At 45.7% G+C, this 57671-nt stretch carries 52 protein-coding genes (2 of these 52 only partly in view); 45 read left to right on the top strand and 7 right to left on the bottom strand.

Translation table 11 applies throughout. From position 1 onward, the window contains the following. From zwf to ACQQ6X_RS16450, 8 genes are all read left to right on the top strand, one after another. Nucleotides 1-394 carry the 3' end of a glucose-6-phosphate dehydrogenase gene (zwf, locus tag ACQQ6X_RS16485; RefSeq protein ID WP_305166236.1) on the top strand. The gene continues 1109 nt to the left of window position 1, outside the view, so 394 of the gene's 1503 nt are visible here — the last part of the coding sequence; its start codon lies off the left edge, out of view; the stop codon is at nt 392-394. Nucleotides 395-449: 55 nt separating this feature from the next. Then, complete coding sequence (gene gnd / locus ACQQ6X_RS16480) at nt 450-1343, top strand: phosphogluconate dehydrogenase (NAD(+)-dependent, decarboxylating) (RefSeq protein WP_305166235.1); 894 nt, start codon at nt 450-452, stop codon at nt 1341-1343. A 156-nt stretch (nt 1344-1499) separates the two neighbouring features. Beyond that, the gene (locus ACQQ6X_RS16475; protein ID WP_305166234.1) at nt 1500-2174 is read left to right on the top strand and encodes an SOS response-associated peptidase; all 675 of its coding nucleotides are present in this window, start codon (nt 1500-1502) and stop codon (nt 2172-2174) included. A 377-nt stretch (nt 2175-2551) separates the two neighbouring features. After that, the gene (locus tag ACQQ6X_RS16470; protein ID WP_305166233.1) at nt 2552-3760 is read left to right on the top strand and encodes an MFS transporter; all 1209 of its coding nucleotides are present in this window, start codon (nt 2552-2554) and stop codon (nt 3758-3760) included. A 54-nt stretch (nt 3761-3814) separates the two neighbouring features. Then, a complete protein-coding gene (locus ACQQ6X_RS16465) occupies nt 3815-4261 on the top strand; it encodes an OsmC family protein (protein WP_305166232.1) in 447 nt (148 codons plus the stop codon). 72 nt (nt 4262-4333) lie between these two features. Beyond that, nucleotides 4334-5419: a lactonase family protein gene (locus ACQQ6X_RS16460; RefSeq protein ID WP_305166231.1), complete on the top strand. Its 1086-nt coding sequence runs from the start codon at nt 4334-4336 to the stop codon at nt 5417-5419. A 415-nt stretch (nt 5420-5834) separates the two neighbouring features. Further along, a complete protein-coding gene (locus ACQQ6X_RS16455) occupies nt 5835-5990 on the top strand; it encodes a hypothetical protein (protein WP_187360622.1) in 156 nt (51 codons plus the stop codon). Nucleotides 5991-6164: 174 nt separating this feature from the next. Next, nucleotides 6165-6674, top strand: coding sequence for a hypothetical protein (locus ACQQ6X_RS16450; protein ID WP_305166230.1), 510 nt, complete (start codon nt 6165-6167; stop codon nt 6672-6674). 141 nt (nt 6675-6815) lie between these two features. Here the strand turns inward: ACQQ6X_RS16450 and ACQQ6X_RS16445 are convergent, their stop codons facing one another. Further along, the gene (locus ACQQ6X_RS16445) at nt 6816-7442 is read right to left on the bottom strand and encodes an FMN-dependent NADH-azoreductase (RefSeq protein WP_142613025.1); all 627 of its coding nucleotides are present in this window, start codon (nt 7440-7442) and stop codon (nt 6816-6818) included. A gap of 239 nt (nt 7443-7681) precedes the next feature. Between ACQQ6X_RS16445 and murI the strand changes: the two genes are divergently transcribed. The 6 genes from murI (at nt 7682) to ACQQ6X_RS16415 (ending at nt 13077) form a co-directional block, all read left to right on the top strand. Beyond that, nucleotides 7682-8536 (top strand): glutamate racemase, encoded by an 855-nt coding sequence (gene murI / locus ACQQ6X_RS16440; RefSeq protein WP_305166229.1) that lies wholly within the window; start codon nt 7682-7684, stop codon nt 8534-8536. Nucleotides 8537-8627: 91 nt separating this feature from the next. After that, nucleotides 8628-9479, top strand: a complete 852-nt coding sequence (locus ACQQ6X_RS16435) for an aminoglycoside phosphotransferase family protein (protein WP_305166228.1) — start codon at nt 8628-8630, stop codon at nt 9477-9479. 14 nt (nt 9480-9493) lie between these two features. Continuing rightward, a complete protein-coding gene (locus ACQQ6X_RS16430; protein WP_305166227.1) occupies nt 9494-9805 on the top strand; it encodes a VOC family protein in 312 nt (103 codons plus the stop codon). A 69-nt stretch (nt 9806-9874) separates the two neighbouring features. Next, entirely contained in the window at nt 9875-11269 is a 1395-nt protein-coding gene (locus ACQQ6X_RS16425) for an MATE family efflux transporter (RefSeq protein ID WP_305166226.1), read from the top strand. A gap of 194 nt (nt 11270-11463) precedes the next feature. Then, entirely contained in the window at nt 11464-12444 is a 981-nt protein-coding gene (locus ACQQ6X_RS16420) for a S8 family peptidase (RefSeq protein WP_305166225.1), read from the top strand. Nucleotides 12445-12591: 147 nt separating this feature from the next. Further along, nucleotides 12592-13077, top strand: coding sequence for a tetratricopeptide repeat protein (locus ACQQ6X_RS16415; protein ID WP_305166224.1), 486 nt, complete (start codon nt 12592-12594; stop codon nt 13075-13077). 154 nt (nt 13078-13231) lie between these two features. On the opposite strand, the gene budA is transcribed toward ACQQ6X_RS16415, so the two are convergent. Continuing rightward, entirely contained in the window at nt 13232-13978 is a 747-nt protein-coding gene (budA, locus tag ACQQ6X_RS16410; protein WP_305166223.1) for an acetolactate decarboxylase, read from the bottom strand. 163 nt (nt 13979-14141) lie between these two features. Further along, complete coding sequence (gene alsS / locus ACQQ6X_RS16405) at nt 14142-15845, bottom strand: acetolactate synthase AlsS (protein WP_305166222.1); 1704 nt, start codon at nt 15843-15845, stop codon at nt 14142-14144. 516 nt (nt 15846-16361) lie between these two features. On the opposite strand from alsS, the gene uxaC reads away from it, so the two are divergent. The 3 genes from uxaC to ACQQ6X_RS16390 all read left to right on the top strand — a co-directional run bounded on the left by uxaC (nt 16362) and on the right by ACQQ6X_RS16390 (nt 20430). Then, entirely contained in the window at nt 16362-17786 is a 1425-nt protein-coding gene (gene uxaC, locus ACQQ6X_RS16400) for a glucuronate isomerase (RefSeq protein WP_305166221.1), read from the top strand. Between the two features lie 151 nt (nt 17787-17937). Then, nucleotides 17938-19338, top strand: coding sequence for an MFS transporter (locus ACQQ6X_RS16395; RefSeq protein WP_305166220.1), 1401 nt, complete (start codon nt 17938-17940; stop codon nt 19336-19338). An 87-nt stretch (nt 19339-19425) separates the two neighbouring features. Then, nucleotides 19426-20430, top strand: coding sequence for a LacI family DNA-binding transcriptional regulator (locus ACQQ6X_RS16390; protein ID WP_305166219.1), 1005 nt, complete (start codon nt 19426-19428; stop codon nt 20428-20430). A gap of 103 nt (nt 20431-20533) precedes the next feature. Here the strand turns inward: ACQQ6X_RS16390 and poxB are convergent, their stop codons facing one another. Beyond that, the gene (poxB, locus tag ACQQ6X_RS16385; protein ID WP_305166217.1) at nt 20534-22258 is read right to left on the bottom strand and encodes a ubiquinone-dependent pyruvate dehydrogenase; all 1725 of its coding nucleotides are present in this window, start codon (nt 22256-22258) and stop codon (nt 20534-20536) included. A 314-nt stretch (nt 22259-22572) separates the two neighbouring features. Between poxB and ACQQ6X_RS16380 the strand changes: the two genes are divergently transcribed. From ACQQ6X_RS16380 to ACQQ6X_RS16365, 4 genes are all read left to right on the top strand, one after another. After that, a complete protein-coding gene (locus ACQQ6X_RS16380; protein ID WP_305166216.1) occupies nt 22573-24066 on the top strand; it encodes a tagaturonate reductase in 1494 nt (497 codons plus the stop codon). 17 nt (nt 24067-24083) lie between these two features. Beyond that, the gene (locus ACQQ6X_RS16375) at nt 24084-25583 is read left to right on the top strand and encodes a UxaA family hydrolase (RefSeq protein ID WP_305166215.1); all 1500 of its coding nucleotides are present in this window, start codon (nt 24084-24086) and stop codon (nt 25581-25583) included. A 122-nt stretch (nt 25584-25705) separates the two neighbouring features. Continuing rightward, nucleotides 25706-26152 carry an acetyltransferase gene (locus ACQQ6X_RS16370; RefSeq protein ID WP_305166214.1) on the top strand — a complete coding sequence of 149 codons (447 nt, stop codon included), beginning with the start codon at nt 25706-25708 and terminating at the stop codon, nt 26150-26152. Nucleotides 26153-26328: 176 nt separating this feature from the next. Beyond that, nucleotides 26329-27186, top strand: a complete 858-nt coding sequence (locus ACQQ6X_RS16365) for a DNA-binding protein (protein ID WP_305166213.1) — start codon at nt 26329-26331, stop codon at nt 27184-27186. 166 nt (nt 27187-27352) lie between these two features. On the opposite strand, the gene ACQQ6X_RS16360 is transcribed toward ACQQ6X_RS16365, so the two are convergent. Further along, a complete protein-coding gene (locus tag ACQQ6X_RS16360; RefSeq protein WP_305166212.1) occupies nt 27353-28243 on the bottom strand; it encodes a hypothetical protein in 891 nt (296 codons plus the stop codon). A gap of 251 nt (nt 28244-28494) precedes the next feature. Between ACQQ6X_RS16360 and ACQQ6X_RS16355 the strand changes: the two genes are divergently transcribed. The 6 genes from ACQQ6X_RS16355 to ACQQ6X_RS16330 all read left to right on the top strand — a co-directional run bounded on the left by ACQQ6X_RS16355 (nt 28495) and on the right by ACQQ6X_RS16330 (nt 35760). Next, a complete protein-coding gene (locus ACQQ6X_RS16355) occupies nt 28495-29457 on the top strand; it encodes an ABC transporter permease (RefSeq protein ID WP_305166211.1) in 963 nt (320 codons plus the stop codon). A 15-nt stretch (nt 29458-29472) separates the two neighbouring features. Further along, nucleotides 29473-30360, top strand: coding sequence for a carbohydrate ABC transporter permease (locus tag ACQQ6X_RS16350; protein ID WP_063208658.1), 888 nt, complete (start codon nt 29473-29475; stop codon nt 30358-30360). Nucleotides 30361-30386: 26 nt separating this feature from the next. Beyond that, nucleotides 30387-32033, top strand: coding sequence for an extracellular solute-binding protein (locus tag ACQQ6X_RS16345; RefSeq protein WP_305166556.1), 1647 nt, complete (start codon nt 30387-30389; stop codon nt 32031-32033). Nucleotides 32034-32078: 45 nt separating this feature from the next. Continuing rightward, nucleotides 32079-34040, top strand: a complete 1962-nt coding sequence (locus ACQQ6X_RS16340) for a sensor histidine kinase (RefSeq protein ID WP_305166210.1) — start codon at nt 32079-32081, stop codon at nt 34038-34040. Further along, complete coding sequence (locus ACQQ6X_RS16335) at nt 34012-34812, top strand: response regulator transcription factor (protein ID WP_305166209.1); 801 nt, start codon at nt 34012-34014, stop codon at nt 34810-34812. Before ACQQ6X_RS16340 ends, ACQQ6X_RS16335 begins: the two co-directional genes overlap by 29 nt. 135 nt (nt 34813-34947) lie before the next feature. Continuing rightward, nucleotides 34948-35760, top strand: coding sequence for a DUF3891 family protein (locus ACQQ6X_RS16330; RefSeq protein ID WP_305166208.1), 813 nt, complete (start codon nt 34948-34950; stop codon nt 35758-35760). Between the two features lie 127 nt (nt 35761-35887). On the opposite strand, the gene ACQQ6X_RS16325 is transcribed toward ACQQ6X_RS16330, so the two are convergent. After that, entirely contained in the window at nt 35888-36025 is a 138-nt protein-coding gene (locus tag ACQQ6X_RS16325; RefSeq protein WP_305166207.1) for a hypothetical protein, read from the bottom strand. A 255-nt stretch (nt 36026-36280) separates the two neighbouring features. On the opposite strand from ACQQ6X_RS16325, the gene ACQQ6X_RS16320 reads away from it, so the two are divergent. From ACQQ6X_RS16320 to ACQQ6X_RS16260, 13 genes are all read left to right on the top strand, one after another. Next, complete coding sequence (locus ACQQ6X_RS16320) at nt 36281-37426, top strand: glucose-1-phosphate adenylyltransferase (protein WP_305166206.1); 1146 nt, start codon at nt 36281-36283, stop codon at nt 37424-37426. A 23-nt stretch (nt 37427-37449) separates the two neighbouring features. Further along, nucleotides 37450-38553 (top strand): glucose-1-phosphate adenylyltransferase subunit GlgD, encoded by a 1104-nt coding sequence (gene glgD / locus ACQQ6X_RS16315; RefSeq protein WP_305166205.1) that lies wholly within the window; start codon nt 37450-37452, stop codon nt 38551-38553. Between the two features lie 46 nt (nt 38554-38599). Continuing rightward, nucleotides 38600-41053 (top strand): glycogen/starch/alpha-glucan phosphorylase, encoded by a 2454-nt coding sequence (locus ACQQ6X_RS16310; protein WP_305166204.1) that lies wholly within the window; start codon nt 38600-38602, stop codon nt 41051-41053. A 132-nt stretch (nt 41054-41185) separates the two neighbouring features. Beyond that, nucleotides 41186-41794 carry a DUF2062 domain-containing protein gene (locus ACQQ6X_RS16305; protein ID WP_063208643.1) on the top strand — a complete coding sequence of 203 codons (609 nt, stop codon included), beginning with the start codon at nt 41186-41188 and terminating at the stop codon, nt 41792-41794. 152 nt (nt 41795-41946) lie between these two features. Beyond that, nucleotides 41947-42969: a hypothetical protein gene (locus tag ACQQ6X_RS16300; protein WP_305166203.1), complete on the top strand. Its 1023-nt coding sequence runs from the start codon at nt 41947-41949 to the stop codon at nt 42967-42969. A 158-nt stretch (nt 42970-43127) separates the two neighbouring features. Further along, nucleotides 43128-45803 carry a YhgE/Pip domain-containing protein gene (locus ACQQ6X_RS16295; protein WP_305166202.1) on the top strand — a complete coding sequence of 892 codons (2676 nt, stop codon included), beginning with the start codon at nt 43128-43130 and terminating at the stop codon, nt 45801-45803. Between the two features lie 402 nt (nt 45804-46205). Then, the gene (locus ACQQ6X_RS16290; RefSeq protein WP_305166201.1) at nt 46206-47180 is read left to right on the top strand and encodes an aldo/keto reductase; all 975 of its coding nucleotides are present in this window, start codon (nt 46206-46208) and stop codon (nt 47178-47180) included. Nucleotides 47181-47465: 285 nt separating this feature from the next. Beyond that, nucleotides 47466-48662: a GTP-binding protein gene (locus tag ACQQ6X_RS16285; RefSeq protein WP_305166200.1), complete on the top strand. Its 1197-nt coding sequence runs from the start codon at nt 47466-47468 to the stop codon at nt 48660-48662. A gap of 311 nt (nt 48663-48973) precedes the next feature. After that, a complete protein-coding gene (locus ACQQ6X_RS16280; protein ID WP_305166199.1) occupies nt 48974-49303 on the top strand; it encodes an antibiotic biosynthesis monooxygenase family protein in 330 nt (109 codons plus the stop codon). Between the two features lie 80 nt (nt 49304-49383). Beyond that, the gene (locus tag ACQQ6X_RS16275; protein WP_305166198.1) at nt 49384-50403 is read left to right on the top strand and encodes an ATP-binding cassette domain-containing protein; all 1020 of its coding nucleotides are present in this window, start codon (nt 49384-49386) and stop codon (nt 50401-50403) included. After that, nucleotides 50400-51215 (top strand): ABC transporter permease, encoded by an 816-nt coding sequence (locus ACQQ6X_RS16270; RefSeq protein WP_430493469.1) that lies wholly within the window; start codon nt 50400-50402, stop codon nt 51213-51215. Before ACQQ6X_RS16275 ends, ACQQ6X_RS16270 begins: the two co-directional genes overlap by 4 nt. Nucleotides 51216-51284: 69 nt before the next feature. Next, on the top strand, nt 51285-51959 hold the full coding sequence (locus tag ACQQ6X_RS16265; protein ID WP_305166197.1) for a response regulator transcription factor: 675 nt from the start codon (nt 51285-51287) through the stop codon (nt 51957-51959). Then, a complete protein-coding gene (locus tag ACQQ6X_RS16260) occupies nt 51956-53074 on the top strand; it encodes a sensor histidine kinase (RefSeq protein ID WP_305166196.1) in 1119 nt (372 codons plus the stop codon). The genes ACQQ6X_RS16265 and ACQQ6X_RS16260 overlap by 4 nt, the downstream gene beginning before the upstream one ends. Nucleotides 53075-53182: 108 nt before the next feature. Here ACQQ6X_RS16260 and ACQQ6X_RS16255 read toward each other — a convergent pair whose 3' ends face one another. Continuing rightward, complete coding sequence (locus tag ACQQ6X_RS16255) at nt 53183-54052, bottom strand: DUF421 domain-containing protein (protein WP_305166195.1); 870 nt, start codon at nt 54050-54052, stop codon at nt 53183-53185. 271 nt (nt 54053-54323) lie between these two features. Between ACQQ6X_RS16255 and ACQQ6X_RS16250 the strand changes: the two genes are divergently transcribed. The 5 genes from ACQQ6X_RS16250 to ACQQ6X_RS16230 all read left to right on the top strand — a co-directional run. Further along, entirely contained in the window at nt 54324-54593 is a 270-nt protein-coding gene (locus ACQQ6X_RS16250; protein WP_149032890.1) for a glutaredoxin family protein, read from the top strand. Nucleotides 54594-54666: 73 nt separating this feature from the next. After that, nucleotides 54667-56007 carry an LLM class flavin-dependent oxidoreductase gene (locus tag ACQQ6X_RS16245; RefSeq protein WP_305166194.1) on the top strand — a complete coding sequence of 447 codons (1341 nt, stop codon included), beginning with the start codon at nt 54667-54669 and terminating at the stop codon, nt 56005-56007. 17 nt (nt 56008-56024) lie between these two features. Then, nucleotides 56025-56555: an NADPH-dependent FMN reductase gene (gene ssuE / locus ACQQ6X_RS16240; RefSeq protein ID WP_305166193.1), complete on the top strand. Its 531-nt coding sequence runs from the start codon at nt 56025-56027 to the stop codon at nt 56553-56555. 108 nt (nt 56556-56663) lie between these two features. After that, the gene (locus ACQQ6X_RS16235) at nt 56664-57554 is read left to right on the top strand and encodes a LysR family transcriptional regulator (protein WP_305166192.1); all 891 of its coding nucleotides are present in this window, start codon (nt 56664-56666) and stop codon (nt 57552-57554) included. An 85-nt stretch (nt 57555-57639) separates the two neighbouring features. Further along, nucleotides 57640-57671: the start of a transporter substrate-binding domain-containing protein gene (locus ACQQ6X_RS16230; RefSeq protein ID WP_305166191.1), read on the top strand. Its footprint extends 820 nt past the window's final position; the window shows 32 of its 852 coding nt (coding positions 1-32); it begins with the start codon at nt 57640-57642; the stop codon falls past the right edge of the window.

Here is a 57671-nt window from a genome sequence, read left to right as displayed (position 1 = left end):
AGACCCGAACTTGCTGATCATTCATGTTAACCCGGATGAAAAGGTAACGCTTCGTCTAAACAGTAGAGATCCGCTGAACAACGGCCAGTTAGAGACGGTTCTGATGAATTATCATTCCGAGGCCAAGGATGTACCAGAAGCCTATGAACGTCTTATCTTTGATGCGCTGCGCGGCGATTCGACCTTTTTTGCTCACTGGAATGAAGTGGAACTTTCATGGGTGTGGGTTCAACCCGTACTCGAAGCCTTTGCCCGTGGCGAAGTTCCGCTTCACACGTATGCGGCAGGCTCTTACGGTCCAGCAGCTTCTGATGAATTGTTGGAAGAGCAAGGCTTTACATGGTGGTTGGACGAAAAGTCCGAAAGTGCTGAAAAAGCAGTCGTTCGTTCTTAATCCAACCAAAAAGTAGGTACAAAAATATATTTTGCTACGGCAGGAGGCCTTTATAATGCAAGTAGGATTAATTGGTTTGGGAAAAATGGGTTTGAATCTTGGTAAAAACTTGATCGATCATAAGCATGAAGTTGTGGCTTACGACGTCAATGCAGCTGCAATCCAAGAAATGAAGGAGTATGGAGCTGCAGGTGCTTCTACTTTGGAAGAGCTTGTGCAAGCAACTCAATCCCCTAGAGTACTGTGGATCATGGTTCCTCACCAAATCGTGGATTCTGTGCTGGATCAGCTTCAACCCATGTTGTCCAAAGGGGACATTATTATTGAAGGCGGAAATTCTCATTACAAAGAATCCATTGCTCGCCATGCTCGTCTGAAAGAATACGGTATCAACTTCATGGATGCTGGAACTTCCGGTGGGATGGAAGGTGCACGCAATGGTGCTTGTTACATGATCGGTGGCGATCCAGAAGCTTGGGCAGTTGTTGAGCCGATTTTCCGCGATACAGCGGTGGAAAATGGTTATTTGTATGCAGGTAAATCCGGTAGCGGACATTTTCTGAAAATGGTTCACAATGGTGTGGAATACGGTATGATGGCTTCCATTGGTGAAGGCTTTGAAGTACTGGAGAAAAGCAACTTTGACTTTGATTATGAACAAGTAGCGCGTGTGTGGAACAATGGTTCCGTTATCCGCTCTTGGCTGATGGGCTTGACTGAACGCGCATTTTCCAAAGATGCCAACCTGGACGAAATCCGTGGGGTTATGCACTCTTCCGGTGAAGGTAAATGGACGGTTGAGGAAGCGCTAGACCTTCAGGCAGCAACTCCAGTCATTGCCTTGTCCTTGCTGATGCGCTACCGTTCGCTGGATGCCGATACATTCAACGGAAAAGTAGTTGCAGCGCTGCGTAATGAATTTGGCGGCCATGCTGTAGAAAAAAAGTAATAACGTTATAAGTTAGTATCTATCCCCGTAGCTTCATGACTGCGGGGATATTGCTATATATTTTGATCATCAGGTTTTTGTAAAATCCTCGCTTATGCATATTTTTCCTTGTATATCCGCACAATAGGTAAAAAAAGGCGGAAGGATGGCTTGCATATGTGCAAAAGATTTTCGTTATCGGCTGATTTGGATGAGGTAAGGGACCATTTTGGTATACAACGGGTGATGTATTATTATAAAACGCGTTATAACATGAGTCCCACTCAGCATGTTCCAATTGTGCAGCATCAGGATGGAGAACGGGTGCTTGATGAATTTCGCTGGGGATTTATTCCCTATTGGGGCAAGGACTGTGTCAATGCAGACCTGAATACCGTTCGGGTAAATCCTAGCTATCGCAAGATGGCGGAAACCCGTCGCTGCATTATTCCTTGCAATGGATTTTATTATTGGCGGAAATTAGGCAAACGCATGTGTGCTGTCAGAGTGGTATTGCCGGACCAGAAAATGTTTGCGGTCGCGGGACTGTATGAAATATGGCAGGATAGTCGAAAGGAGCCTTTGCGTACCTGTACGATGATGACGGTTCAGGCCAATACGGATATACGTGAATTTGACAGTCGTATGCCAGCTATTTTGGAAGCAGATCAAATAGATTCATGGCTAGATCCGTCGATCCAGAACATCGATGAGCTGGTGCCTTTATTGCGCACGTATGAGCAGGGTGATATGAGCATCTATCCGGTGACCCCGCTGGTGGCTAATGACGAACTTGATAGCCGTGAATGCATTCAGGAAATGGATTTGCAGTGGTCCTGGATTAAACCTTAAACGTATGAAGATTTGTATGCATTATTGATCATAAGCTTCCCGTCGCCTGCATAGGTATGTATTGGGGAACAAGCGTCATAATCCGGGGAGAGGGGAAACGGCCGAAGGAGTATCTCATATGGGATGGAGGCGATTGGAATGAGTAACGATACACTCATCCAGCTGCTGGTGCTCATGGTGACGATCATCGGTCTGGTCCAAAACCGGTAACTGACAGTTCCAGAAGGCGGGAGAATTGCCGTAGGCAATCTTCCGTTTTTTTACGTAAAAAAGCTCGCAGATTCAGGAAGCTTGCGGTACAATAAATGCTGGACTACAGGTGACAAGACACCTGAATATACGTCTACATACGATGTATTGTTAAGGGAGAGCGAATCATGAGCGAATTAACTTCATTACCCCCAGCTAAAAAAAGGAAGTTGCTGTTCAGCGCAGGGCTTAGCTGGCTGTTTGATGCTATGGATGTCGGGCTGCTTTCATTTATAGTGGCAGCGTTGGCTAAGGAGTGGCACCTTGGATCAGAGCAGATTGGTTTGCTGACTGCAATGAATTCAATAGGAATGGTGTTTGGAGCTGCCTTGGCGGGGATTTTGGCAGATCGTTACGGCAGACGCGCTATATTAGTGTGGACCCTGTTGATCTTTTCCATTGCCAGTGGATTGTCTGCTTTGGCTACAGGCCTCGGTATGCTGCTGGTGCTGCGCTTTATTGCCGGTGCAGGCTTAGGTGGAGAATTGCCTGTTGCTTCGACACTGGTGTCAGAGTCAGTGCCTGTGAAAGAACGGGGGAGAGCAGTGGTGCTGCTGGAAAGCTTCTGGGCGGCAGGTTGGATTCTTTCGGCTCTTATTGCCTATTTTGTTATTCCGAAATATGGTTGGCAGCTTGCTTTTATTCTCGGCGCAGTACCTGCCCTGTACGCTCTTTATTTGCGCAGAGCTATCGAGGATTCACCCCGGTATAAGCAGCAGAGTGTCAAACTTCCGTTACGTGCACGGTTGGCTGCGATTTGGTCAGGACCTCATCGCAAATCTACGCTAATGTTGTGGATTTTATGGTTTACAGTTGTATTTTCATACTATGGCATGTTCCTGTGGCTACCGAGCATAATGTTTATGAAAGGGTTTGAGCTGGTTAAAAGCTTTGAGTATGTCCTGATCATGACACTTGCACAATTGCCTGGTTATTTTACCGCTGCCTATCTGATTGAAAAGCTGGGCCGCAAATTTGTACTGATTATCTACTTGCTGCTCACGGCAGTGTCCGCAATTTGGTTTGGCAGCTCAGAAACGGCAGGGATGCTGCTGGCTGCCGGTATCTGCTTGTCCTTTTTTAATCTCGGTGCATGGGGAGCCATGTATGCTTATACTCCGGAACTGTACCCGACCGCTGCCCGTTCTACCGGTGTGGGTATGGCAGCTGCATTTGGCCGAATCGGGGGCGTGATTGGACCTTTTGTGGTCGGAATACTCGTAGGACAAGGCATAACGTTACCAACCATCTTTGCGATTTTCTTCATAGCCATCCTGATCGGCGCAGCTGCTGTATGGCTGCTGGGTACTGAGACGAAAAATCAGGAGATTGCCTAACCTTTACATTCACCTGTGTAAAGATTCATAATACAAGAGAGAGGATGACTTGAAATGGAGCATACCTTTCTGCTCAAGGCAGACTGGAACGGGGGACGCAACAGCGACGGGCGTATTGAGGCCGGGCAGTTGCGGACTGCGATTTCAATTCCGGCTGAGATGGGGGGCCCTGGTGTGGGCACCAATCCGGATGAAATGCTGCTCGGCGCAGCTGCTACTTGCTATCTGATTACTTTGGCGGCGATGATGGAGCGTGCCAGCCTCCCGGTTGTATCACTGGCACTCGAATCCGAAGGGATTGTCGATGTAACGAACAATATTTTTACATATCGCCGAATTGTGCATCGTCCGCAAGTTCTATTGTCCGTTGATGCAACAGACGGGCAAATCGAACAAGCATTGCGCCTTGCAGAGCAAGCTGAGTCCTCATGCATGATCTCGCGTGCCGTAGCAGGAAATGTAGCATTGTCTACAGAACCTGCGGTGGAGCGCGCCTCTTAAAGCAACAATATTTGTACCAGGAGCAATCATTCCAATTGCCCATCATTTTCTTAATCCAAGGAGGACACAACCATGACAGCACAACAAAAATTGCTCGTATTCGCAGGCTCTTACGCCGAATTGGAAGGTAACGGAGTTTATTCGTACACTTTTAATGAAGAGACAGGAGCCCTGACTTTACAGGATGAGTTCTCCGGCTTGAAAAATCCTACATTCCTGAATGTGGATGTTAAAAATCGGAAGCTGTATTCCATAGGAGAGACGACTTCCGCCGCAGGAGCGAAGGTGGGCGAAGCTTCCGCTTTTGAAATCGACCCAGTTAAAGGCACATTTACATTGCTGAATCGTGCGGAAAACGTAGGGTCCACAACTTGCCACATTCAGCGTGATCCATCCGATCGTTACCTGATTGTAGTCAGCTACCACGGAGGTATGGTCGGATTGGTGTCTCTGACTGAGGACGGACGTATCGGTGAGTTACTGGATGTTAAACAACATGAGGGCAAAGGAGCGCATCCTGAACGTCAGGATCGTCCGCATCCACATTCCAGTTTCTTTAGCCCGGACGGCCGCTTCCTGTTCGTACAAGATCTCGGTCTGGATCTGATCCGTGTTTATACCATTGACGATAGCAAAGGACAACTGGTGCTGCACGGGGAAACGAAAACCCACGCAGGTGCAGGCCCACGTCACTTGACGTTCCACCCGAATGGTAAGTTTGCTTTTGTTATTAACGAAGTGGACTCTACCATTACTTCTTTTGCATATGATGCAGAAGCTGGTAAGCTCACTGAGCTGGAGAGCGTACCGACATTGCCAGCTGACTTTACTGGCGAAAACACAACTGCAGAAATTGCGATTTCCCAGGATGGCGCTTATCTGTACGGTTCCAATCGCGGACATGATAGCATCGTGGTGTACGCTGTAGACGCAGCGACTGGCAAGCTGAGTCTGGTAGAGCATGTATCTGCTGAAGGCGAGCATCCGCGTCATTTTGCTTTGACACCTAATGGTGACTATATGCTCGTGGCTAACCGCGACACCAACAATATTGTTACTTTCAAAGTGGATAAGGCAAGCGGTCGCTTGACCTACACCGGACAACAAGTAACTGTGTCCAAGCCAGTATGCGTACAGCCTTTCTACTTTTCCGTGTAAAATAGGACAACATCTATATCATGCGACTTGATGAAGTAACGGTATGCGGCTTGTGACCGCTACGAGAACGGATTATTCTTCCGATTGCTTCGCTTGTTCAGAATAATTCCGTTCTCTCCGCTGCTTTATTTCTTTTGGTATCCATTGTTTCAGAAAACGGTTCGTAGATTAGTCTGCGACCGTTTTTATTTTATACCTAGTCGTTCTAAATAGGTCATTATCCAAGAAAGTAATATAAAGTTTTAAGATCACAAATCAGATACGAATAATCTCGGTAAGAAAAGGGTACATATGTTATAAGCAGTACAGTTATCCGTTTTGCAAATTATAGGACAAGCACTATGACCCCATATAAAAGTTGGAGATTTTATATGAGGATGACAAGGATAAACTCTAAAAAGAGGGAGGGATTCGCATGAAAATAATCATTACACAAAAGGAAGCCGTCGACAAAGGAATTTGGACAGATATTATGGGGATGTTTGCTGTAACCAAAGAGGACGAGGTATGGCAAAATGAAGAGTTTATTCTCACCGAGGAACAGGCCCGACAGGTGGGATTACTAAAATAACAAGGATAAAATAGGACATGTCATCAAGTTTTAAGACCAAGTCTTAAAAAATCGTAACTTATTTTTTATGTATCTGATACACTTTTTAACCGTTCAAAGTTTATGATAGGTACACAAGGGTAATGAAGCTTACAGACAACGTGTACATACCCAAACGGTAAGGAGAGATCAGACATGATGAAATTAGCTTCGAAATGGACCGTATTGACTTTGATGATGATGCTGATTACGACGGCAGGGGCAACAGCGCAAGGCTACACACCTATAGCAGCTGCTGAAAATCAGGAGACCGTATATATAAACCAAATGGACATTCGCAACGGACAAATGTATTTGTCAGCAGATCCGATTGAATGGTACGAAGGCGCAGCAGCGGACAAGGCATTTTTGGAGCATGAAGGAAATACAGGATTGGATGGAGCGCCGGATGGCTACTACATCGTAAACAATACCGTACAAAATGACGTGTATCAGATTGCGCCAGATGCTTCGGTAGAGGTGCAGATTTATGATCACACGGGGAATATAGAAGACACAGACGTGCATTGGAACGAATCCATTCCGTTAGCACAGTTTGAGAAGGATTTTGCAAAAAAGGATGTGCTGGACCTCAGTCAATTTCCATACCATATTACGCTTCGTGACGGCAAGGTTGTAAAAATCGTGCAGCAGTTCATTCCTTAAACAGATATAAGCTCATATAGACACGTGCATCTTACTTGATCACAGATCAGGGAAGCACGTGTTTTTTATATTTCGTAACAAAAAAAGGAGGATATCCACTCCCTAAAGGGTGCGGACATCCTCTTCTCTTCATATATATGATTAGAACGATTTTGCTGCGTCTACTGCACGTTGTACGGCAGAAGCAACGATTTCTTGTGCTTGGTCTGGAGCTTGGTTATGTCCTTCCAGTACAACTTTCACGATGTCTTTTACGCCGAAGAAGGTTAAGATGTTGCTCATGAAGTTCAAAGACATTTCAGCAGCAGCAGCAGGTCCTTCGGAATAAACGCCGCCTCTTGCATTCAACAGGGCTACTTTAGTGTCAGTTACGAGTCCTACCGGACCTTCTGGAGTGTATTTGAATGTTTTACCAGCTTGGTTCAAGTAGTCAATGTATGTGTGCAGTACAGCTGGAATGGTCATGTTCCACAGCGGGAAAGCAAATACAACTTTGTCTGCTGCCAGGAATTGATCCAGGTAACCATTGGCAATGTTTGCCAGGCGAGCTTCTTCCGCGTTCAATTCCATACCTCTAGCGGATTTGAACGTGCCGTTGATCATGTTAGCGTTCAGATAAGGCAGCTCAACGGAGAACAGGTCCAGCTCAGTGATTTCATCAGATGGGTGGGAAGCCTTGTAGCTTTCCACGAATGCGTTATACAATTTAACTGTTGCAGATTCTTCAGCTGTACGATCATTAGCTTTGACAAATAATACTTTAGACATGATTTATTTCCCCCTAAGTAAGTTGAATAAATAAGTTTAGTTAGTAAGTTACCACGTAATATTACAATATAAAGATAATATCTGTCAACACTTCTATATTAAATTTACTTTGAACAGCTACTTTATTTTTTACACTGTAAAATTTGCGTGTTTCTTTTGCAAAATATCATTTTTGCGGTAAAATTTAAATGTAAAGTCTAATGAAGAGAATGAATTGAATAGGCGAAGAATGAAATAACATGGTGCTGGGAAGATTCAACACCATAGTTGAACGAAAAAAGGTGAGTAGCTTGAAGATAGGTTTTTTTGATTCGGGATTGGGTGGAATTACAGTATTATCTGAGGCGCTAAGACGTTTGCCAAATGAAAATTTTGTTTACATGGCGGATACGCTGCATGTTCCTTACGGGACGAAAACACCCCAAGAGGTGCTTGGTTATGTCAAGGCTTCGGTACAAATGATCCTCAAAGAGGATATAAAAGCATTGGTAATTGCCTGCAATACGGCTACAAGTATCGCGGCGACGGAGCTAAGGAAGGAATATAAATTTCCGATTATCGGCATGGAGCCAGCTGTGAAGCCAGCGGTCGAAATGAATCGAACCAATGGTAAAAGAGTGCTGGTGCTGGCGACACCATTGACATTAAAACAATCCGGTTATGCAGCGCTGGTATCGAGAGTTGATGATCACGGGAGTGTGGACTCACTGCCTTTACCAGAGTTAGTACAATATTGCGAACAGTTGAATTTTGACCGTAAAGAATTGTGCAACTATTTTAGCCATAAGCTGTCTTCGTTTAACCTAGACATTTATGGTACGGTCGTGTTGGGATGTACACATTATCCATTCTATAAGGAGATTTTGAGAGAACTGCTGCCTTCTCATATTCAGTTGATTGACGGGAGCCAGGGAACGGTTAGACGCTTGAAACAGGTGCTGTCTGAGCGTAATTTGCTGGCATCTCCGATAAAAACAGGCCAACCGCAGGAGGGACACGTCACGTTTCGATGTACCAGTCAGGATAAGGCCTATGTCCATAAGATGGAGCGGGCGCTTGAAATCTATGCGGAGCATGAAAAAATATATTTTTAAGAAAAGAACGGCTGGCGAACAGGTGGGCTACATTAACAATCCGAAGCGCCAGCCTCATTATTTATAGCTTAGATGTAAAGGGAGGTTTTACATGGACATTCAATTCATCTTGAATGAGCTTTATGAAGCAGGCGTGCTTGAAAGCGATATGAAAAATCTCAAACCGCTGACAGGCGGAACTTCGAGTGAAGTGGTTGTTGTCATGGACGGTACCAGGCCGCGATATGTGATCAAGCAAAATGATCCTGCGATTGTAAAAGCAGAGGCGGAGTTTCTGTATACCTATGCACAGATTGAGAAATTATCTCGTTTGGTCTATGTAGATCCTCTTCATCGTTATTTGGTCTACACGTTCAAACCAGGGGTCGCAGGGCAATATTGTGAAGGGAACAAAGGGGAGTTGCTGCTTAGTCTGGCGACCGAGGTTATTGCACAGTACAAATCTCTTGGAGAAGAACGTGACTATGGTTATTCGGATCATCCGTTTGTGGAATGGAGAGATTTTCTGCTGCACAGAACGAAAGAATCCGAAAAGATTATACAAGACGTTTTACCTTTAGAGGATCATCGGTTCGTCCATACCCTTGTGGCCGGAACGCCGCAACGCAATCTTAAATATTTGCTTCATGGCGATTTCGGAGTACATAATTTTGTGTTTGCCGAAAATGGTACATTAACAGGTATTATTGATCCTGACCCAGTCGTGGGAGAACCTCTGTATGATTTGATATATGCCTTTTGTTCATCACCCGATGAGCTGATCGTCGAAACCATTTTGCCTGCGGTTGAAAAACTTGGACCCGAGATGACAGGGGAATATGTGCTGAACAGGGAAGTGTTACAGGGATTATATTTTCGTATCGCTACCTGCATTCGACATCACCCAGAAGATTTAGAACAATATACAAAAGCATGGAATTACTGGCTGAACAGGGTTCAATGAAAGGAATAGGAAGCATGAGCATACAAGGATGGAATCATATTTGTTTTTCGGTGTCTAATTTGGAAAAGTCTATACAGTTCTATCAGAATGTACTAGACGGAAAACTGCTGGTTAAAGGACGTAAGCTGGCTTATCTGGATTGCCTGGGAATGTGGTTGGCTCTTAATGTCGCCATTTTACCCGGACGAGAGCGGAATGAACAGGATAAAAGATCGGTCTATTTTACAGATCCAGACGGACATAAGTTCGAATTCCACACAGGACAATTACAGGACCGCTTGGAATATTATAAAAAGGATAAAAAGCATATGATTTTTTACGAATGAGTAAGCGTTATCACAAAAAGTATGGGCATGTTTTGGATTTACATACGGAAGCGGGAGGAATACAGAAGGATGTCATTGTCGCAGGAAAGTGGCTCTAAGCAAGCGCAGGCCGTTAAAACGATGACGGTTTTCGCGATTACTTGGCCGATCTTCATAGAAATGCTGTTTCATATTTTGATGGGCAGCGTGGATACGTTCATGCTCAGCCATCTCTCTGATGAGGTTGTATCGGCTGTTGGTGTATCGAGACAGTTAATTGAATTTACGGTTATACTCTTCAATTTGCTCGGCCTTGGAGTAGGTGTGATCATTGCTCAGCTTTTGGGTGCGCATAGGCATGTGGACGCAAGTCGTGTTACCGCATCGGCACTAACCTTTAATCTGGTATTTGGGCTGGCGCTGAGTTTGATGTTTATCGTGAGCCGGGATTTTTTACTATCTTTCTACCATATTACACCGACAATTAAGGAAAATGCAGAAATCTATATGATGCTGGCAGGGGGTTCGCTGTTTCTGGAAGCCCTTATGCTAACCGCAGGGCCGGTGATTCGCTCGCATGGTTTTACCAAAGATACGATGATCGTAGGCATCGGCATGAATATTTTGCATATTGTGGGGAATGCATTGCTCATATACGGCTGGTTTGGTCTGCCGCAAATGGGGGTAGCGGGAGCAGCGATTTCAACGGTGATTAGCCGCGTTGTAGCATGTGTGTGGATTTTTATACTGTTGTACAAACGTGTAAGTGCGCCGATTCGCATCCAATATTATGTGCAGCTTCAGTGGAGCAAGCTGGTGGCGATCCTGAAGATTGGTATTCCTGCCGGGCTGGAATGGCTGTCTTATCAGCTTAGCCAAATGATGGTGACCCGATTTGTCAGCTTTATGGGTACAACGGCGATTGCCACTCATTTTTATACGAATACGATTGTGTACTTTTTTATGGTATTTGGAATGGCCGTAGGTGAGGGAACCGAAATTATTGTGGCTCGCCTGATTGGAGCTGGAGACAAGGAAAAAGCATATCATCAACTATTACGGAGCCTGAAATGGTCTCTAGTTATTACGATTGCTGTGATCGTGGTAGTATCCTTTTTCCGATATGAAGTGATGGCAATCTTCACGGATGAGCCAGCGATCATTCAATTAGGGGCAGCGATTTTGTTGTTCTGTATATTGCTGGAGCCAGGCCGTGTGTTCAACCACGTGGTCATTAACTCCTTGCGAGCAGCAGGCGATGTTCAGTTCCCGTTAATGATGGCCATAATTTCAATGTGGGGAATTAAAATCCCACTGGCATATGTGCTGGGTATTCATATGGGTTATGGTGTGCTGGGTGTGTGGATTGCACATGCATGCGATGAATGGGTGCGAGGTATTTTCCACTATTTACGCTGGAAAGGCCGGAAATGGCAGCACAAATCGCTGTTATCTAAGGCTGAGCTACAAGCGGAATCAATGTAAGATTCATAGAGATACTGGAGCAGACATTTCCAATTGGATTGGTTGATGTCTGTCTTTTTTTGCAAAAATAAGCAAAATGGGATGTTCAAACTTTTCAAAAATTGCTAGAATATAGTAACCTCAGATGCTGTAGAGGTTTTTCAAAGTTTCAAAGACGGATGGTTTCCGATTGAATCCATGAAGGAGGGAATAGGATGGAACGTAAAGTGCATATCATTCCTTACCAAGTGATCAAGCAGGAGCAACAAGTGAATGAAATGCCGCGAGGTGTGGAGCTGATCCAGGCTCCTGCGGTATGGAACCAGACTCGAGGCCGAGGCATAAAGGTGGCGGTGCTGGACACGGGCTGTGATTCGGACCATCCAGATCTGAAGGCACGCATTATTGGCGGCCGCAATTTTACGGATGATGATGAAGGTGATCCGGAAATTTTCAAGGATTACAACGGCCACGGTACACATGTAGCAGGAACCATTGCGGCAGCTGAAAATGAAGCAGGTGTCGTAGGTGTCGCCCCGGAGGCTGATCTGCTTATCATCAAAGTGCTAAACAAGCAGGGCTCCGGTCAATATGACTGGATTATCCAAGGTATCTATTATGCAATTGAGCAAAAAGCAGATATTATCTCGATGTCGCTGGGCGGTCCCGAGGATGTGCCTGAGCTTCATGAAGCAGTAAAAAAGGCTGTCGCCAGTCAAATCCTGGTCGTCTGTGCAGCTGGAAATGAGGGAGACGGTGACGACAGAACGGACGAGCTCGGCTACCCTGGCTGCTATAATGAAGTGATCGGCGTAGGTGCTGTCAACTTTGACAGACATGCCTCAGAATTCAGTAATTCTAATAATGAGGTGGATTTGGTCGCACCAGGAGAAGATATTTTGTCCACGGTTCCAGACGGTAAATATGCGACCTTTAGCGGAACTTCGATGGCTACTCCGCACGTCGCAGGTGCATTGGCGTTGATTAAGCAGCTGGCCAATGCGAGCTTTGAGCGTGATCTCACCGAAGCAGAATTATACGCCCAACTCATCAAACGCACGATTCCACTCGGCAATTCTCCTAAGCTGGAGGGCAACGGCCTGCTGTACTTGACGGCAGTGGAGGAGCTATCCCGTATTTTTGACACGCAACGTGTAGCGGGCATTCTAAGCACAGGATCGTTGAAGGTTAAATAACTTGTGACAACTAAGCTATAGCGGCTCTTCTAAACGGAGAGTCGCTTTTTAGTTTCATATTTTAGAAACTTCCATTTACATCGTATTCAAATGTCAGGTAACATGTATCTCAAGGAAATCATCGAGAATAAAAAGTGGGGGATTAGCATGGATCATTTGATTGCAAAAGCCAGTGAGCTAAGACGTACAGGTCAAGCAAAGGAAGCGCGTAAGCTTCTGTTAGAGGCACTGAAGCAGGAGCCAAAAGATGCGGAGTTATGGTATCAAACAGCCTGGACGCATGACGTATTGGGCTTAGAGAAGGATGCGGTTCCCTTTTATGAAAAAAGCCTGGGTATGGCACTATCCGCAGAATCAAGGAGAGGAGCCATCCTGGGATTAAGCAGTACATATCGTGTATTGGGAGATTACGTCAAGGCGAAAGCATGGTTGGACACAGGAATAAACGAATTTCCAGATTACAGACCGTTTCGGGTATTCTACGCTATGGTGTTATACAATCTGGGGGAATACGGGAAAGCCATGCAAGGGCTGCTTATGGAAATTGCTGAGACAGGCTCGGATGTATCTACACAGGAATACTCACGTGCCATTCAATATTATGCAGATAAACTGGATCAGGTTGAGGTATAGGTGGAACCGAGTGAGATCATAAGCAGTATCATGTATATACATTCGTATATAAAAAGATCACAGTCAGAAAAAGAGGCTTACTGCTCTCTGACTGTGATCTTTGCTTTTTTTGTCTAGCTATTGGGAGCGTACCTTAATGAGCTATATGCCGTGATTATTGCGCACCCTCAGTAACGGCGATTTCTTTTTCCAGATTTTCTCTGGACAAGTTAGCCTTCAAGTAATCTGGTGTTTCGGGCAGCACAAGATGCAGATTAGATTTTTGACAAATACGAATTGTGCACTTGTCGACAACCAAATCAAAAACATGTCCGCCACCAGTGCGTTCATCATTGATAAAATGGAGGTGAAATCCGGCTACTCCAATGCCTTGGGCATAGGCAGGTGTCCAAAAGCCTGTGATGACGCCGGAAGTTTCATTAAAAGTAAAGGTAGGCTGCGTTTTGGTCGCTTCAATAAAAGGTCTGTAAGGCTTCACCTGGTGAGGCACGGTACGTGTCTTTACTTCACGAAAAGTGCCGTCCATACGGAAGGCATAGAACAGATTACGGCTTGGAAACAGCTTTAGCAGCAGAGCTTCCAGCTCTTCACGATGCATGGGATGGTCAATCGTATATGTGAAATCTTCACGAAAAAAGGTGACGGTGGAAAACGGAGTAGTTTCTTCTGGTTTTACGCGATGGGCCGTACCGTCTGGAAGCAAGTGATAAAATTCACCATCGAACGCGATCATCTCGCCATTCAGTTGATCAAAGGTACCGAGTCCAAAATCTCCGTGCTTTTGCAGCTCCTCAAAGGCAACAACGCCGTCATAAAGACCATCTAATAAAGCAAGCATGGTGGACGTCTGGTAAATATCATGATCAGTTTCTTGCTTGGTTTCCAGTTCTGCAACGGTCATGGCAATACACTTCCTTTTGTAATTGTATACAATTATTTTCGCTCTGTTTCAATAATAAACGTAAAATTTCAGTAAATAACATAAACAACTTAAAAAAATCATTGAAAAAATGACAAACTCCCTAAATTGTCACAAAGCTGTCACGAGTGAGCTCTAGTTAAGATTAGTTTAATTGGTTTGGCAGCAGTTTGCGTCCCAATTGAATATTATCCTGGTAGTCAATTGGAATATCAACGACCACAGGACCATCTGTATGAAGCGCCTGCTGCAATACGCTTTCCAGTTCTTCAGGGGAGTGCACGCGTAACCCGGTGGCCCCGAAACTTTCCGCATATTTTACGACATCGACATCTCCAAATTTCACGCCAGACGTTCTGCCGTATTTAATCTGTTGTTGGAAAGCGACCATGTCATAGGAACCATCTCTCCATACGATATGCACAAGCGGAGAGTTAAGGCGTACAGCGGTTTCCAGCTCCATGGATGAAAAAAGAAATCCTCCGTCTCCAGAAATAGAAACGACTTTTTGACCTGGATTGACGAGTGTGGCAGCAATCCCCCAAGGCAGCGCTACGCCCAGCGTCTGCATTCCGTTGCTGAATAGAAGGCGCCGCGGTTCATACGAACGGAAATAACGTGCCATCCAAATGTAGTGTGAACCGACATCACAGGTGACTGTGACGCTATCATCAATCAGGCTGCGCAGTGTGCGAATAAATTGCAATGGATGAATCAGAAAATCATGCTTGTGTGCTGGAACAGCTGCTTGCTCATTCAGATCGTGGCGCAGACGATCCAATTGGTCGCAGGAGGATTTAGGTAGCTTTAAGGTAGGCAATTCTTCTGCAAGGCCACTTACAATCAGGCCTATATTCCCGATTAACTCGTAGTCCGGTTGATAATCATGATCAATATCTGCTTGACGGTCATCCAGATGAATGAGTGTTCGGTTTGCTGGAACGTTCCAGTTTTTTGGATCGTATTCGATAGGATCATAGCCAATCGTCAGTACCAAATCTGCGGCTCCAAGAAGCATATCACCCGGTTGATTTTGGAACAGCCCCACTCTTCCAAAATAGTGGTCTTCCAGTTCACGGGAGATGGCTCCAGCGGCCTGGAAGGTTTCGACAACAGGCAGATCTGTGTCTCGAATGAGAGCCCGGATAGCTGCGGTGGCTTCAGGCGTGCTGGCTTTCATACCGAGAAGAAGTACGGGCAGCTTGGCTTTTCTGATTTGACCTGCGACTTGTTTGATAAGTCCGGCGGGTGCGGTTCCAAGTTGGGGAAGAGAAACCTTCTCAATGGCTGTTACTTCGGATGACGAAGTCAACACGTCCTGCGGCAGGCTGACGAATGTGGCTCCAGGCTGGGCTGAGGTCGCAATCCGAAATGCATTAGCAATGGCTTCCGGTACATTATCGGGGTGTTCTACCTCTACACTGTATTTGGTGATAGGTTCGAATAGTCCGGCATTATCCATAGATTGATGTGTGCGCTTCAAGCGTTCGGATCTTGGGACTGCACCTGCAATGGCGACGACAGGATCACTTTCTGCATTCGCGGTGACAAGTCCTGTCGCCAAGTTAGACGCGCCTGGGCCTGAGGTAACAATGCATACGCCCGGTTTACCGGTTAAGCGACCGACCGCCGCTGCCATAAAGGCGGCATTTTGTTCATGACGGCATACGATCAATTCCGGCCCCCGATCTTGAAGAATATCAAAAACAGAATCGATCTTGGCACCTGGAATGCCAAAAATATGGGTAACCCCTTGCTTGATCAAGCAATCGACAACAAGGTCGGCTCCTTTTGTATCGGATTTGGTTTTAGTTTCAACAGCTTGCACTTTTGTACTCAATGCTACCACCTCTTCTTCTTCGTGTGTGAAATAAACTAATGAAATACTTTCAATGTAAATCAATGGATGTATATTGCAATTATAATACAATAACTGGTATTTTCAAGAAAGAAATTTTCAGAAAAAAAGAGAAAATCGTATAAAACGTTTTCAAAGTTTGATTTATCGCGGAAATTAAAATTTGTGGAATTTTCTTTTGGTATCAGTCATCGAGAGGGTTTAGAACAGATCTCCTCAAATGAGGTCAGATCATTTTTATCCGCTCACATGATAAAAATCACTTTCCTCCACAAAGGATAGCGGTTACAATGTAATTGTTGTTAACGTAAACATTAAATTTAAGGTGAAGCGAATTAGTATGGCTTGATGTACAGGTATCATATTATTGCTGTATATTCCTGTAAAATCATAGGGATTATTACGTTATGGAGAATGTAATTGTTAAAAGGAAAGTAGTGTCTCGGACATTTTTGTTAACGTTAACAAATTGCTAGGGAACACGATTACAGAAGGGATGAGAAAGTAATGACCAAAACGTTTTTAGACGAAAACTTTTTGTTGAGCAATCCAACGGCTGAAACCTTATATCATCAGTATGCCAAGGATATGCCGATTATCGACTATCATTGCCATTTAAGTCCGCAAGAAATTTATGAAAATAAAAAGTTCAAGAATATTACGGAAGCCTGGTTGTACGGGGATCATTACAAGTGGAGACTTATGCGGGCCAATGGGGTCGAGGAGCGTTTGATCACAGGTGATGGTGAAGATTATGACAAGTTCCTGGCCTGGGCCAAAACTGTACCTACGCTGATCGGCAACCCGCTATACCATTGGACGCATTTGGAGCTTCAACGCTTTTTTGGTGTTTATGAGCTGCTAAATGAACAGAATGCACCTGTAATCTGGGAAAAGGTAAACCAAAAGCTGCAAGGACCCGGCTTTGGGGCGCGTGATCTGATTGTGAACTCGAAGGTAACTGTCGTGTGCACCACGGACGATCCAACCGACCATCTTGAGTATCACAAGCAAATCAGCAGGCTGACTGATTTCCCAGTAGCTGTGCTGCCAAGCTTTCGCCCTGACAAAGCTTTGGAAATTAATCGTGAAACCTTCCAGCCTTGGGTGGCTCGATTGGGAGAAGTCAGTGGATTGGATGTTTCCGGGCTTGAAGGATTTTTGAACGCGCTGGCAAGTCGGGTGCGCCATTTTCATGCTGCTGGGGGCCGGGTATCTGATCATGCGCTGGATACTGTGGTCTATGAAGAAGCAACACTTGAGGAAGCGGCAGCCATCTTTAGCAAGGCGCTGAAGGAAGGCTATGTGACTCCTTTGGAAGAGGCGAAATATAAGTCGTACGTGCTGGTCTTCCTCGGTAAACAGTATGCAGAACACGGTTGGGCGATGCAATACCATATTCACGCGCTGCGTAACAACAATACGGCGATGTTCCGTCGTTTGGGACCAGATACAGGCTACGACGCTGTTAATGATGGTTCGATCGCTCGTTCACTGGCAGCATTGCTGGACGCACAGGAACTGGCAGGTGGGCTGCCGAGAACCATTTTGTATTCGCTTAATTCGGTCGACTATCCAGTACTGGCGAGTCTCGCAGGCAGTTTCCAATCTGGCGGTACAGTGGGGAAAATCCAGTTTGGTACTGCATGGTGGTTTAACGACCATATCGAAGGCATGCAGGAGCAGATGAAGCTGCTGGCTAATTACGGAGTGCTGTCCCGCTTTATTGGCATGCTGACAGATTCCCGCAGTTTTCTATCCTACACGCGCCATGAATATTTCCGTCGTATCCTATGCGATTTAATCGGAACATGGGTTCAGGAAGGCAAGGCTCCTGAGGATCTGGAACTGCTCGGAGCCATGGTACAAAATATTTGCTACAATAACGCCGAGCAATATTTTAACTTCCCAACGGTTGTTCATAGTCAATGATGTCGCTCTCTAAACTGAGAACTTATTAATTTTAGTAAAAAAGAGCTCTTGCTAGGAGCTTGTACCAAACTCCCGGCAAGAGCAATCTGTAAGCAAAATAGATTTCAATAAGTATGTGAAAATAATTACGATAATAGAGGAGTGTGTAGGTATGGGAGTGCCTATCGTACAGGAGAGCGTCCAAACTGACAACAAGACAGGTGAGCATATTAGCCTGAAAGAAAAGATTTCGTATGGTATGGGCGACTTTGGAAACGGATTCATGTTTGATTTGGGGCAGTTGTATTTGCTGAAGTTTTTTACGGATGTTGCGGGAGTTTCTGCAGGAGCCGCTGCAGGCATTTTCTTGGTCAGCAAGCTATTTGCCGCCGTCTGTGATCCCGTTGTTGGGTCCTTTGTTGATTATCGCAAACATATCGGTACACGTGGGAAATTTAGACCTTTTCTTGTCTTTGGAAGCGTTATCCTTGCAATTCTTACGATTCTTACTTTTATTTCGCCGAATATTTCACCCACAGGCAAGCTCATTTACGCCTATGCATCCTACATGATCTGGGGAATCGGTTACTCGATTGTAAACATTCCTTACGGTTCGCTGGGTGCAGCCATTACACAGGATACTCATCAACGTGCTTCTTTGTCATCTTTCCGTCAGGCGGGATCACTGGGCGCATTATTCGTAACCAGTGTCGTGGTTATGCCGCTTATTTTATTGTTTCCTAACCATCATGTTGGCTATCCTGTGGTCATGGGGATCATGTCGTTCATTGGTGTGATCGCTTTCATCATATGTTACCGAGGAACGAAAGAACGTATTATTAGCCAGTCTGGGCCAAAAGAGAAGCTATCTTTAGGTGTGATCGTGCATACTTTTACGAATAACAAACCCTTGCTGGTACTCGTTTTAATGACGATTTTCACCATTTCCGCGTACAATATCAAGTCCGCACTGCTGATCTATTTTGCCGAATATAATTTGGGGCATGTAGAATTAATGGCGTATATGAATTTTATTATTATTGGTTCGTCGCTGCTGGGTGTATTGTTCCTACCCAAGCTGGTACGGCGTTTTGGTAAACGAAAAACAGCCATTCTGGGGATGCTGGTTAGTGTCATTGCCGATTCCGTCAACTTTTTGGTGCCTTCCAATGTATATATTTTCACCGTTTTGGCCAGTATTTCGTTCATCGGCATTAGTATTCCCAACGGGGTTACCTGGGCATTTGTATCCGATATCATTGATTATGGCGAATGGTCATCCGGGGAGCGCAAGGAAGGGATTACTTACTCCTTATTTAACTTTTCACGTAAATTGGCTCAATCCTTGTCTGGTTTTCTATCGGGTATTGGACTGGCGCTCGTCGGTTATGTTCCGAATGTGGTTCAATCCTCTGGAACGCTGCTTGGAATCAAAGCTTTGCTTTGTCTTTATCCGGCTGTTGCCCTGGCTTTGGCCATGCTGGTGATCGGTAAAATGTATAAGCTGACAGACAGCAGACATGCAGAAATGGTTCAAGAATTACAGCGTCGACATGCGGACAATCGCGTATAATTTGTGAAAGTCTTCTTTTCCGGGCGGCTCCTGTGGTATGGTGGGTATATAATTTTTTTAGAGCCTCACTAAGGAAAGGATACGTATATGGCAGCTACCATCAAAGACATTGCCAAACTGGCTAATGTTTCCCATACAACCGTCTCCCGGGCGCTCAATAACAGCCCGCTGATTAAAGAAGATACGAAACGCAAAATTATGGAGTTGGCAGAGCAACTCAATTATATTCCAAATTACAATGCCAAAAGCCTGGTTCTCCAGCGCTCGCATACAATTGGTTTATTTTTCACCAGTATTTCAGAAGGCACCAGCTCCAGTTTTTTTGCGGATACCATCCGTGGAGTTAATAACGTCATTGGTGTGGATTACAATCTGTTTGTTCGAGGAATTGACGATTACGCTGATTTTTCTGCTATTCATCGCAAGCGTTTTGACGGCATCATTCTGATGAGCCAGAGTGAGGCGGACAACCCTTTTATTTATCATGTGCTTGGTCAAGGCATTCCGCTTGTTGTACTGAACCGGCAGGTGCCTGGGGCTGGAATTGTAAATGTGATTTCTAATGATAAGGAAGGCTCCTATGAAGCGGTTTCCTTTCTCATTGAAAGCGGGCATGAACGCATTGCGATCATTGAAGGGGTGGAAGGCTTCAAATCTACCCAGCAGCGCCGTGAGGGTTTCATGAATGCATTGATAGATCATGGTAAGCCGATCCGACATGAATATATCGTGCAGGGCCACTATGACACAGAAAGCGGAAGTCTGGCAATGAAGCAGCTGCTTGCCTTGGAAGAGCCGCCGACAGCGGTATTTTGCTCTAACGATGATATGGCTATTGGTGCGATGAATGCGGTATTTGAAAACGGCTTGAGGGTACCAGAGGATATCTCTGTCATTGGCTTTGACGATATCGGTTTCTCGATGTATACGACTCCACCGTTGACGACGGTCAAAAGACCGATTGAGCAGATTAGTGAGCGCGGCGCCGCTTGCATTCTGGAACGAATTCAGTCACCGTCCACTGAGGGCGAGCTTATATTTATGGAAACCGTGCTGATGAAGCGAAAATCGACGGCCCAGAGACTACGCTGAGTTTTGTTATGTAATAGAGGCAGGCCCCAAAGGGGCAGGTACAATGCTCAAGCACTGTTCCTGCCCCTTTTTTGGTTGAAATGAGCACTGCTTCATCATGGATTTAACGAAAGAGATTGGTTTTAGCCAGTTCAACAATCTCGTCTCCGCGTCCGTTGAGCACGGCTTTCATCATCCATAGGGTAAAACCTTCTGCTTGCTTAAGGTTAATTTTAGGTGGCATGGATAGCTCCTGACGGTTCACCACCACATCTACCACAACAGGGCCGTCATGAGCCAATGCTTGCTGAATGGCATCTTCCAGCATGGTCGGGTCTTCAACCCGGATGCCCTTGAGCCCCATGGCTTGTGCTACAGCACCAAAATCGGGGTTAACCAGTTCAGTTCCGCTTTCCAGGAATCCGGCCGCTTTCATTTCCAACTCGACAAAACCGAGCGCACCGTTGTTGAAAACAATAACTTTTACAGGCAGTTGATGCTGCTTTAGGGTGAGCAGGTCGCCCATCAGCATCGTAAGTCCGCCATCGCCTGAGAGGGCAATCACTTGGCGATCAGGTTCGGTGGCCTGCGCACCGATTGCCTGTGGCAGTGCATTTGCCATTGAACCATGATTGAAGGAACCGAGAAGCCGGCGCTGACCGTTCATTTGCAAATAACGCGCCGCCCATACAGTGGGAGTACCGACATCGCAAGTGAAAATAGCATTTTCCTGGGCAGTATCACTGATGATCTTGGCGAGATATTGCGGATGGATCGGCATATGGCCTGGTTTACCAATCGCCAGACCGTCCAGCTCCTGGCGTACTTTGGCATAATGGGAGACGGTTTTTTCCAGATGCCTGGAATCATGCTCCGATGTTAAATGAGGAAGCAGCATTTCCAACGTTGCCCTTACATCTCCGCATACACCATATGTCAATGGAGTGCGTCTGCCGAGATGGGACGGCTCTATGTCGACCTGTAGGACAATTGCATCTGCAGGATAGAATTGTCTATAAGGAAAGTCTGTTCCGAGCATGAGCAGAACGTCACAATCCATCATTGCATGGTACCCGGAGGAATACCCGATCAATCCCGTCAATCCAGCATAATAGGGGTTGTCATATTCCAGATATTCCTTGCCTCGCAGAGCGGATACCATGGGAGACTTTAGCTTGTCACACAGCTGCATAAGCAAGTCGTGAGATTGAGCACAGCCTGCACCGCATAGCAGCGTAATTCGTTTACCGTTATTCAAATATTCAGCCAACCGGGAAATTTCAGAAGCGGACGGATAGACGACTGGCGCTGTAGGGTGATAGACATGTTCAGGGGTGGGAACCTTTTCTGCTTCTAAAGCAGCCACATCCCCGGGAAGCACAATGACGGAGACACCTGAACGTGAAATGGCCTCCTGAATAGCCATAGTCACCATTCTTGGAATTTGACGTGGTGTCGTAATCATCTCGCAAAAGTGACTGCATTCTCCAAAAAGATGCTCGGGGTGCGTAGCCTGAAAATACTCACTTCCGATTTCAGCACTTGGAATATGAGCCGCAATCGCAAGTACAGGCACCCGATTGCGGTGGCAATCATATAAACCGTTAATCAAATGCAGATTCCCGGGACCGCTACTACCGGCACATACGGCAATGCTGCCGCTAAGGTCAGCATCTGCTCCGGCTGCAAAGGCAGCCACTTCTTCGTGCCTTACATGAATCCATTCAATTTGACCATTGCTGCGAATGGAATCCACCATATTATTTAACGAATCCCCAACGATGCCGTAGATACGCTTGACCCCTGCATTGACCAAAACTTGTACAATTGTATCTGCGATTGTCTTCATAGATGCTCCTCCTGCTTAGTAAGTAGTTTTATCCTGCCCGTGCTATCTTGCGTCTATTCTCCTGAAATGTATATATAAACAAGATCTCGGGACAGGGTGATAGTTAGCCTTAACCGTCTTGGCTCAGATGCGAAACAACAGAAAAAAGATGAGATACTTGCAGTTTTTTATATAAATACATATGTTAACGTGTTCATATTATTGTCATTATTATTTTTTAAAACTAAAAATATTAATAAAACTATTTTGTTAACGTGTGCATTATGATAAAATAACGGTGAAATCATTATGGTACTAGTGGGAGGTTACTCCGGATGAAACAAGTAGATGAATTAGACCAATTAAACAGAAAAAGCTTTATTGTTGCAGAACCGTTTCCTGAAAGGGTGTTGCAATTCGGGGAAGGGAACTTCCTGCGTGCTTTTGTAGACTGGCAATTTGACAAAATGAATAAGCTGACAGAATGGAATACAGGGGTTGTGATTGTACAACCGCAACCAGGAGGCCTGGTGGAGAAGCTTAACGTGCAGGATGGTCTCTATACGGTTATCCTTGAAGGAATTAAAGAAGGGCGGGCCATGAAGGAGCATACCGTTGTCGAGTGTGTTACTCGTGGAATTAATCCTTACGGCCCGGAATTTTTGGAGTATGAAGCATTATCGCAAAAGCCAGAGCTGCGTTTTGTTGTTTCGAACACGACGGAGGCAGGGATCGCTTATGCGCCTGAGGATCAATTGGAAGATCGTCCGCAAAAGAGCTTTCCGGGCAAACTGACTGCCTTTCTGTACAAGCGCTTTCAATTTTTTAAGGGCGATTCAACCAAGGGACTGGTGATCATTCCGTGCGAACTCATCGACCGTAATGGAGACGCTCTCAAGGAAATCGTGCTGAAATATGCGAACCAATGGGAGCTTGGGGATGAGTTTATTGTATGGTTGGAGGAATCAAATACGTTCTGCAACAGTTTGGTGGATCGAATTGTACCTGGCTATCCCAAAGACCGAATTCATGAGATTCAAGCAGAATTAGGTTACAAGGACGATTTGGTCGTTGTGGGTGAACAATATCATTTATGGGTTATTGAAGGGCCACAATGGCTCAAAGAGGAATTACCTGCTCATTTGGCCGGATTGAATGTACTGATTGTCGACGATATGGCTCCCTATCGTACACGGAAGGTGCGCATTTTGAATGGGGCACATACGGCGCTTACACCTGTAGCCTACTTATATGGCTTGGATACGGTAGGGCAAGCGGTCGAGCATGATATTATGGGCGAATTTATCCAGTCGTTGATTCGAGAAGAAATTATTCCGACACTGGACTCGCCAGAAGCGGAATTGAATGTGTATGCGGACGATGTGATGGAACGGTTCCGTAATCCCTATGTAAGTCATTATGTCATGAGCATCTCCTTAAATTCAGTGTCCAAGTTCAAGACGCGGAACTTGCCATCCTTGCTCCAGTATGTGGCACAGCATAAGGCGCTGCCTGCCAAAATCGTATTTTCACTGGCATCCCTACTCGTATTTTACCGGGGAGACAGAGACGGCGAGCCGATTGCATTGGCAGACGAAGCGGAAGTGTTAAGCACGTTTGGCGAACTGTGGAGCACGTATGACGGAACTCTCGCTGGAGCGAAGCAATTAACTGAGCAGGTACTCGGCAAGCAAACATGGTGGGGTCAAGACCTGAATCAGATCGAAGGGTTGGCTGAACAAACGGCGCAGCACGTGTATGAAATTACAAGTAGAGGAATGAAGGAGACGCTCGATTCTCTAACCGGGAACAGCGTGCCCGGAGCATAAGCAAGGAGGAGACTGGAATGCTGGAATTCATTCAAATTCATGATCAAGATAATGTGGCTGTCGCTTTGCGTGATTACAAGCAGGGAGAGACGCTGGCATGGGGAGCACAACAAGAACAACGCGTGGAGCTGGCCGAGGATGTAGCGCGCGGGCACAAAATTGCGCTACAGGACATACCTGAAGGCGGGCATGTCCTGAAATACGGCTATCCCATCGGTCATGCCATTCAGCCCATTCAGGCAGGACAGCATGTGCATACGCATAATACGAAAACAAATCTGACCGGTGTGGAGGAATACACTTACAATCCTAAGCCAGCTCCGCGTATTTATGAACAGGAAAATCGGACATTTCAAGGATTTCGACGGAAGGATGGTCGTGTAGGGATTCGCAATGAGTTGTGGATTGTGCCGACAGTTGGCTGTGTGAATGGAATTGCCGAACTCATTTTAAATCGCTTCAAGCAGGAAGTGGGAGATCTCTCCCCTTTTGAAAACGCACTTGTGCTCAAGCATAACTATGGATGTTCTCAGTTGGGCGACGACCATGCACATACACGCACGATTTTGATTGATGCTGTGAAACATGCGAATGCAGGTGGCGTACTAGTACTTGGTTTGGGCTGTGAGAACAATGAAATGAAAGAATTCAAAGAAGCCATCGGTGAATACGACTCGGAGCGGGTAAAGTTTTTGCTTTCCCAGGAGGTGTCGGATGAAGTGGAGGAAGGGGTAAAGCTGCTTCATGAAATTTTTACGGCCGTGCAAGAAGATCGGCGGGAGTCTGTACCTTTGTCTGAGCTGAACATCGGCTTAAAATGCGGCGGGTCTGACGGCCTCTCAGGCATTACAGCCAATCCACTGCTTGGACGTCTGTCGGATTATATGGCAGCACAGGGTGGAACGACCGTACTGACAGAGGTGCCCGAGATGTTCGGCGCGGAGACAATTTTAATGGAGCGCGCTGCCGATGAGCAAGTATTTGATAAGATCGTACATTTGATCAACGATTTCAAACAATATTTTCTGGATTATAAGCAGCCAGTGTACGAGAATCCGTCACCGGGCAATAAAGCAGGGGGCATTACGACACTGGAGGATAAATCACTAGGCTGTACGCAAAAATCCGGGTCTTCTACGGTCACTGATGTCATTCAGTATGGTGAGCGTCTCAAGACTAAGGGGCTTAATTTGCTTAGTGCGCCTGGGAACGATCTGGTTGCTTCTTCAGCTCTTGCTGCGGCGGGCTGTCAGCTCGTCATATTCACAACCGGACGCGGCACGCCTTTTGGCTCCTTCGTTCCGACGATGAAGGTATCGACCAACTCGCCGCTATATAAGGCCAAACCTCACTGGATCGACTATAACGCCGGTTCACTGGTGGAGGATGTAAGTATGGAAGATGCGCTCCGCCACTTTGTCGATTATATTATCGATGTAGCCAGCGGAACCTGGGTAAATAATGAGAAAAACAATTTCAGGGAGCTTGCTATTTTCAAAAATGGTGTAACGTTGTAAAGGGCTTTAATCTCAAGGAGGCGGATAGATCCGCTTCCTTTTTTGTGTTTGAATGCCTCTAGATATGCTGTTAAACTTACTGCAATACATGCTAATGGATATTCGAATAAGGGGGAACTACAGTGCAACATAAAATTATTGCTTATCGGGAAGAAAATCATGATCAACTCGTAGATATTTGGCATCGGGCAGTACGCCAAACGCACACATTTTTGTCTGAAAAGGACATTCAATTTTACCATCATATCGTACGCAACGGCGCTTTAAGAGAAATTGAAATTTGGATGGAATGTACTGAACTTCAAGAGCCGACAGGTTTTATCGGGCTGGACGGTCAGAAAATAGAAATGCTATTTGTCGACCCCAAACGGCATGGACAGGGCACAGGCAGCCGACTCATCCAGCACGCTGAAAAAATAAAAGGGTCCCACCTCAAAGTGGATGTGAATGAGCAAAACGAGAAGGCGCATGCTTTCTATAGACATTATGGCTTTAAACAAACAGGACGATCTGCGCTGGATGGATCAGGCCGGGCATTTCCGTTGCTTCATATGGAACTGAACCAATGAATACTCTATAGGCATCTACATTTTGAAAACTGGAATATATTATAAATTCCTTGCCACCTGTTTGATTTTATGATATAACTTAATTACGTAATAAATACTTAATTAAGTTATTTTTTTAGATAGGATATAGATATTTTTGTTGATGAGTACAAAAGTCGGACAAGGAGGTGGGGAGGGTGAATGATATTGTTCACTCTGACATCACAGATCTAGACACACTTGTTAACATGATTAAGCTGTCCTTTTCATTTATGGATGGTACCCATATGATCGCTTTATGCGACCAGCTGTATACCCATGTCAGTCAGAAGTATCAGGAATTGCAGCTTTGCAAAGCGTGCAAGAAACCTATACAACCCATACATACCAAACGGCCGTTAGTCTATTACTACGGCTACAGTCATCTTATGAGAGGCATGGCCTTCCAAAAACAGGGCAAATATGAGGCCGCCCGGGATTGCATCGAAAAATATGCAGAGCTGGGCTGGTTCAATGGTCTTGATCCATCTGGAGAAGCAGAGGTGGAATATTATCGCCATGCTGCGAGAGCCAATTTATATGCTCTTGATATTTTGTCGGGTCGTTCCGAAGTACTGCGGGAATATATTCAATTTCTTCGTGACAATCCAGAAGAGTTGTTACCAGGACTTCTTTCCATTGTGGAGGGAGCGACCAGACACGACTATCCTTTAGAGCGTGTGCTTGAATCATTTGCCGAACAAATTGAAGATTTCAAATATTTTGAAGAGCCTGTGAATGTGTCCTATTATTTTCGCTTCTGTTATCAGCTGGCTCTTTATTATATAAAGCTGCGACAGTATACGGTTGCGTTGGGCTATATTCTGCAATCTCTCAAGCTGTCCGATACCCTGGGTATGGAACATGAGCATGAGTTTAGAAAATGTACCGCCATATTTGAGATTTTTAGATCCCAAGCTACGGCAACACAGCAAGACCAATATATAACTATTCTAAAAGGAGTGCTGAAGGATGAAAAAATTGATTTCACGGTCGCTGTCGCTCAGTCTGTTTAGTTTGCTGGTGTTTGTTACTAGTCATGATCTCATCAACGTGTTTTATCACGGAGCCAATCATTAATAAGTCGAAGTGGTAAAAAGTAGGATGCTTTAATTAACCAATAGCAAGTAAGCTCATTAAGATCAGGGCTTGCTTGCTATTTGGCGTTTTTATGAGGAATATTTAAGCGGTTGTAGGCTTGTGCAACAAACCTTGTTCTAATGGGTGCAATGAAATTCTTGTCTGTTGGTAAGCGGGGACTGTTTCTTCCGTACGGTATGATCCAATTTTTAAAGCTGCGTCCAGTGCCCGTAGCAAGGAGCCCACGAATTGCTCTGGAGAAAAGTAAATGCTTTTCCCGACCATGTGAATGTGAAGCTCGTTATGGTCACGGTTGCTTACAGACAGCAATAAACCTTGGCCCTGAAAACCGGTACCGATTGCACGTATTTTATTTATACTTGATAGCAGCATTTCCGTTTTCAGCGCACGCCCTTGTTCCTCTACAAACACAGATATTAGCCGTTTATCTGTAACGATAACAATTTGGTTACCCTGAAACGTATGGCTAAGGTGCAGGAAATCTTTATACACTCCAATAGTCTGCTCACCCGGAGAAACAATCCCCATCCGTATAAACTCATCCAACTCCGCAACATCGGGATCCTGATGATTTTTGATTCGTTTTTTGATGCTGAACTGAATGGTCAAGATTCCTAGGATAGCTATTAGAAAAGCACTAAGACGGACGTGATATATAAAGAACATCAGAACGATAAAGCCGCCCAGTAACCATTGTCCCCAAGTCAAATAACGCAGCTTTTGCTGAGCCGTACGGCGATAATAACCGTAGCTCTTTCCCGGTTGATACTCTTTACTAAACTTCGTCATACCACGCATCATGGTTAATCCATAGATCGATAAGACTGTCATCCCGAGCCCCAGGAGCGTCATAAACCATTCCTCAGCCGCAACGCCAACTAAAGTACACAGGCCAAACATGATGAGCCCTGCCCAGCAGGCAAACCTTTTTATCCGAACCTGCTTCTGAATCGAACGAACCAATTCTTCCATTCTTAATCCTCCTGATCTAGTACATAGGTAATGATTGGAATTTCATGTAGTCCTATCGTACCATCTGATAGCCTTTTTCGTAAATTGATAGATATAAAAATTCAAAGGCAGGAAGAAATTTGCGCATGGATTATACCTCCACCTGAACTTTAGACACCAAAATCAAAAAATCCGGGTCTACTCATGAGTAGCAGAAGCCTCTAAAATAACAACTGTAAGTGCTTACACAAAAAAGAAGGGAGGTCTTCTGTATGAGTACAGGATGGAAAAATCTACAGTCACAGCCGCCCATCCGATCGGGGAGATGGACATCACTAGCCCGCAGATGGGGGGGGCAAAAACATTTGCAGACCATGGCACTGCTTGGAGTGGTATGGATGATTATTTTCCATTACGTTCCGATGTACGGCATTTTGATTGCTTTCAAACATTTTGACATTATTGGTACTATATCAAGCGCGCCATGGGCGGGGTTAGAACATTTTCGCGCCTTCTTGGAGGATGATAACTTCTGGTATATTGTCAAAAATACTCTGGGCATTAGCTTGCTCAAGCTGGCGATCGGGTTCCCGTTACCTATTGTATTTGCTCTGTTTCTGAATGAGATTCGGTCTACACGGTTCAAAAAATCCATTCAGACTATTTCGTACCTTCCTCACTTTTTATCATGGGTCATTCTTGGCGGGATTTTAACGACATGGCTGGCGGATACAGGGATGATTAATCAATTGTTGCTGGCTTGGGGCTGGATCGACCAACCGATTAGTTATCTTGCAGAGCCGGGCTATTTTTGGGCTATCGTCGTTAGCTCGGACATTTGGAAGGAGCTTGGATGGTCAGCCATTATCTATTTGGCGGCAATGGCGGGCGTATCTACGGACATGTACGAGGCGGCCACCATTGATGGTGCAGGACGGTTTCAGAAAATGTGGTATGTCACACTTCCCGCCATCAAGGGTACAATTTCCATTTTGTTTATTTTAGCGGTCAGCGGCATATTGAACTCCAACTTTGATCAAATTCTTGTCCTGCGTAACTCGTTGAATGAAAGTGCAAGTAATGTAGTTGATATTTATGTATATCAGGTGGGCATTCAGCAGGGACGTTTTTCATATTCTACTGCGGTCGGATTACTGAAATCGGTTCTTGCTCTCATATTGCTGCTGATAGCCAATTCTGTAACCAAACGAATGAATAACACCTCTCTATTTTAGAAGGAGGACGGATGCATGCAGCTATTGCGACGCAGAACAGCAGGCGAAGCGATATTCGATTTTTTTAACAACGTTTTTATGTTGGTCATTTGTTTTGTGACGTTATATCCCGTGTGGTATGTGCTGGTGAACTCCTTTAACGAAGGAGCAGACGCAATGCGAGGCGGCATTTACTGGTGGCCGAGACTCTTTAGTCTCAGCAGCTATCAGGCTGTATTTGCCAACAGCGGCATTATGACTGCGATGGGAGTGACGGTCGCCAAGACGCTAATCGGTACGATTGTACATGTGTTTTTTACCGCCATGATTGCATATGCATATTCCCGTAGAGAGCTGATCGGGCGCAAGCTGTATATGCTGATCGGCACCATTACCCTGTTTTTCGGCGGGGGTTTGATTCCAACGTATTTGCTGATTCGTGATCTCGGGCTGCTGGACAGCTTTTGGGTGTACATTATTCCTGCGATGTTCAGCTTTTTTGACCTTATTATTTTTATGGCTTTTTTTCGGGAGCTGCCGGATGCACTGGAGGAAGCGGCGAAAATAGATGGAGCGAACGACTTCAGCATCTTTTGCCGGATTGTGCTTCCTGTATCCATGCCAGTAGTAGCGACAATTGCCTTGTTTCATGGGGTGTACCAGTGGAACGATTATTTTACTGGAATGATCTATATTAATAATACAGATCTTCAGCCGATTCAGACGTATTTGTACCGGGTTGTTGCCCAATCCAGCTCAAATCAAATGATGTCTGCCGCTCCCGGGATTGTCGCCCAGTCCGTTACTTCGCAGTCTATTAAACTGGCAACGATGGTTATAACGACTTTGCCGATTGTACTTGTATATCCATTTCTGCAAAAATATTTTGTCAAAGGGCTAATGATCGGCTCGATCAAGGGGTAGCACATCATTCAAAGGGGAGATTCATGATGAACATTCGCAAATGGCAGAAGGGGCTGTTGGCCGTCGTGCTGCTGATAGGACCGCTCGCGGGGTGTACGTCTGGTGGAAGTGGCACTGCCACGGAATTGAAGGACGAGAAAACCAAGGCTACGGCAGATGCGCCCGGCTGGAAGGCGGATACAGAGCCGATTACGTTTGACTGGTATTTGAATTTTTCCTGGTTCCCGAATAAGTGGGGGACGGATATGACTTCAAAGTATGTGACGCAAAAGACTGGAGTCAGTGTTAATTTTATCGTACCTGCAGGGAATGAAAATGAAAAGCTGAATACCATGCTGGCCTCCGGCAAGCTGCCTGATTTTGTCACGCTCAGTTGGGGGGAAGATGCGGTCAAGAAAATGATTGAGGGCAAGATGGTCCTTCCACTTAATAAGCTGGCTGAGAAATACGATCCGTATCTGCTTAAAGTGGCTGATCCTGCAAAAATGTCTTGGTATCGTCAAACAGACGGAAATGTATATGGGTATCCTAACGCGTCCTCTTCACCGCAGGATTACCAAAAATACGGCCAAAATTTTGTCTCCAATCAAACGTTTATGGTTCGTAAGGATATGTACGAGGCGATTGGCAAGCCGGATATGAGAACACCGGAAGGATTTTTGAAAGCGCTTCAAAAGGCGAAAGAGAAATTTCCGGAGGTGAACGGTCAGCCGCTGATCCCGATAGGATTTCACGAATTTACGGATAACGGAAATTATTCTTTTGAAGACTATTTACTCAATTTTCTAGCCATTCCTCATGAGAAGGACGGAAAGCTGTATGACCGTCGGTCGGACGAAGAGTACATTCGCTGGCTTAAAACATTCCGCCAAGCCAATGAGCAGGGCCTGATCGCCAAGGATGTATTTATCGACAAACGTCCGCAAATGGAAGAAAAGGTGGCACAGGGACGTTATTTTGCCATGCTATATCAGCGGTCTGATTTTGCTACACAACAGGTGACATTGCATGCGAAAGATCCCAACTCCGTCTACATTGCAGTGGATGGACCTTCCAACAGTAAGCTGGAGCCGCCAACACTGGCTGGGCCGGGCATTTCCGGATGGACAGTGACACTTATTTCGAAGGATGTGAAAGACAAGGAGCGGGCAATTGAATTTCTGACTTATCTGATTAGTGAGGAAGGGAACCGTGATCTGTATCTGGGGGAGCAGGGAAAGCTGTGGGACACAGTTAACGGTAAGCCTGCCTTCAAGCCAGAGGTACTGGAGCTGCTGAACAAGGATCGCTCTGCTTTTGACAAAAAATATGGCGCCTCCTCCACCTTCTGGATGCTGATGGATACAAATATGAGTTTGCAGTGGGCGCCGCCCAGCGTCGAACCGTATAAGCAGCCGGAAGATTGGACGAAAGGCAAGACTCACAGCTTCTCCCAATATGAAAATATCAAACCGACCGGAACTTCAGCAGAAGGCATTGCGTCAGGCCAAATAGACAAAATTTGGGGTAAGGCATTACCGAAGCTGTTGCTGGCTTCCTCGGATGAGGAATTTGACCAGTTGTTTGCTCGTTTTTTGGAAGACCGTAGAAAAGCAGGCTATGACAAGGTATGGGCTTATCAGCAAAAAGCTTATGAGGAAAACCTTAAGAAAATAGAAGAGTTCACGAAATGATTTTGTTCAATACTTTATTATATTGAATGCTGAGGATGTGATTTCATGTCAGGCCGTGGACGTTTTCAGATGAAGAGCCTGCTGCGCCGTCACATATGGCAGTGGCTGACGGATACGGCCGATCAGCTAGGCGGTTGCTCTCTTCAAGTCAAGCTCATTGTCGCTTATATCGGAGTCATTTTAATCCCGGTTGTAGTGTTCTCGTTTTATACCTTTCATCAATTGTACGAGAACACCATGCACGACATTACCGTACAAAATCAGTATGTACTCGATACAGAACTGGCCCAGATTCACAGTAATATGGAAATTATGGAGCGGACCGCCCAGCTTGCGATTTCAGATCGCAACGTACTTCATTATCTAACCGAGGAACGTGAAATCAGCAGCGATGAGCTGGTTCAATTTAACTTAAATGTGTTTCCCAATTTACAGCACTTGCTCTACAGCAATCCCAACATTGAGAATATCCGGCTGTATACGAGTAATCCCCAGGCACATGAAATATGGCCTATGATTTTCAATGAATCACGCCTGCCTAAAACTTCCTGGCTGACAACGGCTCAACATCAGCAAGGAAGAATATGGTGGGATATATATAAGGGACCTAAGAGCTTATTGCAGGGGCAAGCAGGGCAGGAAAGTGAAGCGGTACGGTATATGGCATTGCTGCGTGAAATTCAGGCTAGCGGGGGAAAACACGCAGGCTTGGTAGAAACAAGCATGAGGCTGGAGCTCTTTTCACCTAAAGTATTCGGTACCCCGCAACGTGAATATGCATGGCAAATGTTCATTCTGAACGGCAAGAATTCTATCTCAAACGGTGGAAAATCAGTGTCTTCTACTAACATTGCTGCCGATTCCTTTCAATCCGGTCCCATTCCAATCCCTCTGTCCGATGTGCACCATCTGTTACAGTCCCGCGTTCAGGGACAGGGTGGTGTTTTTGACTTTACCTATGGGAATAAGCCTTATCTTGGTTTGTACCGTTATATAGAAGGGCTGGATGCGTATCTGCTAAATGTAGTGGCGCTGGACGGTCCGCTGGGTGATCTCCGTCAAAAGCGCAATGCCATGCTGCTCATTATTAGTATGTTGATTTTGTTGATGTCCGTCATTTCGTATACCTTGCACGCTCTTATTCTCAAACAACTGCATACACTGCGTGAATCTATGAAAAAAGTTCAGCAGGAGGGCGACTTCCAGCTTAAAATTCCAGTATATGGGCGGGGAGAAGTCGCCGAGCTGGCACTATATTTTCGCAGTTTGCTAGGTCGGATTAACGTGCTGATTGCTGAGGCTGTACACAAGCAGGCTGCTGCTCAGGAGGCAGAGCTACAAGGGCTCAAGCATCAGATTGATTCCCATTTTCTCTATAATACATTGGAAAATCTGAAAATGATGGCGGAGATCGAACGGCAGTATCCACTGTCAGATGCTCTCACTTCCTTAGGTTCAATGATGCGCTATAATCTCCAATGGTCCGGGCCGTGTGTCGCGTTGCGGGATGAAATCCGTCACATTCAGCATTATGTGGCCATTATGAACATTCGCCATGACAATCAGATTGAGTTGGACATTCGCCTGTCGTCGACGTTTGTGGAATTGGAAATGCTGAAAATGTCGCTGCAGCCTGTAGTCGAAAACGCGATCAAACACGGTTGGAGTGCTTTACAAGGCCCATTCCGCATCACCATTGAAGCATACGCCAAGGAGGATATCGTGGAGCTGCGTATACAGGATAACGGAGTGGGAATATCCGAAGAAAGAAAAAACGCCATCATGGCGGGGCTGGTGCAGACGGAAATGGATTCCCGCGAGCATGGGATGAGTGGAGGGATTGGCTTGTTTAATGTGCATCGCCGTCTGAGTATGCAGTATGGCGTAGGTTATGGCATAAAACTGGACAGCATCCCTGGACAATCGACGACAGTAACCCTGATTTTGCCTAGACGTCATATCACGAGGGGGACGAACCATGACAACCAAGCTGCTGATTGCGGATGACGAAAAGAACATTCGAATGGGGCTTCAAGCCATGATCGAACGGGAATATTCCGGTCTATATGAATGCATGCTGGTCAAGGACGGAAAAGAAGCCTGGCAGCATGTAACACAGTTTTTACCCGAGTTGGTGATAACGGATATCCGTATGCCGATAATGGATGGAATTATGCTGATGCAGCATATTCGCAAGCTGGAGCCGCGACGCAGGCCTTTGGTTATCATTCTCAGTGGATATGACGAATTTCAATACGCGCGCGAAGCGATTCGTTGCGGAGCACGGGAATATTTGCTGAAGCCAATTGTGAGAGAGGAGCTGTTCGGTGCTCTAGCAGTTTTGAACGAAGAATTGCAGCAAAGGAACGCTCTATTAAACGATCGTATTGATAACGGGCAGATAGATAGAGTGACTGGGAGAACGGGCGTTGCTAGTGCGATTACTGATAGAAGCGGTAGCATGACGCGAGCAATCCAGTACATCCATGCTCATTACAGCGAGGATTTGAATATGGCGGTAGTATCCAATTCAGTATCCTTGAATTATACGTATTTTAGTCAGGCGTTCAAAGCCTATACAGGTCTTAGCTTTGTCCAATATTTAAAAAAGCTGCGCATTGCAGAAGCCAAAAAGCTGCTGGAGTGTCGAGAGGGCAGGATTTATGAAATTGCGGCTACCGTGGGGTTTGACAATACCAAGCATTTTAACAAGGTGTTCCGTGAGCTAGAGGGGATGACTCCGCAGCAGTTTCGACTGAAGAGTTTAAAGGGTAATTGAGGATAAGGCAGGAGAAAACTTCACTGCCTTTTTACCCTTATCCTGATATAATAGATGAAGATACACATAACCATGGCCTTCGATCAGAAAGTTTGTACACATATCAGGTAGACGCCAAACGGAAGGGGATAGCATATGGTTATTTATGAAACGGATCAAGCTTATATCATGACGACCCAGCATGACCATGCCCGCATTTCAGGTGAGTTGGCATCACACTGGGAAGACAGTGCCTTTAAAAATAGACGGCATAAACAGGATTTTATATATGCAGCAAGGGAGCATGACCGGGGATGGATTAGGCTCGACGCTGCTCCTTTTTGGAATGATTATGTGTCTGCCCCTTATACGTTTATTGATTTTCCGCTCAGTCCACGTTTTGTTTTCTATCACCTCGGGATTGATGAAGTCGAGCAAGAGAATACGTATGCGGCGTTGCTGTGCAGCTTGATGTACAAGGAGCTCGTCGGGCGGACCGAGCATGAAAAGGCTCAGGACAAGCAGGTTACGCATGCTTATCAAGAAGCGGAGGAACAGCGCCGCCAAAGGCTCAGACAGGAGCTGACATGCGGTGTAACCTTCGACCATCAAGTGCGGACAGATGTACGGAGAATGTTGTTTTGCGACGAATTAAGTCTGTTTCTATGCAGCCGAGAGCCGGGTACCCCTACAGCAGATTATGAGTGGTTTGCTGAAGGTCTGAGCTTCCCGGCTGTTCGTCATGAAAGCGGGCGGGTTCGGGCTGAGTGGCTATCGGACCAGACCGTAGGTCTCTCCTATTTTCCATTCAAGGGCAAGGTAGAGATTACTCATACTTTCAAGAAGGTGAATAAAGATAGCATTCGCTCCTCGGGTCTTCTGGAAGCATACCGTGCCTCCGAATGCACGCATCGAACCTTTACCATTGAACATAACATGGAAGTAGGAGAACAGAAGGAGAATGCCTGAATGTCTAATGATACAGCCTTGAACCGATATCTTATGTGTTGTTCGGATGTAGAGTGGCGTCAGAGTAAAGCCTCCCTGAACTATAATTCAGAGAGGCTCGCTTGTTTCTTATTTTAAAATTGTACAATTACGATTTGGCAGATGTTTTTGTACGGTTGACCATCGTCTGTACTTTATCCAATAGCTTATCGCGTGCTCCTTTATTTTTCATCAGATACGTAACACCCATTCCCAATGCCGCTACTACCCATTTTTTATTCTTCATCAATAACGCCTCCTTATGATCATGCTGTCATATACTAATGCCTAAAAAGCAACCAAAATGTGAAATGATGAACAGGATTTTACGATTTAGTGATTCCTTGCACTCGTTCCGCATAACTATCATTTACCCTTTCCATCACATCTTACCCGTTCCCTCGGTAATGAAACGATTACGACTGTCTTTTCACGTTTAATGGATATTATTAAATATCCTGCCACAATGGCTTCAGACGCACATGACAGGGAGGTCTTTGTTATGAGAAAGAAGGAAGTGGTTGCCATGCTGCTGGCCGGCGGACAAGGCAAAAGACTCAAAGGACTGACCCGTACATTAGCCAAACCGGCAGTGTTTTTTGGAGGAACTTACCGTATTATTGATTTTCCTCTCAGTAACTGTTCTCATTCAGGAATAGACACCGTTGGGGTGTTGACCCAATATGAACCGTTGGTGCTTCATTCCTATATCGGCGTAGGCAGCGATTGGGATTTGGACCGTCTGGATGGAGGAGTTTTCGTTTTACCACCACACGAGAAAGAAAATGGAAACAACTGGTACCGAGGTACAGCGGATGCGATTTATCGGAACCTGCATTTCTTGGACCAGTATGACCCGGAGCATGTGCTCATTCTGTCAGGGGATCACATTTATAAAATGGACTATAGTCGAATGCTCGACTACCACAAGGAAAAGGGAGCTGATTGCACCATTTCGGTCATCAATGTCCCCATTCAAGAGGCCCAACGGTTTGGGATACTGAACGCAGATGAGGACCTGAGAATATACGACTTTGAGGAAAAGCCTGAACAGCCGAAAAGCACATTGGCCTCTATGGGTATTTATTTATTCAAATGGGATGTATTGCGTCATTACTTACTGGAAAGCGCAAGCGATTCTGAATCTTCACATGATTTTGGCAAGGATATCATTCCGCTACTTCTTCAGCATGGCCGGTCGCTGCATGCGTATCCGTTTGCCGGGTACTGGAAGGATGTGGGCACCGTTCAGAGCTTGTGGGAGTCAAATATGGATCTGCTGGTTCAGGACCCGCCGCTAGATCTGAATGACCCGTTCTGGCGCATCTATACCCGCAGTCCCAATCAACCTGCCCAGTATATAACCCAACGGGCAATCCTGAAAAACAGCATTGTAAATGAAGGCTGCATGGTGGATGGAGAGGTGAGGCACTCTGTACTGTTTTATGGGGTTGAAGTCGGTGAAGGGAGTGTTATTACCGATTCTGTCATTATGCCGAATGTAAAAATCGGACGCAATGTACGTATTCACCGGGCGATCGTGAATGAGAACATGGTTATTGAGGACAACGCAGTCATTGGACCTGAAGATCATCTGGATGAAATTATTTTGTTTGATCAGGAAAGCCAGCTTCATGCACGAATATAACTCGGATAAGGACGGTGTCCGCTATGAGCCGACTCATTGGAGTGATCAACCTGGATCACGAATTGGATCAATTGAAGGAGTTGACTTATTTCCGGTGCGGAGCTGCAGTGCCCTTTGCTAGTCGATATCGGCTCATTGATTTTACCTTATCCAATATGATGCATGCAGGGGTGCATGATATTGCACTGTTTATCCGTCGCAAATACCGTTCACTGCTGGATCATTTGGGTGAAGGTCGACCATGGGATCTAGACCGCAGAAGAGGTGGGTTGTTTATTTTACCACCGGACTGGAACGATCCGACGGATGTATCACGTGGGGATTTGCAGCATGTGCACAACAATCTGGACTTTTTCCATCGCTCATCAGGGCAAACCATTGTTCATGCAGGAACTCAGCATGTCAACAAGGTTGATATAGAGGATGTATATCGGTATCATCTGGAAAAGAAAGCAGATGTCACCCTAGTTTATAAACCTATCCACCAGCTCGAAACAGAGCATGCCCCTTGTGTACGGCTGGAGATTGATGAGAGCGGACGAGTGACTGGTATCCATCAAGAGCAGGATCATCATAATATTTATCTGGAAATGTTTGTGATGGACAAAAGCTTGTACCTGGATCAGGTGAAGCATTGCATTGCCCATCAGGATAATCATTTCTTTCGCGATGCGATTCAGAAAAATCCAAGTGGACTGCGCATCTATGCGTATCGCTATGATGGTTATCATGCAGTTATAAATTCAATTGAGAGCTACTATAAAAACAGCATGAAACTGCTGGATCAGGAGCAATATCAAGCCCTGTTCCAGAACCAACCGGTGCATACCAAAATCAAGTATGAAGCCCCGACTCGCTATACGTATAGCGCCGAGGTAGATCATTCTCTTGTTGCCAACGGCTGCACCATTGGGGGAAAGGTCGAGAACAGCATTCTTTTTCGTGGCGTGCGGGTAGAAGAGGGTGCGCGCGTAAGCAACTCGATTATTATGCAAAAATGTGTGATCCGCAAAGGTGCAGTTGTGCAGAATGTGGTTCTTGATAAAGACGTGCAGCTTTCGGCAGATCGAACTCTGATTGGAGACAGTAGAGTTCCCTATGTGATTGCTAAGAATAGCGTGATTTAAAAGATCATACTTAGCCATAAAAACGGGATTAACAGGAGGTACAACTTTGTTCAGCAATAAAGAAGCATTTAAGCAGGCTTTTCGAGAGCAACTGGTCGGAAGGCTGGGGAAACCGATGCAGGAGGCTCAGTCGGAAGACGTATATAAGGTATTAGGTGGCATGATTCGTGAACAAGTTGGCAAGAATTGGGCCGAAACAAACCAAGCCTACAAAGAAGGTCAAGAGAAGCAGGTTTATTATTTTTCACTGGAATTTTTAATAGGTCGTCTATTGGGCAATAATCTGCTGAATTTGGGCGTATTGGATATGGTTCGAGAGGCATTAGGGGAATTGGGCTGGGATCTGGAGGAAATCGAAGCACAGGAAGCGGATGCTGGGCTAGGCAATGGTGGTCTTGGCCGTCTGGCGGCTTGTTTCATGGACTCATTAGCATCCCTTGGCTATGCAGGACATGGCTGCGGGATTCGATATAAATATGGTCTGTTTGAGCAGCGTATTGTGGACGGAAATCAGGTTGAACTGCCGGATTACTGGCTACAAAAAGGGAATGTATGGGAGGAACGCCGTCCTGACAAGAAGGTCGAGGTTCATTTTTGGGGACGCGTGGAAACCCGTGAACAAGATGGACGCCTTGTGTTCGAGACACGGGATGCCGAAACGGTCTGGGCTGTCCCTTACGATATTCCGCTGGTCGGCTATGGTCATGCGCAGGTAAATACGCTGCGGATTTGGAGTGCTGAATCGGCACTTGATCCCGTGCGGGGACCGATTCGAGGCGAGGGCGGTTATTACCGCTTTCTCGACTACAATCGATCAGTAGAATCCATCTCGGCCTTTCTCTATCCGGATGATTCCAATTATGAGGGCAAGCTGCTTCGCTTGAAGCAGCAGTATTTCCTCTGCTCGGCTGGATTACAGAGTATTTTGCGTACGTTTGAGAAGCTTCGTTTACCTTACAGCCAGCTGCCCGATAAAATAGCACTGCACATTAACGATACCCATCCGACGCTGGTTATACCAGAGCTGATGCGTATTTTGATAGACGTGAAGGGCTTGGGCTGGGATGAAGCGTGGGATATTACGACACGGACCGTTTCATATACAAATCACACGATATTAAGTGAGGCGCTGGAACAATGGCCTGTCAACATGGTGAGGGAACTGCTGCCTCGAATTTACTTGATCATTGAAGAAATGAACAAACGTTATTGCGCTATGTTATTAGAGCGTTATCCGGGTCAGGATATCAAAATTGGTGAAATGGCGATTATTCATAATGAACAAATTCGCATGGCTCATTTGGCTATCGTCGGCAGTTATAGCGTTAACGGAGTGGCTGCATTGCATACGAAAATTTTGAAGGAACGAGAAATGAAATCATTTCATGAACTGTATCCTGACCGGTTTAATAATAAAACAAACGGGATTGCCCATCGCCGCTGGCTGATGCACGCCAACCCGGAGCTGGCAAGCTTGTATGATGAGACGCTCGGTGTACGCTGGAGAACCCATCCACGTGAGCTCATCGACCTGCTTCGTTACAGTGAGGATGAGGCGTTCCAAAAACGAATTCAGGCGATTAAGCAAAATAATAAGATCAGGCTTGCTGAGCATGTGTTTGCAAAACAGGGTGTACGACTGGATACATCCTCCATTTTTGATGTGCAGGTCAAACGGTTGCACGGATATAAGCGACAATTGCTCAATATTTTGCATGTGATGCATCTATACAACCAGCTCAAAACTAATCCTGCACTGGATGTGACGCCACGCACGTTTATTTTTGGTGCGAAAGCAGCCCCCGGTTATTTTCTTGCCAAACAGACGATTAAGCTCATTAACAATGTGGCGGACACCATCAACCGGGATGTAGATGTCAAGGACAAGCTGAAAGTCGTTTTCCTTGAAAATTATTCGGTCTCGTTGGCGGAGCTGATTATTCCTGCGGCGGATGTCAGTGAACAGATTTCTACAGCAGGCAAGGAAGCATCTGGTACAGGCAACATGAAATTTATGATGAACGGCGCGCTGACTCTGGGCACATTGGACGGTGCTAATGTTGAAATGCACGAAATGGTAGGTGATGCCAACATGTTCATTTTTGGATTGAAGGTCGATCAGATTGAGGAATATTACCGGAACGGCCAGTATTCGGCACGCAAAACAGCCAACAGTGATGAAAGGCTGCGTGAAGTGCTGGATCAACTGGTAAATGATGCTCCTTTTACACGGCATGAACGGGAATTTGAGGCCATTTATCAATCTCTGATTGATCATAATGATGAATACTTTGTGCTTAAAGACTTCGCAGCCTATGTAGATACACAGGCTCATATTGAGCAGGTGTATCGCAATCCCTCGGAGTGGACACGACGTGCTATTGTAAATATGGCCCATTCCGGAAAATTCTCCAGTGATTGCACAATTCAGCAATACGCGGCTGAGATTTGGGACCTTGTACCTTTATCCAGCGATGTCAATAAGCAAATTGTGTTTTAAAATAGCGAAACAGGCGGAATAGCATTGCTTTTCGAACGCTGAGGGTTATAATGACAGTATAGACTAAGTAAGGATGGGGGTTGCTTGACCTCATTTCGAACTTGAATTTGTACTGTTGAAGGAGTCCTCCTATTGATAAAGTTCAATCCGAAAAGGCTCAAATCTCATAAATCAAAGAAGAAATACAACGTGTTTCAAAATATATGGCGGGCAATTCGTCTGAATTTTATCAAGCTGTTGCGTGCCCCTGGAGGAGTTAAAAAGATCTCTTTGGGCTTCGCCATTGGCTTTGGCCTAGAAATGATCGTGATTTCCACGGCCTCTCTGGTATACTTGGTGTTTTATCCGATTGTTCGGTTGTCTGGTGGTTCGCTGCCTGCAGCCATTGTAGGTAACGTTGTAGGCAAGCTGACCTTTTTACCGATTGTACTGATGCCATTCGCCAAGCAACTGGGGGCATGGATTTATCCATCACATTATCCGGTACATGTCAGGGGCGGTCGGCTTCACGAGCATTCTTTTATGGAGCTTTTTCACGGCAACTGGTCTGTATTCAGAGACTTGCTGCACGGAGGTCTCCACATTCTGATCGGCATGTCCATTTTCGGTATTGTGCTGGGTATAATCTCGTATTTTGTCATTCAGGTTTTGTATAACCGTTCGCTCCATAAACGGTTGGAAAAGCGGAAGCTGCGTCACGGCGCAGGATTTTCGCCTACCCGATTGCTGAAGAATGGATAATTTAATGCAAAAGAAGAAGCTCCTTAAGCCTATCTTGTAGGTCTAAGGAGCTTCTTTTGGATTTAAGCAACTTTTTACTTTTGTGTCACGTCTAAGGATTATGTGTACTTTATCCTATGAGAATTTATATAGACACAGGAGGAATTGACGAAATGAAAAAATGGAATTCTATCACAACAGCAGCTGCAGCACTATCAATCCTGTTGGGAACGGCTCCAGTGGCCATGGCACAGCAGCCCGCTGCTGCTACAACTACAGTTCAAAACGCGCAAACTTCTGTTAACCTGGATCCAACAGCTACTAAGCGTCTAACAGATGTCCTGAACACATTGGCAGGGAAACAAACGATAGAGTTTACAAGTGCGGACACTGCTTTTGACGCCTGGACGGTTAACGGTACCTTGAAAGGGACAGCCAATGCAGATTTTATCCAAAATTATGATTCCAAGAAAGGAATCGTGCAGTCGACCAGCATCATTTATAATGCCGCTGATATGGATAAGGTGATGGCCCCTAATTTGCGCAGTAAGGTTGCGTCATTCTTGAAAACATTCGATACTGATAAAGTTTTCAAAACGGAGGCCATCTGGCGTGTATATTCCCCGATTGACGAAGGAGGATTAAAAAATTACTGGGTGCTATGGGGGCAAAACCAAAGCCTGTATATTCACCTTGATCAAGGAAATAAAATAACGGCCAGCTTTTTGTACCCACTCAAAGACGTTAAGGCTGAACTGATCAACAAAGCGAGCCGTTCGCTAAAGACACTGGGCATTCCAACAACGAAACCGTTTGAATATACGCTTCGTCAGCAGGAGAACAACGATACCGTCTGGCACTTCAGGGATGAGAACGACACAAACAGTGTACAGATTGGCATCAAAACCGGTAAAGTATGGGCTGTAAAAAATGAGCATGGTATGGACTGGGACGGAGATAAGGATTTTGCCAAAGCATTTGCTAAGCCCAAGCTCAGTAAAAATCAGGCGCTTTCAGCTGCCAAGTCGAAAGTACAATCTCTTTTTGGAATTAATCTGAAGGGATATACCGTGCAAATAAAGAAAAACGAATATACATTCTTGAAAAAAGGTGCAGCTACCGTTGTAGGAAAAATCAATAAAAAGGGCGTATTCTACTCACTGGAAGCTACACCTGCAAATGGAATTCGAAATTAAGTGAACAGGATTTCATAAAAAGCGTATGATCTGTAAAAGAGCCGTACGCTTTTTAGCAATCATTTTTATAATATTCGCTTCTGCCGCTCAAATCGTTTACAATACGTGTGCATACAACACTGGACGAAAGGTTAATGTACATATGAGGAGTGGTGAAGTTGCGGAAGATATGGCAAATCTACTTAACAGACTGGAGAAATGTATTCAAAGTATCGACCGGGACTTTATTAGTCATTGGCATCATTCTTTTGCCTTCCGTCTATGCATGGGTGAATTTGAAAGCAATGTGGGACCCATATGCAAATACATCTGGTATTAAAATTGCAGTAACCAGCCAAGATCAGGGTGCTGAGGTGAATGGTAAAAAGATTAATATCGGTGACGAGGTTATACATAGCCTTCAAAATAACAAGAAGCTGGGTTGGACTTTTGTCAATGAAGCAGAAGCACGAAAAGGGGTGCTGAACGGTGATTATTATGCCAGCCTGCTGATCCCAAAGGATTTTTCAGAGAAAATTACGAGTGTGTTAACGGAAAATCCGCAAAAGCCGGAAATTGATTATGCTGTGAATGAAAAAATCAATGCAGTAGCTCCGAAAATTACATCCTCAGGGGCAACCTCTCTGACAAACCAAATTAGTCAAAACTTTATTGAAACGGCCAGTCAGGCGGTTTTGACGAAATTAAAGGAAGCCGGAGTCAAGCTGGAAGAGGAGCTTCCGACGATTCGCAACATTGAAAATCGGGTGCTGGAGCTGAATAATCGATTGCCTGATATCGATCGATTGGGTAAGCAGGCATTAGAGCTGGAGCAGAATTTACCCAAAATTAAGGCCCAAGGACAAAAGATCATTGCATTGAAGGAAAAAATACCTGAAATTAACCGCGCTGGCGACTTGGTGCTTAAAATAGATAAAAACCTGCCTGAGCTGGATAAGGTGGCCGCAGTTATTTTGGATATTCAAAAAAGACTGCCTGATATTCAAAAAGCCGGTGATCGTATTGTTGAACTGGACCAGAATTTCAGTAAGGTAGAAAGCGCACTGGCCACCGCCTTGGAGGACACGCAAACAGCCCTTAAGGTCATTAATGCTGCCCAGACAGCCCTGCCGGAAGTACAAAAAATAGCCAGTACAGGCAAGGATTTTACAACCGGTATAATCGACTTTTTGGATAAAAACGAGGGTGCGCTTGATTCGATCGGGACTGTAGTTAAAGAAGACTTACAGCTGGTGCAACAAATTGCGAATGAAGTTTCACAGATTACAGGTATCATTCGTGGTGTGGATTTTGATCCTAAAGCCGCACAAGCCGCGGCGAATCGGATTAGCGGCAGGCTAACGACTGCCATAGGTGTACTGGATCATATTTCTCAATTGCTGAACCGTGTAAACGGATATTTGCCTAGCCAGCCTCTGAATTCACTTATTTCCCGGGTAAACTCGGTAGAGGACCGTTTTCGCCGTTTGAACAGCACGGTCACTAGTATCAGGGATGCTATTCAGCGTGGCGAGAAACCTGCCCAAAATCTGCTGGATGACGCTGATCGTCTTGCAGGCGAAATCAGTAGCGGAATTGACGGCATTTTGAACAATTATGATACGGAATATGCACCTGCCATTCAAAAGGCGCTGGATCAAATCAAATCCGTCGCCCGCAATTCTGCCAATGTGCTGGCCACAGCTCAAGAGCAGCTCCCGAATATTGAAAAGCTATTAAATGACGCACAAGCGGCAGCTGAATTCGGGCAGCAAGAGCTAACACGTCTCCAGCAGGACTTGCCACAATATCGTCAAAAGCTGCATGAAGCAGCGACGACGATACAGGGACGCATGGGCGAGTTTACGAATGCTGTGAACAAAGCGGCAGACTTTGTGAAGCGCGATTTGCCCACAGTCAAAAGTAAAATTCATCAGGCGGCAGACTTTGTCCGCAATGATTTGCCGAAGGCGGAACAACAGTTTGTTAAAATGGCAGACTTAATTGAAAACAAGTTTCCCGAGGCTGAAAAAGCGGTACACCAGGTAGCCAATTTTGTCAGAACTGATCTTCCGGCTGCCGAGGATTCCATACGTCAGGCTGCAGACACCATCCGCAAGCTTAAGGGCGAAAATGCGCTTGGAAGAGCGATCGCGTTGCTTAAAGGGGATGTAAAAAAAGAAAGTGATTTTCTCGGCAGTCCAGTATCGCTGAAGCAGGAGCGAATATACCCGATTCCTAACTACGGGTCTGCGATGTCGCCTTTTTACACTACATTGTCGATTTGGGTAGGCGCGATGCTCTTGGTCTCCATGTTCAGGGTAGATGTGGATGACCCGGAAGGACAATATAAAAGCTACCAAGTGTATTTCGGACGGCTAATGACGTTTTCCACAATTGGTATTTTTCAGGCGCTGAGCGTATCTCTTGGTGATTTGTTCCTGCTGGGAACATACGTGGATGCCAAAGTAGCATTTGTACTGTCCTCTATGCTGATCAGTCTTGTGTTTACGGCCATGACCTATACCTTGGTTTCGGTGTTCGGCAATATCGGGAAGGGGCTGGCAGTCATCCTGCTGGTGCTTCAATTCTCCAGTTCAGGAGGGACCTTTCCCATTGCGACGAGTACAACATTTTTTCAGACCTTGAATCCGATCGTACCGTTTACTTATGCGGTTAGTCTGCTGCGGGAAACGGTAGGAGGGATGTTGCCATCAACGGTCACACGAGATGTAGTGATGCTATTTGTGTTTATCGGAATTTGCTTCCTGTTTGGATTGGTGCTCAAGAAGCCGCTCAGCAAAACTACGAAGAAAATGGCCGAGCGAGCGAAAGAAACCAAATTGATTCCTTGATGGTAAAAAAGAGTGAGTTACGGTGGCTGAGGTGAGCGGCTCCGCGAAGGATTTGATCTTACGATCGCTGTTGCCACGGGATTCTTTGGGTTGAATAAGACATGAAGTGGCTAGAATCCCGTGGCAAAGGCGAACGCTCCACTTCTCCAGATTCAAATCCTCCACTCCGCTGGCATCCGCCGTAAAGTCACTTTTTTAACATTCGGCGGGTAGTATGGGGATTTGGCCTTCGCATGGAATGCTTCGGCATGGTGCGGAGGCTTTTTTTTTCGCCGTCCAACCCTAAAAATGCATTTTTGGGTGTTTCAAAGGGGAATGTTTTGGTGAATGAATTGGGTATGGTCTTTTTTTATGCAATTTTTGCGGCATTAAAAAAATCCTTAAGCAAAGGCGGGAAACGGTATGGAGTATTCATACTTAGGAAAGTCGGGCTTGAAGGTTAGTCGGTTATGTCTCGGCACAATGAATTTCGGACCGGAAACTGAAGAAAAGGATGCTTTCAAAATTATGGATGCCGCGCTGGATGCGGGCATTAACTTCTTTGATACGGCTAATGTATATGGCCATGACCGTAAAGGCTGGACAGAAGAAATTATCGGACGGTGGTTCCAGCAGGGCGGCGGAAGACGCGAGAAGGTCGTATTGGCGACCAAGGTATATGGGGACATGAAAAATGAAAATGACGGTCCCAATGCAGGATCAGGCTTGTCTGCTTACAAAATTCGCCGTCATTTGGATGCATCGCTGAAACGTCTGCAAACAGACCATGTAGAGCTATATCAAATGCATCACATTGACCGCAATGTGTCATGGGATGAGCTGTGGGGCGTATTCGAGTCCGTAGTGGATCGAGGACAAGTTGGTTATATCGGTTCCAGTAATTTTGCAGGCTGGCATATTGCGGTGGCTCAGGCTGAAGCGAAGGCACGGCGTTTTCTGGGACTGGTATCGGAGCAGCATTTGTACAATCTGAACGAACGTTCCGCTGAACTTGAAGTATTACCAGCAGCTCAAGGGTTGGGTCTGGGTGTAATTCCATGGAGCCCGTTGGCGGGCGGACTGCTGGGACGCAATGCGTTAGCGGGTACAGGTTCCCGCAGCGCACGTGCCAAGGAAAAGGTAGAGCAGAATCGTGCGAAGCTGGAGCAATTTGCAGCGTTGTGCCGCGAACTGGGCGAAAAGGAAGATGTGATTGCCCTGGCTTGGGTGCTATCCCATCCAGCCGTAACGGCTCCAATTATTGGACCACGGACATTAGAACAGCTAGAGGATGCTCTGCGGGTACCTGAGGTTAAATTAAGTGAAGATGTGCTTGCCAAACTGGATGAGATTTTCCCGGGTCCGGGAAAACCTGCGCCAGAAGCCTACGCCTGGTAATCATAATAAATCGGTAAAAAGCAGCAAATCAGAAGCATCTTTTTGATTTGCTGCTTTTTTGATGTTTTTATCCAAGCTCAATCAGAACAAGAAGATATAGGCGCATAGCATTCTCCTAAATCTTGAAGGATCGTTATTTCTCATATTAATAACTTTAGATCATTGATTCCAAGAGTTTCTTACAGTTGACAAGGCAAAAGGAATGCTGTATATTTCTGAATGCCGATTTAATAGTAATTATTACGATTAAAATTATAAGCCAATATTAAGGAGAGTGCACCAGCGATGAATAAGAAACCAATCCCAGTAACCGTGTTAAGTGGATATTTGGGTGCAGGAAAAACGACGATCTTGAATCATGTATTAAACAATCGAGACAAAATGAAAGTAGCAGTCATCGTCAATGATATGAGTGAAGTGAATATAGATGCCGAACTGGTTAAAAAAGAGGGCTGCTTGTCCAGAATAGAAGAAAAACTGGTCGAGTTGTCTAATGGCTGTATTTGTTGCACATTGCGCGAAGATTTGTTGCTTGAGGTCAAGAAGCTGGCGGAACAAGGCGAGTTTGATTATATATTAATCGAATCTACAGGCATCAGTGAACCCGTACCCGTTGCTCAAACCTTTACATACGCCGATGAAGGAACTGGCATTGATCTAGCTTCGCTGGCAAAACTGGATTGTTTGGTGACTGTAGTCGATGCGAACCGTTTCTGGCATGACTTCGAATCAGGAGAAACGCTGCTGGATCGCAAGCAGGCTACTGGAGAAGATGACACACGTGATATCTCGGACTTGCTGATTGACCAGATTGAAACATGTGATGTACTGATTTTGAATAAATGCGATCTGGTTCAGTCCGCAGAGCTGGACAAGCTGGAGGGTGTGCTGCGGAGATTGCAGCCTGAAGCCCGAATTATTCGCACTTCCAAGGGAAAGGTAGCACCTTCGGACATTTTAAATACAGGGTTGTTCAATTTTGACAAAGCTAGCCAATCCGCTGGCTGGATTCGCGAGCTGGAGCTGGAAAGCCACACACCGGAGACGGACGAATATGGAATCGACTCCTTTGTTTATCGCCGCAGAAGACCGTTTCATCCTGCAAGACTGGCAGCATTTATGAGTTACTGGCCAGAGGAAGTCGTTCGTGCCAAAGGGTTGGTCTGGATCGCAACCCCGCAGGATTGGGCAGCGAGTATCAGCCAGGCAGGACCATCTATTCAATTTGGTCCAGCGGGAAGCTGGCTTGCGGCGTTGTCAGCAGAAGAACGGCAGGAAATCGTCGCAGCCAACCCCGAGGTTTTGAATCATTGGGATGAGCAATGGGGCGATCGCATGAACGAAATTGTAATGATCGGTATCGGAATGAATCGGCTGAACCTGGAAGAAGAGCTAAATGAATGTCTGTTGAACGATCGTGAAATGGATATGGACTGGTCCAGCTTTGAGAATCCGCTGCCTTGGCCAACAGGAAGAACCTAATTGATCCATTCAATAATAAAGTCCATACACTTCTTTGCGGCTGGAGCCATGTTCTTTAAAGAGGTCGTAGCAATACCAACGGAATGGAAATATGGTCCATCCAAAGGCCGAATACAAATTTCATAAGGGTTTTGAACTAATTCATATTTGATTTTCGGAACAAGTTTGTGTTGGGAAAATGTTTCCGTCGAGCAATTTCAGTTCAATAAGTGGGAACTTCTCGTTATAAATTCATTTTTTTATCTCAGTTATGTGGTTATAATCGAACTTGAGAAAAAAGCTGATTAACCATTCATTTCTAGGAGGTACCTATGAGTTCAATTGCAAAAACACCACAGCCCCCTTATTATGCAGCTATTTTCACTTCTGAACGTACGGAAGGGGATGGCGGATACGGAGAGATGGGGGACAAAATGGTAGAACTGGCTGCCAAGCAGCCTGGCTTTTTAGGTGTGGAAAGTGTTCGTGACCAAAATGGAGTAGGCATCACCGTGTCTTATTGGGAGTCCTTGGACGCTATAAAACATTGGAAGCATAACGAGCTGCACAAGGTAGCACAGGAGAAGGGGAAATCCGAGTGGTATAAAGCATTCGGTTTAAGAGTGAGTAAGGTAGAACGAGATTATTTTTTTACAGTGTAAATTATTAAGTAAATGGTCCTGTTCATATTCAGTTCATAAAAGTGGATTATTCTCTCTATAGAAATCGTTGTAGGGAGGAAATGAAAGTGGATTATACAGACAAAAAAGAAACCCTGGCCATTGAAGCAAGGGGACTCGTTAAAACTTTTGGTGATAAGTATGCGGTACATGGTGTCGATCTGAATGTGCATGCCGGCACGATCTATGGAGTGCTTGGTCCCAATGGGGCAGGTAAGACGACGACCATCCGAATGCTGTCAACGTTATTGCGACCTGATGGGGGATCGGCGCGCATTTTTGGACACGACGCAGTAAAGGAACCGCAGGTTGTTCGTCAATTAATTGGCGTAACCGGTCAATACGCATCAGTCGATGAGTCGCTTAGTGGTACCGAGAATCTGATTATTTTCTCCAGGCTGCTCGGACTGGGACGTGCCGAGGCACGTCACAAGGCAGCGGAGCTGCTAGAGGAATTTGGCTTGTCTGAAGCAGCCAAGCGACCGTTAAAGCATTTCTCTGGAGGCATGCGCCGCCGACTGGATTTGGCCGCAAGTCTTATTGCCAAGCCGCCATTAATCTTTTTGGATGAGCCGACTACCGGTCTGGACCCGCGCACGCGTGTTCAGATGTGGGACACGATCCGGCGTCTGGTCAAGTCGGGTTCTACCGTGCTGCTTACGACCCAGTATCTCGATGAGGCGGATCAGCTTGCTGACCGAATCGCGGTGATTGACCATGGGCGGGTAGTCGCTGAGGGGACGGTAGATGAACTGAAAGCGGCTGTGGGGGCGTCAACTCTGCAACTCAGAGTGCAAAATCAACAGGATATTGAGCGGGCTGTTCGAATTATAGAACAAGTGCTTTCAGTCAAGTCCAGCGTGTCGGTAGAGGCTGGAAAAATTATTTCTCCGATGGCTAATGCCGATCGGGTGACGGACCTGCTGATTGCTCTCCGTACCGGAGAAATTCAGCTGGCAGAGATGAGTGTGCAAAAGCCAACGCTTGACGAGGTGTTCCTGTCCATCACTGGCCAAGGCGTGCAAGTAAATGAGCAGCAGACGGCCCATGAAGCACCTACCGTAGAGGGGGTGAGAGCATGAAGAACGCTACTGCTATGACAGCTTCTGATCGCACATTGAAAAAGTCTGTGAGTTTCAAACAGGCGTTCGCCAACTCTATGACGATGGCCTACCGGGGCATTCTGAAGATCAGGCATACTCCTGAGCAGTTGTTTGATGTCACGCTCCAGCCGATTATTTTTACTCTTATGTTTACCTATATCTTTGGCGGGGCTATCTCAGGAGATGTACAGCATTATCTACCGGTCATCATTCCAGGCATCCTCGTACAAACTGTCATCTCGACCTCTGTCGTGACCGGTGTGCAACTGCGTGAGGATATGGACAAGGGAGTGTTCGACAGGTTCAAGTCACTCCCGATCGCACGTATTGCCCCTTTGGCTGGAGCTCTGCTGGCCGACAGTCTTCGTTATACTATTGCGACTGTACTTACCTTTGCTATGGGATATATTTTGGGATATCAACCAGGGGGAGGATTGCTGAGTGTTGCGATCGCCGCACTTCTGGTTATCGTGTGTTCCTGGGCAGTCAGCTGGATATTCGCCTTCTTTGGCGTGATTGCTCGCACGGCTTCAAGTGTACAAGGTATTTCCATGATTGTTCTGTTTCCGCTTACCTTTATTTCCAACGCATTTGTGCCTGTGGACACCATGCCTGGCTGGTTGCAGTGGTTTGTGAATATCAACCCGATTACACATCTTGTGAACGCGGTTAGAGAGCTTGCGAATACAGGAATGATAGGCGGGGAACTGGCGATCTCCCTGCTTGGGGCTGCAGTGATTGTGGCGATCTTCGCACCGCTTACGGTGCGTGCTTATATGCGTAAAGCATAGGAGGGCGACCTCTTGACGAGGATAAGAAATTTAAGACAGAGTTAGCTTGTAGTTATTAGGGGGTTAAAAATGACACGTGTATTGGTCGTTGATGATGACCCGCATATTCGTGAACTGGTCGGACACTTTCTGAGACTGGAAGGTCTGGAGGTCGTCGAGGCGGTGGATGGTTTGGACGCGATACGCTTGTTTGATGAAATTAAGGTCGATTTGCTAGTCCTCGATATCATGATGCCAGGAATGGATGGCTGGGAGCTGTGCCGTAAGCTGCGTGAGCAGACCGACCTGCCGCTGCTGATGCTTACAGCCAAAGGCGAGACGTCACAGATTGTAAAAGGCTTTGCGCTCGGAACGGACGACTATCTTGTTAAGCCCTTCGATCCTCTGGTGCTTGTTGCACGCGTAAAGGCTTTACTAAAACGCTATCGGATCATGGCTTCAAATTCGGTGACTGTCGGAGAGCTTGTCCTGCGCAGCGATACATTTGAGTGTCGGGCTGGAGAGCAGGAAATTACCCTGCCACGCAAGGAATTTGAGCTGCTCTTCAAGCTGGCCAGCTATCCTGGCAAAACCTTTACCCGCGACCATCTGATTGAGCAGATCTGGGGTTATGATTACGAGGGAGACGAAAGAACGGTTGATGTCCATATCAAGCGCCTTCGGGAACGATTTCCGGAGGCTGCCCATTCCTTTGCGATCCGTACGATCCGGGGATTGGGGTATCGGCTGGAGGTAAGGCAATGAAGCGGGAACCGGGGTTCCTCCGTATCCTGGCAAGATTCATGCTCGTGTTATTGGTGCTGTATCTTAGCTGGACTGCTGCGTACTTTATTACGGCGGTGATCTATTCACGCTTGTCATGGACTCCGCATGAATTGTTCGTCTATTTGGTTAATGCGACACTTGGCTTTTTCTTCTTCGGTATCATAAGTATGACTGTGAGGCGCTTTATCCAGCCTAGAGAACAGCATTTTTTTACCGAAATGATCGATGCTTTAAAACGAATTTCAGAAGGGGATTTTCACATCAATCTGGGATGGAACTTTGGCACGAGAAACGGAAACCATGATAGGACACATCCTTATGTACAGCTGGTGGACAGCATTAATGATATGGCGGCAAATCTGAAGGCCATGGAAGAACTGCGGGAGGCGTTTATTTCAAATGTATCCCATGAAATTGGCTCGCCCCTGACCTCGATCATTGGTTTTGCTAAGGCGCTCAAGGACGATAATCTGGATCGGGAGCAGCGGGACCGATATTTGACGATTATTGAGACAGAGTGTATTCGTCTATCCAAGCTAAGCGATAATCTGATGAAGCTGGCGGTGCTGGATTCGGAGCGGCATCCGTTTCATCCGTCCTCTTATCGGCTGGACAAGCAACTGATATCGCTTATCCTCGCCTGCGAACCGCAATGGGAGGCTAAACAAATTGACATGATTGTGGACACCGATATCGTTGAGATCAACGCGGACGAGGACCTAATGGGCCAGGTGTGGGTGAATCTCCTTCACAATGCCATTAAATTCACCCCACAGGGTGGAAGCATATCTGTTTCTCTTTCAACTAACAGTGATCAGGCAGTTGTCTGCATTACTGATACAGGGCCGGGTATCAACGAACAGGATCAGCAGCGTATTTTCGAACGATTTTATAAAGCAGACAAGTCACGGAACCGAACCGCAGGAGGCAGCGGCTTGGGACTTTCAATCGCCCATAAAATAACAGAGATGCATAGCGGTTCTATCTCTGTGTCCAGCAAGGTAGGAGAAGGAACGGCGTTTACCGTGTTGCTGCCACTACAAGAGGAAGCAATAAAGGGGAACAGCAATCAGGAAAGGGGACAGCAACCATGAAATGAGCGGCTCTGTCATCAAAAAAGGAGCGTCTTCCAAGCCATAATCGGCTGGCAGGACGCTCCTTTTAGTTCTCATGATTTTCTCTCACGGGCTATACCTATGTGGTCAGGAATTGGATGTATTTACCGGTTCCATCTCTTGTATAGCTTCCTTCAAGCTTTGAGAGCATTGTTCATATAGCTGTTTTTTTTGCTGTTCACTAGAACCAGTTGCGAGCTTTTGCAGTTCTGTAGTGCATTGCTGCAATAGAGTTAGTAAGGCTTGATTAGAGTCTTGTACCTTGGATTGTTGTACATTATCGCTATATTGGTCAATATATAGTTCTCCTTGCGTATCCACCTGGGCAAAAAATACATCTTTGACCGTTAGATTCTTTTCCTTTAGCTTGGCATCCAGCCATTGCTGAGTAATCCCCATATATGCCATTTGTTGCTCCATGAGTTGTCCATCCATTATGACTACTGTGGGTTCCTTCTCCGGTAATTGCAGCATATTCAGATCCTTGAGCGTCACAGGCTGCTTGTCTTTGGTTAACAGCACATTGACTTCGCCGCTAGTTTCCATCAGAGCAAATTCCACGTCAGATACTTTAAATACATTCTTGCTTCGAAGCTGCTCCATGAGTTCATCCAGGGTGAGCCGTTCTTTTCTCAGATTATCCTCTAAAATTTTGCCGTCTTTGATCAGGATTGTTGTTCTTCCATCTGATATATCTCTGATTTTCTTGCTTTTAATTTGCAAATATTCAATGCCAAGTGTTGTCAATACCCATACTGACAAGGCTATAAAGCCCAAATACCAAGTGGCTTCACGCTCCATAGGAATGGTAGCGGCCAGGTTACCTATCGTAATTCCTGTTATATATTCGAACAAGGAAAGCTGGGATACCTGACGTTTTCCGAGAATTTTGGTGATTAAAAATAATATAGCGACAGCCATTAATGTGCGTACAGCAACCTCTACCCAATCCTGCATTTGCTCAACCTCATTTCATTTCGCCACAAGGGCGCTACTATTCCAAGGATATCCGCGTCAAGGCACATTTAAACTCCAATTCCCCTAAATTTTTAGTAACCACGTTGCCAATAAGCGATGAAAAACAATCTACATTAAAATTTTCTATCGATAAATTATCCTTATCTATTGCACAAGCGATTGACGGAAAGGAGGGGGGAGGATACATTATACATATAATTCTCATTTAATTAATCGGGATTATAAACATTAAACTCACGGAGGTATGTATATGTCGTCCAAACCTAAAGTTGTAGTGTGGAGCAAAACCGGCTGTCATTTTTGTGGAGAGATCAAGTCTTACCTGGAATCCCAAAATCAGCCGTATGAAAATATTCAGGTGGACGGAAATGATGCACTGCGTGATGTATTAGAGACCAAATATGGCATTCGTTACGTTCCTGTCGTAGAGATAGGTGGAGATAACAAATATGAAGCACTCCTTAACCCGGATTTGGAAGAGCTGGGTAAAGTGCTGGAAAATTATAATCAAGCGGTATAAAAGTTAGTAATTAGCTGCAAAAACGATCATTAGCCGTAGAATAACAATTATTTTCATGAGAGGTGGAAGAGTCATGGCTAAGAAGAGACAAATTAAATTGGGTGCAATTATCCACGGTGTGGGGGGAAGCATGACGACTTGGCGTCATCCTGATGTACCTGCGGATGCCAGTGTTAACTTTGAATTTTATAAAACGCAGGCGCAAAAGGCAGAGGAAGGAAAGTTTGATCTCGTATTTATCGCAGACGGTCTGTTTATTAACGAAAAATCTATTCCTCACTTTTTAAACCGTTTTGAACCCATTACGATTTTGTCTGCTTTAGCTGGGGTGACAAAGCAGATCGGACTGGTTGGCACATTGTCGACTTCCTATAGCGAGCCGTTCACAGTAGCACGCCAATTTTCTTCCATTGATCATATTAGCGGAGGTCGTGCAGGCTGGAATGTGGTGACTTCCCCGCTGGAAGGCTCTGCCCTCAACTTTAACAAAGGGGAGCATCCATCGCATCCACAGCGCTATAAAATTGCCGATGAATATTTGCAGGTCACCAAAGGACTGTGGGACTCATGGGAAGAGGATGCGTTCATTCGTGATAAAGAAACCGGCGTCTTCTTTGATCCTGAGAAGCTGCATACGCTAAACCACAAAGGTGAGTTTTTCTCTGTGCAGGGACCGCTGAATATTGGACGATCCAAGCAGGGACAGCCGGTTATTTTCCAGGCAGGTTCCTCAGAAGATGGCAAAAATCTGGCTGCCAAGGAAGCGGATGCTGTATTTACTGGACATGAAACCTTGGAGGAAGCACAGCAGTTTTACCGTGATGTCAAGGAACGTGCGGTGCGCTATGGCAGATCGGAAGAGGATATTGTCATTTTGCCGGGTATTTCGCCGATTATTGGCAGCACGCCAGAGGAAGCAGAACGCAAGTATGAGGAGATTACCAATCTAGTGACGATCGAGGCTGCATTAAAATATTTGGGACGTTTCTTCGATCATCACGATTTCTCACAATATCCGCTGGATGAGCCATTCCCTGAGCTTGACGGCATTGGCAGTAATTCATTCCGCAGTGGTACAGATAAAATCAAACGAACAGCCAAAGAGCAGAATTTGACCTTGCGTGAGGTTGCATTGCGTTCAGCAACGCCGAGGACCTCTTTTATTGGAACTGCGGAGCAGGTGGCCAATCGAGTGCAAGAGTGGTTTGAAGGAAAAGGTGCAGACGGATTCATTATCGGTTCCGATGTGCCAACGGGTCTGCATGATTTCGTAAATCTGGTTGTGCCTATTTTGCAGGAGCGCGGTATTTACCGTCAGGATTATGAATTTAGCACACTGCGTGAAAACCTGGGTGTACCTATTCCAGAGAACCGCTATACAGCAGCCAGATCCAAAGTAAAGGTTGACGCATAACAGAAGGAGGGAATGAGATGTCCAAGGTTGTCATCCTATCAGGCAGTCCGTCTACACAATCCCGTTTGTACGGCTTGATTCAGTATACAACCGAACAGTTACAGAAGGCCGGAGCAGAGGTCACATTGCTGAATGTGGTTGACCTGCCAGCTGAGGATTTAATCAAAGCCAACTTTAATAGTCCCGAGGTTACAGCATCGCTTGCTTTGATTGCAGCAGCGGATGCCATCATTGTGGCTTCGCCAGTATATAAAGCGGCCTATTCAGGGCTATTGAAAATATTTCTGGATTTGCTTCCGCAGGAGGGACTGAGAGGGAAGCCTGTCTTGCCTTTATTTATTGGCGGTACACTAGCCCATCTGTTGGTCATTGACTATGCCCTAAAGCCGGTTCTGAACGCACTGGGGGGAAGACATATTCTTGGAGGTGTGTATGCGGTAGACCAATGGGTCGAGCGCCTGCCGGGTGAAGCATATGGATTGTCCGAAGAGTTGGTTGCACGATTAGAACGCTCGGTTAAAGAGCTAAATGAGTTATTGAAGTTATAAATATTTTCAATATTTCCATTGACAGGTCATTCAGTGAGTTTTATGATACAAAAAAACCAAGTTAACTCATTGGATAAATGTATATAAAACTTACTGGGGGACTTGCGTATGAATATCGAGAATATGGAAGCTTTTGTATACGTGAATCATTATGGAAGTTTTAATAAGGCAGCAGAAGCGTTGTTCTTATCACAACCCTCTGTCACAGCCCGGATTCAGACGCTGGAACGCGAGCTTGAGTGCAAGTTATTCGACCGCCAGAGCAAACAAACGATTCTGACCGAGGATGGACGGAAGTTCCTTCCTTATGCGGAGCAGATGCTTCAAGTGCTGCAAAAAGGGAAGCAAAAACTTCAACAGCGCAAGAAAGCCCCTCAGCAAATTCGAATTGGCTGCACGATATCGGTGTCGAACTATATCATTCCTGAAATATTAAAGCAGCTTCGTGCTCGTTATCCGGAGGTCAACTACAAAATTGTGACCGCTACGACGGATCAACTGCTACAGAAGCTGTTGAACCGTGAGGTAGATATTAGTTTTGTCCGTAAAGTGATGCATCCGGCTATTCGTACGCTTGCCTTTTATGAAGATCCGATTTCCCTGTATGTATATGACGGTCATCCGTTTATGAAAACAGGAAAGGCCAGCATACAGGATATCCAGCGTGAAACACTGGTATTCTTTGAATGCGGGTCATTAGATTGGATGAGGATTCATCGATCTTTTGAGTCACTGGAGCAGCCACCAGACATTGCTTTTCAGGTAGACAATGTGGTCACGGCCAAAAAGCTGGTATTGCAAGAAGCGGGCATTGCCTTTTTACCGGATGTCTGTGTGAACCGTGAAGTGAAGGATCAGAAACTGTTCCGTATTCATGTTCCGGAGGTGGCTGGGGTATCTATGCAGATTAGCATAATCGCGACCAAGGAAGACTGCGCAGTGACCTCCGATTTAGCAGATGCACTGACTGAAGGCTTCCGGGGAGCTGTTATGTTATAGAAAAGATCGTTATAAAATTTTAAATGTTATAGGTACCATGTATGTCGCAAACTGCTGATATGCAAAGAGATAAGGGGGAATTCACATGAAAAAGTGGTTTGCAATATTGTCTGTGAT

Source organism: Paenibacillus ottowii (assembly GCF_050516475.1).
Classification (GTDB): Bacteria; Bacillota; Bacilli; order Paenibacillales; family Paenibacillaceae; genus Paenibacillus; species Paenibacillus ottowii.
The sequence above is the reverse complement of the archived record's forward strand: the minus strand, read 5'-3'. Positions and strand labels throughout refer to the sequence as shown.

Coding starts and splice junctions, on each gene's coding strand:
- ACQQ6X_RS16235 (WP_305166192.1), top strand. CDS start 56,664: ATGAATATCGAGAATATGGAAGCTTTTGTATACGTGAATCATTATGGA.
- ACQQ6X_RS16300 (WP_305166203.1), top strand. CDS start 41,947: ATGAAAAAATGGAATTCTATCACAACAGCAGCTGCAGCACTATCAATC.
- ACQQ6X_RS16450 (WP_305166230.1), top strand. CDS start 6,165: ATGATGAAATTAGCTTCGAAATGGACCGTATTGACTTTGATGATGATG.
- gnd (WP_305166235.1), top strand. CDS start 450: ATGCAAGTAGGATTAATTGGTTTGGGAAAAATGGGTTTGAATCTTGGT.
- ACQQ6X_RS16340 (WP_305166210.1), top strand. CDS start 32,079: ATGTCAGGCCGTGGACGTTTTCAGATGAAGAGCCTGCTGCGCCGTCAC.
- ACQQ6X_RS16335 (WP_305166209.1), top strand. CDS start 34,012: ATGACAACCAAGCTGCTGATTGCGGATGACGAAAAGAACATTCGAATG.
- ACQQ6X_RS16245 (WP_305166194.1), top strand. CDS start 54,667: ATGGCTAAGAAGAGACAAATTAAATTGGGTGCAATTATCCACGGTGTG.
- ACQQ6X_RS16475 (WP_305166234.1), top strand. CDS start 1,500: ATGTGCAAAAGATTTTCGTTATCGGCTGATTTGGATGAGGTAAGGGAC.
- ACQQ6X_RS16470 (WP_305166233.1), top strand. CDS start 2,552: ATGAGCGAATTAACTTCATTACCCCCAGCTAAAAAAAGGAAGTTGCTG.
- murI (WP_305166229.1), top strand. CDS start 7,682: ATGGTGCTGGGAAGATTCAACACCATAGTTGAACGAAAAAAGGTGAGT.
- ACQQ6X_RS16325 (WP_305166207.1), bottom strand. CDS start 36,025: ATGAAGAATAAAAAATGGGTAGTAGCGGCATTGGGAATGGGTGTTACG.
- ACQQ6X_RS16390 (WP_305166219.1), top strand. CDS start 19,426: ATGGCAGCTACCATCAAAGACATTGCCAAACTGGCTAATGTTTCCCAT.
- ACQQ6X_RS16445 (WP_142613025.1), bottom strand. CDS start 7,442: ATGTCTAAAGTATTATTTGTCAAAGCTAATGATCGTACAGCTGAAGAA.
- ACQQ6X_RS16465 (WP_305166232.1), top strand. CDS start 3,815: ATGGAGCATACCTTTCTGCTCAAGGCAGACTGGAACGGGGGACGCAAC.
- ACQQ6X_RS16275 (WP_305166198.1), top strand. CDS start 49,384: ATGAAAGTGGATTATACAGACAAAAAAGAAACCCTGGCCATTGAAGCA.
- ACQQ6X_RS16260 (WP_305166196.1), top strand. CDS start 51,956: ATGAAGCGGGAACCGGGGTTCCTCCGTATCCTGGCAAGATTCATGCTC.
- poxB (WP_305166217.1), bottom strand. CDS start 22,258: ATGAAGACAATCGCAGATACAATTGTACAAGTTTTGGTCAATGCAGGG.
- ACQQ6X_RS16255 (WP_305166195.1), bottom strand. CDS start 54,052: ATGCAGGATTGGGTAGAGGTTGCTGTACGCACATTAATGGCTGTCGCT.
- ACQQ6X_RS16455 (WP_187360622.1), top strand. CDS start 5,835: ATGAAAATAATCATTACACAAAAGGAAGCCGTCGACAAAGGAATTTGG.
- ACQQ6X_RS16395 (WP_305166220.1), top strand. CDS start 17,938: ATGGGAGTGCCTATCGTACAGGAGAGCGTCCAAACTGACAACAAGACA.
- ACQQ6X_RS16350 (WP_063208658.1), top strand. CDS start 29,473: ATGCAGCTATTGCGACGCAGAACAGCAGGCGAAGCGATATTCGATTTT.
- ACQQ6X_RS16420 (WP_305166225.1), top strand. CDS start 11,464: ATGGAACGTAAAGTGCATATCATTCCTTACCAAGTGATCAAGCAGGAG.
- ACQQ6X_RS16375 (WP_305166215.1), top strand. CDS start 24,084: ATGCTGGAATTCATTCAAATTCATGATCAAGATAATGTGGCTGTCGCT.
- ACQQ6X_RS16425 (WP_305166226.1), top strand. CDS start 9,875: ATGTCATTGTCGCAGGAAAGTGGCTCTAAGCAAGCGCAGGCCGTTAAA.
- ACQQ6X_RS16435 (WP_305166228.1), top strand. CDS start 8,628: ATGGACATTCAATTCATCTTGAATGAGCTTTATGAAGCAGGCGTGCTT.
- ACQQ6X_RS16345 (WP_305166556.1), top strand. CDS start 30,387: ATGAACATTCGCAAATGGCAGAAGGGGCTGTTGGCCGTCGTGCTGCTG.
- ACQQ6X_RS16330 (WP_305166208.1), top strand. CDS start 34,948: ATGGTTATTTATGAAACGGATCAAGCTTATATCATGACGACCCAGCAT.
- budA (WP_305166223.1), bottom strand. CDS start 13,978: ATGACCGTTGCAGAACTGGAAACCAAGCAAGAAACTGATCATGATATT.
- ACQQ6X_RS16265 (WP_305166197.1), top strand. CDS start 51,285: ATGACACGTGTATTGGTCGTTGATGATGACCCGCATATTCGTGAACTG.
- ACQQ6X_RS16280 (WP_305166199.1), top strand. CDS start 48,974: ATGAGTTCAATTGCAAAAACACCACAGCCCCCTTATTATGCAGCTATT.
- glgD (WP_305166205.1), top strand. CDS start 37,450: ATGAGCCGACTCATTGGAGTGATCAACCTGGATCACGAATTGGATCAA.
- ACQQ6X_RS16355 (WP_305166211.1), top strand. CDS start 28,495: ATGAGTACAGGATGGAAAAATCTACAGTCACAGCCGCCCATCCGATCG.
- ssuE (WP_305166193.1), top strand. CDS start 56,025: ATGTCCAAGGTTGTCATCCTATCAGGCAGTCCGTCTACACAATCCCGT.
- ACQQ6X_RS16430 (WP_305166227.1), top strand. CDS start 9,494: ATGAGCATACAAGGATGGAATCATATTTGTTTTTCGGTGTCTAATTTG.
- ACQQ6X_RS16285 (WP_305166200.1), top strand. CDS start 47,466: ATGAATAAGAAACCAATCCCAGTAACCGTGTTAAGTGGATATTTGGGT.
- ACQQ6X_RS16320 (WP_305166206.1), top strand. CDS start 36,281: ATGAGAAAGAAGGAAGTGGTTGCCATGCTGCTGGCCGGCGGACAAGGC.
- ACQQ6X_RS16360 (WP_305166212.1), bottom strand. CDS start 28,243: ATGGAAGAATTGGTTCGTTCGATTCAGAAGCAGGTTCGGATAAAAAGG.
- uxaC (WP_305166221.1), top strand. CDS start 16,362: ATGACCAAAACGTTTTTAGACGAAAACTTTTTGTTGAGCAATCCAACG.
- ACQQ6X_RS16415 (WP_305166224.1), top strand. CDS start 12,592: ATGGATCATTTGATTGCAAAAGCCAGTGAGCTAAGACGTACAGGTCAA.
- ACQQ6X_RS16380 (WP_305166216.1), top strand. CDS start 22,573: ATGAAACAAGTAGATGAATTAGACCAATTAAACAGAAAAAGCTTTATT.
- ACQQ6X_RS16460 (WP_305166231.1), top strand. CDS start 4,334: ATGACAGCACAACAAAAATTGCTCGTATTCGCAGGCTCTTACGCCGAA.
- ACQQ6X_RS16270 (WP_430493469.1), top strand. CDS start 50,400: ATGAAGAACGCTACTGCTATGACAGCTTCTGATCGCACATTGAAAAAG.
- ACQQ6X_RS16290 (WP_305166201.1), top strand. CDS start 46,206: ATGGAGTATTCATACTTAGGAAAGTCGGGCTTGAAGGTTAGTCGGTTA.
- ACQQ6X_RS16250 (WP_149032890.1), top strand. CDS start 54,324: ATGTCGTCCAAACCTAAAGTTGTAGTGTGGAGCAAAACCGGCTGTCAT.